The organism is Haemophilus parahaemolyticus, from assembly GCF_002015035.1.
GTDB lineage: Bacteria > Pseudomonadota > Gammaproteobacteria > Enterobacterales > Pasteurellaceae > Haemophilus_A > Haemophilus_A parahaemolyticus.
The window spans coordinates 1-57,671 of record NZ_MUXY01000014.1; the positions used below are offsets into that span (position 1 = coordinate 1).

Genomic DNA, 57,671 nt, shown 5'->3' on the forward strand with positions numbered 1-57,671 from the left:
CCATTCCGAACTCAGAAGTAAAATGCCGTAATGCCGATGGTAGTGTGGGGTTTCCCCATGTGAGAGTAGGGCATCGCCAGATTGAATTACAGCGAAAGCGAATAACCCCGTATCGTAAGGTACGGGGTTTTCGCTTTTTGTCGGACTAGGCGTAAATTGTTAAAATTTTGGAAAATTCTCCTCAAATAAGCTAGTAAAAACTAGCTCAAATAGGTACAATCTTCAAGTTAAACATTATTGATTAGAATATTCTAATTCATCTATGGAGACCGTATGTCATTCTATTTATCAGACAATCAAGATCCTTGGAGTAAACCGGGTCAAAAGAAGTCTGAACAACAAAATAATGGTTCAGAACCACAAGAACCAAAGCAACAGAATAATCAACAGCCACCTGATTTAGAAGAAGTATTCTCTAGTTTACTTCGTAAAATGGGTGGTAAGAAAGATCAAAATGGGAATCCTCAGCCTGCTTCTTTTGGTAAGTTTATTCCTGCCGTTATTGCTTTAGCGGCAGTTATTTGGGGAGCTTCTGGTTTCTATACTGTGCAAGAGGCTGAGCGAGGTGTTGTAACGCGTTTTGGTAAGCTTAATCAAGTCGTTTTACCTGGTTTAAATTGGAAGGCAACTTTTATTGATGATGTTATTCCAGTAAACATTGAACGTGTGATGGAACTCAATACAAGTGGTTCAATGCTTACGCAAGATGAAAATATGGTTCAGGTTGAAATGACCGTACAGTATCGAGTGGAAGATCCTGCGAAATATCTTTTTAGCGTGAATAATCCAAATGATAGCTTGAAACAAGCAACTGATAGTGCTTTACGCTATGTTATCGGGCATATGAAAATGGATGAAATTCTTACGACAGGTCGTGCAACTGTACGCGAACAAACGTGGAACACCTTGCGTGATATTATCAAAAACTATGATATGGGATTACTTATTACCGATGTAAATTTCCAATATGCTCGTCCACCTGAAGAGGTAAAAGCAGCATTTGACGATGCGATCAAAGCTCAAGAAGATGAGCAACGTTTAATTCGTGAAGCAGAAGCCTATGCTCGTGGTAAAGAGCCTATTGCACGTGGTCAAGCACAGCGTATTATTGAGCAAGCAACCGCTTATAAAGAAAAAGTGGTGCTAGAGGCTCAAGGTGAGGTAGAACGTTTCAGCAAATTATTGCCAGAGTATAAATCTGCACCGCAACTAACCCGTGAACGTTTATATTTGCAAACGATGGAAAAAGTAATGTCGAATACACCGAAAATTGTGATGGAAGGTGGTGCAAATATCAATGTGTTACCATTGGAAAAACTGTTAGGAAATTTGACCGCTTCACAGCCTACAACGAAAGCAATTATGGCAGAGCCTGTGATTCAACAACCTGTAAAACCTAAAATTGCGGTACAAGAGCAACCACAACCAGAAATTCGTAGAGGGAGATTCTAATGCGTAAATTATTATTGCCTGTACTGGCTGTTGTAGCATTCGTCTTATTCCAGTCTATGACGATTGTGCCAGAAGGTGGACGCGGTATTATGTTGAGATTCAATAAAGTCCATCGTGATGCGGAGCAAAAAGTGGTGATTTACACGCCAGGCTTGCATTTTAAAGTCCCATTTATGGACAGCTTAAAAGTGCTTGATGCTCGTATTCAAACCTTAGATGGTAAAGAAGATCGTTTCGTGACCGTTGAGAAAAAAGATTTACTCGTTGATTCTTATGTAAAATGGAAAATCAGTGATTTTGGTCAATTCTATACTTCGACAGGTGGAGATTATCAAAAAGCCTCCGATCTATTACGTCGCAAGGTCAATGACCGTTTACGTTCGGAAATTGGTTCTCGTACCATTAAAGATATTGTTTCTGGTTCTCGTGGTGAATTGATGGCGGGAGCTCAAAAAGCCTTAAATTACGGGGATGATGGTGCAGAAAAATTGGGCATCAAGGTGGTAGATGTGCGTGTTAAACAGATCAACTTACCAAATGAAGTTTCATCTTCTATTTATCAACGTATGCGTGCAGAACGTGATGCAGTAGCCCGCGAACACCGTTCACAGGGTGAAGAAAAAGCCGAATTTATCAAAGCGGAAGTAGATAAAAAAGTCGTGTTAATTGAAGCGAATGCGAAAAAAATGGCTGAAACCTTACAAGGTGAAGGTGATGCACAGGCAGCTCGTATTTATGCGAATGCACTTGGGCAAGAGCCTGAATTTTATGCTTTCGTACGTAGTTTAAAAGCGTATGAAGCTAGCTTTGCTGAAGGCAAAACTAATATCATGATTATGAAGCCTGAGAGTGATTTCTTACGCTTTATGAAATCGCCTACAAAATAATAGTATCAATAAGACCCGAAATATCGGGTCTTTTTACGTTTTAATTCAAACTTTTAATAAACTCAACTAAAGAGGTAAATCCTATGGGTAAAAGTGTTGCGATTCTCGGCGCTCAGTGGGGCGATGAAGGGAAAGGTAAAATTGTAGATTTATTAACGGATCGTGTAAAATATGTGGTGCGTTATCAAGGAGGTCACAATGCTGGTCATACTTTGATTATCAATGGCGAAAAAACTATCCTTCGCTTAATCCCAAGTGGTATTTTACACGATAATGTGATTTGTTTAATCGGTAATGGCGTAGTGCTGTCGCCAGAAGCGTTAATGAAAGAGATGGGCGAATTAGAATCGCGTGGTGTAAATGTGCGCGAGCGTTTAAAAATTTCAGAAGCTTGTCCATTAATTTTACCATATCACGTTGCAATGGATCACGCTCGAGAAAGTGCTTTAGGTAAGAATAAAATTGGTACAACGGGTCGCGGTATTGGACCTGCTTATGAAGATAAAGTTGCACGCCGTGGTTTACGCGTAAGTGATTTGTTCAATAAAGAGCTTTTCGCTGAAAAATTAAAATCAATTTTAGATTACTACAATTTCCAACTTGTGCATTACTATAAAGCAGAGCCCGTTGATTTCCAAAAAACTTTAGATGATGTGTTTGCGATTGCCGATGTGATTAAAGGGATGGTTGCTGATGTGACGACAATGCTTCACGATGCACGTAAAGACGGTGCAAACATCTTATTTGAAGGTGCTCAAGGTACAATGTTAGACATCGACCATGGTACATATCCATTTGTAACCAGTTCAAATACAACAGCTGGTGGTGTGGCAACAGGTTCTGGCTTTGGTCCACGTCACTTAGACTATGTTTTAGGTATCATTAAAGCTTACTGCACACGTGTGGGAAGTGGTCCATTTACGACAGAATTATTCGATGAAACGGGAGCAGAAATTGCTCGTAAAGGTAATGAATTTGGTTCTGTAACAGGTCGCCCACGCCGTTGTGGTTGGTTTGATGCGGTTGCCGTTCGTCGTGCTGTACAAATCAACTCAATTTCTGGTTTCTGTATGACGAAACTTGATGTTTTAGATGGCTTTGATGAATTAAAAGTGTGTGTAGCATACAAAATGCCAAATGGTGAAATCGTAGAATATGCACCATTAGCCGCAAAAGATTGGGAAGGTGTTGAGCCAATTTATGAAACTTTACCAGGATGGTTAGAAAATACTTTCCGCGTAACCAAATTAGAAGATTTACCACAAGCAGCAATTAACTATATCAAACGTATTGAAGAGCTAGTTGGTGTGCCAGTAGATATTCTTTCAACAGGCCCAGATCGGGTTGAAACTATGATCTTACGTGATCCATTTGTAGCGTAATTTTTTATTGCAACTTTTAAGCACGGGGAGTTCCCCGTGTTTTTTATTTTAAGAATTAGCAAAATTCTTTTAAAATATGCCCGCTTGTTACTATTGTATTTACGACTATGACGGAACAATATATAAAAAATGTAGAAGTTTATCTGGATTATGCAACAATTCCAACCTTAAATTATTTTTATCATTTTACAGAAAATAAAGATGATATTGCAACAATCAGATTATTTGGACTAGGACGTTTCAATATTTCTAAAAGTATTATTGAATCGTATCCAGAAGGAATTATTCGTTATTGTCCAATTATTTTTGAGGATCAAACAGCGTTTCAGCAATTATTTATTACGCTTTTGACTGAGGATAGTTTTTGTCAGTATCGATTTAACTTCCATATAAATTTATTCCATTCTTGGAAGATGCTCATTCCTTTATTACATATAATTTGGCAATTTAAGCATAAGGTACTAGATATAAAGCTTAATTTCTATGATGATGGTTCAGAAGGGTTGGTAACGCTTTCTAAAATAGAACAAAACTATTCTAGTGAAATCTTACAAAAGATTATTGATATAGATAGTCAATCGTTTTATGCGGATAAACTTTCATTTTTAGATGAAGATATTGCTCGGTATTTATGGAATTCACTTTTTGAATCACATTATTATTTATTGAATGATTTTCTTTTGAAAAATGAAAAGTTATCTTTGTTAAAGAATAGTATAAAGTATTGCCATATTATGGACTTAGAAAGATATCTCCAATTTACTCAAGAAGAAAAAGACTTTTTTAATGAATTATTAGGGATTAATATTCAATCTTTAGAAGATAAAATAAAAATCTTTCAACAAAAAAAGACCTTTATATTTACTGGTACAACAATTTTCTCTCTACCAAAAGAGGAAGAAGAGACATTATATCGTTTACATCTTAATGCAATATTAAATTATATTCATCCTAACGGAAAATATTTTATCGGTGATGGGTTTACTTTGGTCATTAAAGGTCATCCTCATCAAAAAGAGATGAATTCAAGATTAGAAAAGAGTTTCGAAAAAGCAGTAATGTTACCAGATAATATACCTTTCGAAATTCTTTATCTTATTGGTTGTAAACCAGATAAAATTGGTGGTTTTGTGAGTACGAGTTATTTTTCTTGCGATAAAAAGAATATTGCTGACTTACTTTTTATTTCAGCCAGACAGGAGGAGGTAAGAAAAAATGATTATTTATTTAATATTCAGTATCAGTTAAGGGATATGATGATTAAGACGGGTTTCATCCAAGAAGAAAAAACGCATTTTTATTCAGATATTCCTATTTTTATTTCTTAACGTATTTTTTAAAAAAGCCAAAGAGTTTTTCCCTTTGGCTTTTTAAGTATATAAGAGATTATTTCTTCTCTTTCGTCTCACAATGACTAATATCTTGGCAATTACCGTAAAGATATAAACTATGAGTTGCGAGTTTCATACCGTGTTTCTCACTGATTTCGCGTTGGCGACGTTCAATATCAGGATCTTTGAATTCAAACACTTTACCGCAATCCATACAGATAATATGGTCGTGATCCTGTTCGATATTCAACTCAAACACGGCTTTATTGGCATCAAAGTTATGACGAACCAAAATACCCGCTTCTTCAAATTGATTTAATACTCGATAAACGGTCGCTAAACCAATATCAGATTCTTTTTCAAGCAGTAGCTTGTAGATATCTTCTGCTGAGAAATGTTGCATCTGTTCACGAGTTTCTTGCATTAACGCAAGAATAGTTAAGCGTGGTTCAGTGACTTTTAAACCAACACTTTTCAGTAATTTAATATTTTCATCAGACATCACTGTCACCTTTTGTCCTCATTCAATGTTATTTCTATATTCAATTATTAGGCTAATTGGTCTAAACACATCTCTTCATTAAGCTGTTTACACCAAGCTTTTACACGGCCTTCGGTTAATTCAGGCTGTCTATCTTCATCAATGCATAAACCTACAAAAGTTTCATCATCAATGACTGCTTGTGAGCTTTCGAAGTTATAGCCTTCTGTTGACCAGTGCCCGACAATGACTGCACCATTTTCTTCTACGATGTCACGGATTGTGCCCATTGCATCACAGAAATATTCCGCGTAATCTTCTTGGTCACCGCAACCGAAAATACCGATAACTTTGCCTGTAAAATCAATTTCTTTCAAGGTTGGCATAAAATCATCCCAGTCTGCTTGAGATTCGCCGTAATACCAAGTTGGGATACCGAATAATAAGAAATCATAGGCTTCAATATCTTCTTTCGTACTTTTTGCAATGTCACGAATATCGATTAAATTTGCACCAATCTCTTTTTGAATCATCTTAGAGATGTTTTCTGTATTACCTGTATCGCTACCGTAGAATAAACCTACTACTGCCATATTAATTACCTACCTGTTATCGTTATCAGCAAGATTGCCGACATAATCATTTAAAATATATTCAATCAGTTGTCCGCGAGTGATATTGCGTTGGCTCGCTTCATCTTCAAGTCGTTGCACTAAATCAGCATGCAATTTTAGCTCCACGCGTCTTAACCCAGATGAGCGATCGCGTTTAAGTTGATTGCGTTTGTTTATGCGAATTTGTTGTTCTCGACTTAAAGGATTTGTGCGTGGTCGCCCAACTTTTGGCACGCTTGCGAACAAATCAAGGGTGATACAATCTGCGTCCTGTTTTGCCATAATGTTCCAACCGTGGGCTTTAGCTTCTTTGTTCTTTATATACTTTACTAAGTGAGAATGATAAGCTACTGAGTAAGGCGGTACTATACCATATTATTCGGGTATTTTAAAAGAATAAGCCACAAAATCTGATGCTTATCTCGCCAATTATTATGTGCTTTCTGATTGGCAAATTTTTAACGTTTCTTCAATCAATTGCAACGCAATCGTGCCTTTGGGCGGAAGTTCAGGTAAAGGCTTATCTGCATCAAACCATCTCGCATCGGAAATTTCTTCCTCTTGCAAACGAATTTCTCCGCTTTCATAATCTGCTAAAAAACCTAACATTAACGAATTGGGGAATGACCACGGTTGACTACCAAAATAGCGAATGTTTTTAATTTTTAGACCGCTTTCCTCAAATACCTCACGTTCAGCCGCTTGTTCAGCCGTTTCGCCTGCTTCAATAAAGCCTGCTAAGGTGGTGTAAATTGAGCCCTTATGACGCTGGTGATTTGCCAATAAAATCTGTTTGCCACGACGTACAGCCACAATAATACTTGGGCTTAAAACAGGATAGAAATGCTGGTTACAATTCGGGCAAATCATTGCAATTTCTTTCTCTGATAGCACATTTTTTGTACCGCATTTTCCACAAAATTGATGTGTTTCAAGGAAATGATTTAACGCCACCGCACGGTGTATTGCAAATGTCTCTTCCATCGGTCGAGCAATTTGTGTGCGTAAAAATACGAAATCCCAACGGCTTAAGTCTGCTTCTGTTGCTTGCACTAAATTCAACGGAAAACCTTTATATTCGCCAATTTTTACGCTTTTTCGACCGCTTGTACCGATCTCTTCCACCGTACCAAAGGGTAATTCATTGTTAATGAGAGCAATTTCAAAATGGTTCACGATTGCCCAGTATGATTGGTTCATTTTAAATTCCTTATTTAAAAGTTCCTCTCTTTGCTAAAGAGATAGGATTTATTCAACTTCAATTGTTCAAACAACCTCGCCTTTTCTTCCTCCGTTAAAATCTTATATTTTCCCGTTTCTAATCCATTTAATTTAAATTCTCCTAATCCTACACGAATTAAGCGTAATGTGGGGAATCCTACGTGAGCGGTCATTCGGCGGACTTGACGATTTTTGCCTTCGCTGATTTTTAGTTCTAACCACGCAGTCGGGATATTTTTTCGTTCACGGATTTTCGGGGCGGTTGCCCACTCAAAATTTGGGGTGTTAATTAGCTTAGCTTTTGCAGGTTTTGTTCGCCCATCTTTTAATTCTATGCCTTGTTGCAGTTGGTGGATTGCTTCTGCAGTTGGGATATTGTCTACCTGCACCCAGTAGGTTTTCTCTTTCTCAAATTTAGGATGAGCCAAACGGTGCTGAATTTCACCGTGATTCGTGAGTAAGAGTAAGCCTTCACTATCGCGATCTAAACGACCAACGGGGTAAACGTTCGGAATATCAATAAAATCCTTCAATGTTTGTCGTCCTTGTTCATCGGTAAATTGGCAAAGCACATCATAAGGTTTATTGAAAAGCATCACGACGGTTTCATCAAAACTTGGTGAGGGAACAAGCGGTCGTTTTTTGGCTTTTGTTTGTAAAGTGGGGTTGCGGTTAAATAACTTTCTTTTAAACATCATTTAACCCACTTATCTGGATCTTGCTGACGCTCAAATTCAGCATCAAACACGGTATCATCTTTTGCTTGGTAAGCGGTCTGATTTGCGCTGAAATTGACAAATTGAAAGCGTTTTTTCAACATATTCAAGCCCCATAATTTAATCAGTTTACGCGTAAACGGCAGAACGCATAAAATCGCTAACATATCGCTAATAAAGCCAGGAATAATGAGCAAAATACCTGCAATAATAAAGAGCACGGAGTTGATTACCGCATCAGCTGGGAGTTTGCCTTGAGCTAAGTCTTGGCGGATTGAAATCATGGCGTATAGCCCACGTAGTTTCACTAGCCAAACGCCAAGCACAGAAATGGCTATTAGCAAGAAAATAGTAGGGAAAACGCCGAGCGCAGCACTCACGCTGACTAAAAGCGAGAGCTCGCAATAGATATAAAGAATCAAAGCAAAAAAGATGATAAGTAACGGCATAAGCTTCCTTATTTTTGCGTGAAGGTGGAAAATAGTGTATTTTAATCGCCTTATATTATTTAGTCGATACAAAAGGTCTAATATGACAGAATTAACCGCAGATCAAACCTTAGATACGCTAGGTTTGCGTTGCCCAGAACCAGTAATGCTTACACGCAAAACTGTACGTCATATGAACGAGGGCGAAATTTTACACATTATTGCGGACGACCCCGCCACCACGCGTGATATTCCGAGTTTCTGCGAATTTATGGAGCATCAACTACTAAAAAGTGAAACTGGCGTTGCTCCTTACCATTACTGGCTGAAAAAAGGCTTAGCAAAATAAGGCTTAATTATGTATTTTTCTCGCGAAAAATTAACCAAAACGCTGGTGTTTATTTTCACGCTAGCCTTTTGTGTAGCAACTATTAGTGTGATTTTAAATGGCGTGAATCAATTTAAAGTGGGCTCGCAATTAGCGAGCATTAGCCAAGTTTCTAACCTTGCTCACGTATTAGTGCGACAGCAAGCGAACTTGTTTTCATTGATGTTGATGAAAAATATCAAAACCGATGAGTTGGTTGAGGCTTTGGATAGTTTCTCAAAAGAAGAGTTTGTTTTAGATGCGAATCTTTATTCTGCCTCGGGGGAATTGCTTGCTCAGAGTAAGCATTCGATAGCATTGAAAGAACGCATTGAGCAAAAAAATACCCAGCAAATTGTGGAACCAATTTTTGCTAAACAAGCACTAGTTGGATTTTTACGAGTAACTTTTGATGCTCAATATGAAGATGGTATGCAGGTGAAAGTAAATAAATTATTCCAACAACTTTATGGCGAGTTGATTATTTTAGTGCTGACTGGCGTGCTATTTTCTGCCACGATTTTTTATTACTTACGCCGAAAAACCCCACACGTGAGAACAGTTCGTAAGCCTGAGGCAACGAACTTAAAATCGCAAGCACAACGCTTTCATTCCAAAAGGCGGAATTTTAGGCGTTAAAAAATCATTAAGCATAAATGGGTTTAACTATGAGAAATGGCGAGACTATGATATAGTTATCGCCATTTTGATTATGGGTAAATTAGAAATTATGGCGAGTTTTGATCCTCAAAATATGCCTCAGCACGTTGCAATTATTATGGACGGTAATGGGCGTTGGGCAAAACAACAAGGCAAATTGCGGGTGTTTGGTCACCAAAATGGGGTGAAAGCGGTGCGATCTGCAGTAAGTTTTGCTGCAAAATATGGGATCAAGGTTCTGACTCTTTATGCGTTTAGTAGTGAGAATTGGAGCCGTCCTGAAACGGAAGTTTCTGCATTAATGACATTGTTTATGACTGCGCTTAATTCTGAGGTAAAAAAGCTCCATAAAAATAATATTCGGTTAAAAGTGATTGGTGATAAATCTCGTTTTAGCGAAAGTTTACAGAAGAAAATTAGAGACTCAGAAGAGCTGACCTCTCAAAATACAGGTTTGATTTTAAATGTTGCAGCGAATTATGGTGGGTATTGGGATATTACTCAAGCTGCTCAAAAAATGGCGATGAAAGTCAAATTGGGTGAGTTGGCGATTGAGCAAATTACGCCAGAGGTATTTGAAAAAGCCTTAGTCACTGAAGATCAACAGCAAGTAGATTTACTTATTCGTACCAGTGGTGAGCAGCGGATTAGTAATTTCTTACTCTGGCAAATTGCGTATGCGGAACTCTTTTTTACGCCTGTTTTGTGGCCAGATTTTGATGATAATGTATTTAGCGAAGCGATTATCGCTTATCAGCAACGTAATCGCCGTTTTGGTGGTTGCTAAAAAAGAATAAGAAAGGAATAAAAAAATGCTAAAAGAACGTGTACTTTCTGCGGTTGTAATGGTTATTGTAGCGTTAGCAGCGATTTTTTGGTTGCCTCCCTTGGCATTGACTATTGCCCTTTCAGCATTAGTGGTGCTTGGTATGTGGGAGTGGGCTCAATTTGTGGGTTTCAAAAGCCAAATGTCGCGCGTAGTTGTTGCTGGTGTGACGACCTGTATTCTTTTGCTTTTGGTTGTTGCGAATACAGATTATATTAATGCGGCTCGCTTTATGACAGATTTAAGCGTTATTGCACTTTTCATTGCTTGTGTATGGTGGTTGGCGGCTCTTATTTTAGTGGTGACTTATCCCAACTCTGCAAAATTATGGGCGAAATCAGTCGTGGCGAAATTTTTATTCGGTATTTGTACGCTTTTCCCGTTCTTAATTGGTTTATTGGCTATCCGTTTTAATAATTATACTTTGGATGCTTACCAAGGCACTTATTTATTACTTTATGCTTTCTTGCTTGTTTGGGGGGCTGATTCTGGGGCTTATTTCTTTGGTCGAGCTTTAGGCAAACATAAGCTGGCACCAAAAGTATCGCCAGGTAAATCTTGGGAAGGGGCATTAGGTGGTTTATTTACTTCGGGTGTGATTGCATTTGCGTTCTTGCAGGCAACGCCGAACGATGTTTTTGGACGTACTTTAGAAATGATGCCGTTTATTGCTGTATCTGTTGCAACAGTAGCAATTTCAGTATTGGGAGATTTAGCTGAAAGTATGTTTAAACGCCAAGCAGGTATTAAAGATAGTAGTAATCTAATCCCTGGGCACGGTGGTATTTTAGACCGTGTTGATAGCTTAACTGCGGCGATTCCGTTCTTTGCTACGATGTTTTTCTTTGTGCTTTAATTTAGGTAAAGAATGAGCTCAATTATTTCATTTTTTATTTTAATCTGCATACTTGTGTTTGTGCACGAGTATGGTCATTTCTGGGCGGCTCGCCGTTGTGGCGTCAAAGTCATTCGTTTTTCGATTGGCTTTGGCAAAGTACTATTTAGAAAAAAAGATAAGCACGGCACAGAATTTGCTTTCTCATTGATTCCACTTGGTGGCTATGTGCAGATGTGGAATGGTGAGCCTGAAATCAATAAACAGAAAATTGATGTGCCGATTTCGCAATCTTTATCAAAAAAATCACTGCTTCAACGTGCCTTTATTATCGGTGCTGGGCCTATTGCGAATTTTATTTTGGCGGTTATCGCTTATTGGGGGGTGTTTGTTAGTGGTATTCCTACGCTTAAACCTGTTGTTGGGCAGGTGCTACCTAATTCAATTGCAGCTCAAGCAAATGTACCTGTTGAATTTGAGATCAAGCAGGTAGCAGAGAAAACAGTTTTAGATTGGGAAGAAGTAAGTCTTGCGTTAATTGATAATCTAGGAGCAGAACATGTAGAAGTTTTAGGCTCAAGTATTGATGAAGATCATCCGCAACGTTTCTATCTCAATTTAACGGATTGGAAAGTTGATGGTACAAAAGAAAGTCCATTAACCAGTTTAGGGATACGTCCTAAAAATACGGTGATTAAACCTGAGATTGCTCAAGTTTTACCTCATTCATCTGCTGAAAAAGCAGGGTTAAAAGCACAAGATAAAATTTTAGCGGTAAATCATCAGCCATTTGATTGGCAAAATTTAGTTAAAACGGTGCAAACAGGGCAGCCAATTACGCTTGAAATCGAAAGCTCAAACCAACAAAAACAAGCGGTGGAAATTATGCCTGAAAAGCAAAAAGATCGTTATGTCATTGGTATTACTCCGACTTATGAAGGCATTAGTGATAAATATCGGACGGTGATAGAGTATGATATGCTCACGGCAATCGGCAAAAGTGTGGATAAGGTCGGATCTCTTATTCATAGCATTTTCCAGTTTCTTGGGAATTTAATCACTGGTGAGTTGTCTTTGAACAATATAAGCGGCCCGATTTCGATGGCGAAAGGAGCGGCTGCTACTGCTGAAATAGGTTGGGTGTATTATCTCAGTTTTATGGCATTAATTAGTGTGAATTTAGGTGTGATGAATCTCTTTCCTATCCTGCCTTTAGATGGCGGGCAACTGCTTCTATTAGCGGTGGAGGCGATAAAACGAAAACCTGTTTCAGAGAAATTTCATCTATGTTTTCAACAGCTTGGAATGCTCTTTGTGTTATCGCTGATGGCATTTGCGTTCATCAATGATGTTATTCATTTTTAAACTAGCGGTGTAAATCGCTGACTCTTTTACAAAACTTTCATAGGATAATTTCAATGAAAAAATTATTGCTTTCTTCTCTTTTAATTGCCAATGGTGTAATGGCTGCACCATTTGTAGTAAAAGATATTCGTGTTGATGGTGTACAGCCTGAAACGGGCGAAGCGATCATTTCAGCTTTACCTGTTCGTGTCGGTCAAACAGCAACAGATGCTGATGTGGCGAATGTTGTAAGAAGTCTTTTCATTCAAAATCGTTACCAAGATGTGCGTGCAGCACGTGAAGGCAATACGTTAGTTATTAAAGTGGCAGAGCGCCCTTTAATCAATACCGTAGATATTGAGGGTAATGGTGCAATCCCTAAAGATGCATTAGAGCAAAATTTAAAAGCTAATTTAATTGCGAAAGGTGAAGTTTTTGATGCACAAAAATTAGAATCTTTCAAACAAGGTTTGATTGAACATTATCACTCTATTGGTCGTTATACCGCAACCATTGATTCGATTACTACCCGAGCAGAAAATGGTGGAATTAATGTTAAATTAGACATTAAAGAAGGTGATGTGGCATATGTAAAACACATCAATTTCGAAGGTAATCAGGCATTTAGTTCAAAAGAACTCACTAAACAGCTTGATATTCAACCAGATGTTTCTTGGTTTAATATTTTTGCAAGTAGCAAGTTTGAATCTCAAGCGTATGCAAAAGATTTAGATACAATCCGTGATTTCTATATGAATCGTGGTTATGCAAAATTTGCTTTAACTGGTACGGATGTGCAGTTTTCTGATGATAAAAAAGAAGTGAATTTAACCTATCAGGTATCAGAAGGCGAACAATATAAAGTAAGCGATGTGCGTATTATTGGTAACACCGCAAATTTAGGCAATCAACTCAACGCCTTGTTAAAAGATTACCAAACGGGCGATCTTTTCCACAAAGCTGATCTATTGAAAATTGAGGAAGCAATCAAACAAAAATTAGGTGAGAATGGTTTTGGCTCAGCACAAGTCGATCTCTATCCAAAATTTGATGAAGATGCGAAAACTGTTCAAGTCAATTTTGTTGTTGAAGCTGGTCCGCGTGTGTATGTACGTAAAATTCGCTTTGAAGGCAATAATGTGACCGCTGATTCAACATTGCGTCGAGAAATGCGTCAGCAAGAAGGTGCTTGGTTATCTACTACTGCGGCATCGCTTGGTAAATCACGTTTAGAAAGAACAGGTTTCTATGAAAGCGTTGATATGCAAATGCCAGCTGTTCCGAATACGACCGACCAAGTGGATTTAGTGTATGCGATTAAAGAGCGTAATACTGGTAGCATCAACTTTGGTATTGGTTACGGTACAGAAAGTGGTATCAGTTACCAAGCAGGTATCAAACAAGATAACTTCTTAGGTATGGGTTCAACCATTAGCTTAAATGGTACACGTAATGACTACGGTACAAGTGTTGCTTTAGGCTATACCGAGCCATACTTCACAAAAGATGGGGTAAGTTTAGGTGGTAATGTTTTCTTCGAAGATTATGATAACTCAAAAAATGACAATGTCTCTTCGTATAAACGTCGCAGTTATGGGGCGAATGTAAACTTAGGCTTCCCTGTAAATGAATATAACTCATTCTATACGGGTTTAGGTTATACACACGATAGTTTAAGTAATGTACAGCGTGAGTTTACACGTGAAAAATACGTTCGCTCAATGAACTTCCCATTAGTGGGAAATGATCCAAGCCGTTACGGTAAAATGAAAGCGGACGATTTCGATTTTTCATTTGGTTGGAATTATAACAGCTTAAACCGTGGTTATTTCCCAACAGAAGGAGCAAGTGCAAGTATTGGTGGTAAAGTAACCATTCCTGGTTCAGACAATAAATACTATCGTTTGAATGCAGATTTTTCGAAATATATTCCATTAAACCGCGAGCATAAATGGGTGCTTTCAACTCGTGCAAGTTTAGGTTATACCAACGGTTTTGGTGGTAAAGAAGTGCCGTTCTATCAACTGTACACCGCAGGTGGTATTGGTACAATTCGTGGTTTTGCGTATGGTGCGGTAGGTCCTAAAGCTATTTATACTAATAATAGTGGTCTTTTCGTTTCTCCAAGCAATGACGTTATTGGTGGTAATGCTATTGCATCTGCAAGTATTGAATTGATTACTCCAACCCCATTTATTGCCGATAAATTCCAGCATAATGTTCGAACTTCATTATTCGTAGATATGGCAACAGTTTGGAACACTAAATGGAAACAAAATGAAATTGTAGCTTATAATAATGCAACTAAAACGAATATCACATTAAAAGATCTTGGCGTTCAAGATGCTAAAGACTGGAAAAAATATCGTGCTTCAGCAGGTATTGCCTTCCAATGGATGTCTCCAATTGGTCCACTCTCTTTCTCATATGCGAAACCAATCAAAAAATATGAGAGAGATGAAATTGAGCAATTCCAGTTTAACATAGGTAGCACATTCTAATTCTTACAAGCGGTGGATTTAGTAAAATAATTTGCAAATTTGACCGCTTTCATTCGTTTAAATTAAGGATAAAAAATGAAAAAATTATTTAAAATCAGTGCATTAAGTGCTTTACTTGCTACTTCAGCTGTAGCGAATGCAGCAGATACCATCGGTTTTGTTGATCCTGGTTATGTGATGCAGAACCATCCAGTTCTCCTTGATGCTTCAATTAAATTTGAAAACTTTATGAAAGAAAATCAAGCTAAATTTGCTGATGAAGATAAAAAATTAGCAGAAGAAAATAAAAAGCTAACGGCTGAGCGTGATGCATTAAATATTGATGCAAAAAATCTTCAAAAAGAACAAGCAACCGTTGAAGCGACATTAAAAAAAGAGGTTGCCCAATTAGAAAAAGATGCACCGCGTTTACGTGCTAAAGAGATCCAAGCTCGACAAGCAAAAATTGAAGGCAAAGCGAAAGCTTTTGAAAACAAAGTGGCTGCAATTCAAAAACGTGAACAAGAGTTTGCGAAAAAAGCAGAAGATTTCCAAAAACGTGCCGATGCTTTCCAACAAAAAATTGAAGATGCAAATAAAAATAGCGGTGGTTTAAATCCTCAAGAAGCACAAAAAACTGCGATTGATGAAGTGAATGCAACTATTAAAGAAGTGGCTAAAGCGAAAGGGTATACCTTAATTCTTCAACCACAAATTGCACTTTATGCGGAAGATGAAAGTAAAGATATTACTGAAGCTGTGTTAGATGCAATTAAAGCAAAACATCCAGAAATTAAATTGCCAGAAGCACCTAAAGTAGATGCAACAAAAACTGAGCAAACAAAACCAGAAGAAGTGAAAAAATAATGGCTACTTTCCGTTTAATTGAATTAGCGGAGCATATCGGTGGTACTGTAAAAGGTAACACCGATTTACCTATTCAAAGTATTGCAGCTTTAGACAAGGCAAATAGCTCACAAATTACTTTTATTTCTAATGCAAAATATCGCGAAAATTTAGCCGCTTGCCAAGCGGGGGCGATTATTGTCACTGAAGATGATGAGGCATTTTGCCGTGAAGATCAGAACCTAATCATTGTGGAAAATCCTTATTTGGCTTACGCATTATTAGCACAATATATGGATTTAACGCCAAAAGCAGCAAACCAAATTCACCCTAGTGCCGTGATTTCGCCTGAAGCAAAATTAGGTCAGAATGTTTCTGTTGGGGCAAATACTGTGATTGAAGCAGGTGTAGAACTCGCTGATGATGTCGTGATTGGAGCGGGTTGTTTTGTGGGGCAAAATAGCCAAATCGGTAAAGGCACTCAACTTTGGGCGAATGTATCAGTTTATCATCAAGTAAAAATTGGGGAACATTGTTTAATCCAATCTTCTGCCGTGATTGGCTCAGATGGTTTCGGTTATGCGAACGATAAAGGTCAATGGATTAAAATCCCTCAAACCGGCGGTGTGATTATTGGTAACCGTGTTGAAATAGGGGCTTGCACCTGTATCGATCGCGGTGCACTCGATCCAACCGTCATTGAAGATAACGTGATTATCGACAACCTTTGCCAAATTGCTCACAACGTACATATTGGCTACGGCACAGCGGTAGCGGGTGGTGTGATTATGGCGGGTAGCCTAAAAGTAGGTCGTTTCTGTCAAATTGGTGGGGCAAGCGTACTAAATGGTCATATGGAAATTTGTGATGGAGCAATCATCACAGGGATGAGTATGATTATGAAGCCAATTACTGAGAAAGGTATTTACTCTTCGGGGATTCCTGCTCAAACAAATAAACAATGGCGTAAAACGGCAGCTTTAACAATGAATATTGATAAAATCAATGAGCGCGTGAAAGCATTAGAAAAAAAATTAGCTGAGTAATTTAAAAATAAATTCAATGAATTAAAATTGATAGAGGTCTTTAGAAGAATGACAATTGAAACTCACGAAAATAGAGAGCCAAAAGTAATTGAAGTCACGGAAATTATGAGGATGTTACCACATCGCTATCCGTTCCTTTTAGTTGATCGCGTAACCGATTATGAAGAAGGAAAATGGTTGCGTGCTGTAAAAAATATTAGCGTGAATGAGCCTTGCTTTACGGGTCATTTTCCAGATAGACCTGTATTCCCTGGGGTGTTAATTCTAGAAGCAATGGCACAAGCAACAGGTATTCTTGCGGTGGCTAGCTATGGTAAATTAAAAGAAAATGAACTTTATTACTTTGCAGCTGTAGATAACGCACGTTTCAAACGTCCTGTAGTACCTGGTGATCAGCTTGTCTTAGAAGTTGAATTTTTAACAGAAAAACGTGGTATCACAAAATTCACAGGTAGAGTCTATGTTGATGGCAAATTGGCTTGCGAAGCTGATTTAATGTGTGCAAGAAAATAACCCAAATTAGGAAAGGGAGCTTATTATGCGTTTAATTGATTCAACCGCAAAAATCAGCCCATTAGCGATCGTAGAAGAAGGTGCTCAAATTGGAGCTCACGTTGAGATTGGTCCATTTTCAGTTATTGGCAAAGATGTCAAAATTGGAGCAAGAACCAAAATTCATTCGCATGTGGTTATCAACGGTATTACTGAGATTGGTGAAGACAACCATATTTTCCAATTTGCGAGTATTGGAGAAATTAACCAAGATTTAAAATATCAAGGCGAGCCGACTAAAACGATCATCGGTGATCGTAATCGTATTCGCGAAAGCGTGACTATTCACCGTGGCACCGTACAAGGTGGTAGCGTAACGCGTATTGGGAGCGATAATTTATTGATGATTAATTGCCACATTGCTCACGATTGCCGTATTGGTAACCGTTGTATTATTGCAAACAATGGTACTCTAGCGGGGCATGTGACGTTAGATGATTTTGTGATTGTGGGTGGAATGTCGGCGATTCACCAATTTGCAGTGATAGGTTCGCACGTGATGCTTGGTGGTGGTTCGATGGTTAGCCAAGATGTGCCTCCTTATGTAATGGCACAAGGTAACCATGCTCGTCCATTTGGTATTAACTTTGAAGGATTGAAGCGCCGAGGTTTTGATAAACCCGCAATGCACGCAATTCGTGCTGTTTATAAGTTAATTTACACTTCAGGCAAAACAATAGAAGAAATTTTACCAGAATTAGAAGAAATGGCGTTAAAAGAGCCTGTGATTGCGGTTTATCTTGATTTCTTCAAGCGCTCGACGCGTGGCATTATTCGTTAATTTTTAATGTGTATTTATCAGGTTTACCCTGTTCTCGAACAGGGTAGATTTGTTTTAGGAGATGTTATTTTTATGTCTAATCAAGAAGAACGACAGTCTTGGTCGAGCCGATTAGCTTATATAATGACCGTTGCAGGTGCAACTGTCGGTTTCGGTGCAACGTGGCGTTTTCCCTATCTAGTCGGTGAAAATGGCGGTGGTGCTTATGTTTTCTTATTTTGTATTGCAATGATTGTGATCGGTATTCCGATGATCTTAGTTGAAAATGTCATTGGTCGTCGGATGAAAGTGAATGTAATTGATGCATTTAGTGGTCACGCAAATGGTCAAAAAATTGCCGCAGGTTGGAAAATTTTAGGTTACACTGGTTTGCTTGGGGCTTTCGGGATTCTTGCCTATTATATGGTGCTTGGTGGCTGGGTGATAGAATATATCAGCAGTCTTTTAACAGGTAAACTAGATTTTTCTCAGCCACTTAATGTGGAATATACTTCATCTTTTTTGAAAGAGAATATCCATGACAATCCGTGGGGAATTATTGCCTACACGTTTCTTTTCGTTATCGTAAACTACTTTATTCTAGTGAAAGGGATCGTAGATGGTATTGAACGTTCCGTTAAATATTTAATGCCAATTCTCTTTTTATTCTTGCTTGTGATGGTGATTCGTAACGTAACCTTGCCTGGTGCAATGGAAGGGATTTCATTCTATTTGATGCCAGATTTTTCCAAAATCACCCCACAACTATTTGTTTTTGTGCTAGGTCAAGTATTCTTTGCATTAAGTCTAGGTTTCGGTGTGTTAATTACACTTTCAAGCTACTTAGATAAAAATGAAAACCTAGTAAAAACTGCCGCCATAACAGGTGTTATGAATACCATCATTGCAGTACTTGCGGGCTTTATGATTTTCCCATCGCTATTTAGCTTTGGCGTGCCACCTAATTCTGGTCCAACCCTTGTGTTCCAAAGCTTACCTATCGTATTCTCAAATATGTGGGGCGGAACGCTCTTTGCGATTATTTTTTTTGGTTTGTTAGTGGTTGCTGCATTAACAACATCATTAACAATTTATGAAGTGATTATTACCGCTTTACAAGAAAAAACGAAAATGGGACGCAAAAAAGCGATTGCAGTTACATTAGCCGTTATTTTCATCTTAGGAAATATTCCATCTGTATTAGGCGATAATCTTTGGAAAGACGTCACCATTATAGGTAAAAGCATTTTTGATGCTTTTGACTACATTAGCGGTAATATTCTCTTTATTTTAACCGCATTAGGTAGTGCTATTTTTGTTGGTTTTGTTTTAAAAGATGAAGCTAAAGAAGAATTAGGGGCAGGCAAAGTATTTACAAATCTTTGGTTTAATTACGTAAGATTTGTGATTCCAGTCATTATTCTGGTAATTTTCTTTAATTCACTCTAAAAATATTTGAAGGCTGTCTTAGATAATTAAGGCAGCTTTTTTGTAAAAAAATAGCAAAAATACCGCTTATTTTTAATTATGTAAAAAGGAACTCCTATGAGCCATTCAGTGATTACCGTTATTGGACAAGATCGTGTTGGGATTGTGTACGATGTTGCGAAGATCTTAGCCGAACATAACATTAATATTCTTAACATTAGCCAGCAGCTGATGGAAAATTATTTCACGATGATTATCCTTGTTGACACTGCTCAATGTTCACTTTCTTTCCCTGAATTAGCCACACTGTGTAGCGAAAAAAGCAAAGCATTACAATTAGATATTCGCTTGCAAAATGAGCAAATATTTAAAGCGATGCACCGCATTTAGGGGGCGAGATGAGCATTCAATCTAACGAAATTTTAGAAACGATTCGAATGGTATCGAATCAGCATTTTGATGTTCGCACCATTACTATTGGCATTGATTTGCACGACTGCATCAGTAGCGATATTGATGAGTTGAACCAAAATATCTTCAATAAAATTACCCGAGTAGGTAAAGATTTGGTGGAAACCGCCAAAATTCTTTCTGCTAAATATGGCGTGCCGATTGTGAACCAGCGCATTTCTGTTACCCCTATTGCGCAAATTGCTGCGGCAACCAAAGCGGACTCTTACGTTTCGATTGCTCAAACACTCGACCGTGCAGCGAAAGCGATTGGAGTGTCGTTTATCGGCGGTTTCTCCGCATTGGTTCAAAAAGGAATGTCGCCGTCTGACGAGGTACTGATTCGATCCATTCCTGAAGCAATGAAAACCACTGACATCGTGTGTAGCTCAATCAATATTGGCTCAACCCGTGCGGGCATCAATATGGACGCAGTAAAATTAGCGGGAGAAATGATTAAACAGACCGCCGAAATTACCCCAGAAGGCTTTGGTTGTGCCAAGATCGTAGTGTTCTGTAATGCCGTGGAAGATAATCCTTTTATGGCAGGGGCTTTCCACGGTTCGGGTGAAGCCGATGCAGTGATTAATGTTGGTGTTTCAGGACCAGGCGTAGTAAAAGAGGCGTTAGAAAATTCCCATGTAACAACACTTACCGAAGTGGCGGAAGTGGTGAAGAAAACGGCGTTTAAAATTACTCGTGTAGGTGAATTGATTGGGCAAGAAGCTTCTAAAATGCTTAATATTCCATTTGGTATTTTGGATCTTTCCCTTGCTCCAACCCCTGCGGTGGGTGACTCAGTTGCTCGGATTTTAGAAGCGATGGGGTTAAGTGTATGTGGCACACATGGCACAACTGCTGCCCTTGCATTACTTAACGATGCAGTGAAAAAAGGCGGAATGATGGCATCGAGTGCGGTCGGTGGTTTAAGCGGTGCATTTATTCCTGTTTCAGAAGATGAAGGTATGATTTCCGCCGCAGAACAAGGCGTTCTCACGTTAGATAAATTGGAGGCGATGACAGCGGTTTGCTCGGTGGGCTTGGATATGATTGCCGTCCCAGGTGATACCCCTGCTCACACTATTTCTGGCATTATTGCCGATGAAGCTGCGATTGGGATGATTAACAGTAAAACTACCGCAGTGCGCATTATTCCTGTTACGGGTAAAACCGTAGGCGAAAGTGTGGAATTCGGCGGCTTGCTTGGTTATGCACCGATTATGCCAGTAAAAGAAGGCTCTTGCGAAGTGTTCGTCAACCGCGGCGGGCGTATTCCAGCCCCTGTCCAGTCGATGAAGAACTAAATTTTAGGCATAGTAGATAAAATTTGTTTTCTAAACAATTTTAAATAATGTTTTTGAAATTATTTTTATTTCTTTATCTGCTTGTGATTGCTATTTTTTCCTTAATTTCTGCATTAGGATTGCCATGGTATGAGAGCAAGAAATATTTACAGAACTTTTTCCAAATTAGACCGCTTACTTCATAGCCAATAGGTGTAATTTAGCGTATAATTTAGCACCTCAAATTTCCGTAGGGTGGGACTTGTCCCACCTTTTTATTTTCCTTCATAGGCAAAAATCATTTTATTTATGCAACAATTAGATACAAACAAACTACGTAATATTGCGATTATCGCACACGTAGACCACGGTAAAACTACCCTCGTTGATAAACTTCTTAAACTTTCAGGCACATTAGATACTTCTCGCGGTGATACTGAAGAGCGCGTGATGGACTCAAACGATCTTGAGAAAGAACGTGGTATTACCATTCTTGCGAAAAACACTGCAATTAACTGGAACGATTACCGCATTAATATCGTAGACACTCCAGGGCATGCGGACTTCGGTGGTGAAGTTGAGCGCGTGCTTTCAATGGTAGATTCAGTATTATTAGTCGTAGATGCGTTCGATGGTCCGATGCCACAAACGCGTTTCGTAACTCAAAAAGCCTTTGCACACGGTTTAAAACCAATCGTAGTTATCAATAAAGTGGACCGCCCAGGTGCTCGCCCTGACTGGGTTGTAGATCAAGTATTTGATTTATTCGTAAACCTTGGTGCAACTGACGAACAATTAGACTTCCCAATCATTTACGCTTCAGCATTAAATGGTGTTGCAGGCTTAGAGCACGAAGATTTAGCACCAAATATGGATCCTTTATTTGAGGCGATTGTAGAACACGTTTCTCCGCCAGATGTTCACTTAGAAGAGCCGTTCCAAATGCAAATTTCGCAATTGGATTACAGCAAATATTTAGGTGTAATCGGTATCGGTCGTATCAAACGTGGTACGGTAAAACCGAACCAACCTGTAACAATCATTGATGCATATGGTAACACTCGCAATGGTCGTGTTGGTCAAGTATTAGGTCATTTAGGCTTACAACGTTACGAAGCGGAAGAAGCTTATGCGGGCGATATTATTGCTATCACTGGCTTAGGCGAACTCAACATTTCTGATACATTATGTGATATCAACAATGTTGAAGCATTGCCCGCATTAACTGTAGATGAACCAACGGTAACGATGTTCTTCTGTGTAAATACCTCGCCATTCTGTGGTCAAGAAGGTAAATATGTAACTTCACGCCAAATCTTAGAACGCTTGAAAAAAGAGTTAGTGCACAACGTAGCATTACGCGTGGAAGAAACCGATGACTCTGATGTATTCAGCGTGTCTGGTCGTGGCGAATTACACTTATCGGTATTGATCGAGAATATGCGTCGCGAAGGCTATGAATTAGCTGTATCTCGTCCAAAAGTAATCTTCAAAGAGATTGATGGTCGCAAGCAAGAGCCATACGAGCAAGTGACTATCGATATCGAAGAACAACACCAAGGTGCGGTAATGGAAGCATTAGGTATCCGTAAAGGTGAAGTGCGTGATATGGTGCCAGATGGTAAAGGTCGTACCCGTTTAGAGTACATCATTCCAAGCCGTGGTTTAATCGGTTTCCGTAATGACTTTATGACAATGACATCAGGTACTGGCTTACTTTACTCAAGTTTCAGCCACTATGATGATGTGAAGCCAGGAGAAATTGGTCAGCGTATCAATGGTGTATTGATTTCAAACGGCACTGGTAAAGCATTAGCATACTCACTTTATGCATTACAGGATCGTGGTAAATTAATGGTAGAGCATGGTGCAGAAATATACGAAGGTCAAGTTATCGGTATTCACAGCCGTTCAAACGACTTAACCGTAAATCCATTGGAAGGTAAAAAACTCACCAATATGCGTGCTTCAGGTAAAGATGATGCCCTAACACTGACGACGCCAGTAAAAATGACACTTGAACAAGCGCTAGAATTTATTGACGATGACGAGTTAGTGGAAGTAACGCCAACTTCCGTACGTATTCGTAAAAAACTTCTTACCGAAGTAGAACGTAAACGTGCAAGCCGTACTACAACCAGTACAAGTACGCGTTAATTCGCAAAGTTTAGGTCGAATTTGACCGCTTAATTTAGCCCCTGAATACTTTAGATTACAGGGGCTTTTATTTTGTCTATTATGCCTAAAAAGTATTTTTCTAAGCCTAAACAATAATATAAAAAAACCGCTTGTAATCTCTTACAAGCGGTTTTTGCTTTGAAACTTAGTAATCAATAAAAGACTCAGTATTTGCCCCTTCTTTTTCAACCACTGGTTTATTCATATGTTCACGGTCTAAGCCTAGCACTAACGCCACACCGATTGCGATATAGATTGAAGAGTAAGTACCGAAACCGATACCGATTAACAAGGCTAGCGAGAAGCTGTGAATACTTGGACCACCGAACCAGAAGAGGGCTGCTACCACAAAGAGTGTAGTTACAGACGTCATTAAGGTACGTGAGAGCGTTTGGCTTAATGAAATATCAATCACCTCTTGCGAGCTTACACGGCGGATTTTACTAAAGTTTTCCCGCACGCGGTCGAATACTACGATAGAGTCGTTAAGTGAATAGCCAACAACGGAGAGAATCGCAGCGACAAAAGTAAGATCGATCTCAATTTGAAGGAAAGAGAAAATTCCCAAGGTGACTAATACATCGTGGAACAAGGCTAAGATACCACCGAATGCCATACGAATTTCAAAACGCGTTCCTACGTAAAGTAAGAGCATTCCAAGTGTTGCTAATGTTGCATAGATGGCTCCTTGAGTAAGCTCTTCCCCTACGTTTGGCCCTACAAATTCTACGCTTTTAATTACCGCTTGAGGGTCAATATCCTTATGAACCATATTCATAATTTTACTGCCTAGATCTTTATCCCCAGCAGAGGCAGGCAAGCGGATCATAATATCTTTTTGGCTACCCGTGGTTTGCACTAACGCACTACTAAAGCCCTCTTTTTCTAAAGAGGTTCTTACTTTTTCCAAATCAGCAGGTTGTGAAAATGAGGTTTCAATCACAGTACCGCCCGTGAAATCTAAGCCCCAGTTAAAGCCTTTGGTTACGATGGAGAAAAGACAAAGTGCTGTTACAATGAGTGAGAAGCCAAAACCGATAAAGCGATAACGCATAAATGGAATGAGCTTATACGGAAGCTTGATTTCCGATACGTCTTTTTCTTTTTGAACTATTGCCATTTATATCACCTTAAATCCAAAGTTTTTTCACACGTTTATTACCACCATACACCCAGTTTACAAGCATACGCGTTCCAGTGATTGCGGTAAACATAGAGATCATTACGCCCAATGCCAAAGTAATCGCAAAGCCTTTTACAGGTCCTGTACCCACAGCATAAAGAACTAATGAGGTTAAAATAGTGGTTAAGTTTGAGTCGAAAATAGAGGTAAATGCACCGTTATAGCCTTCGTGAATCGCTTGTTGTACTGAGCGACCGTTACGCAACTCTTCTTTGATACGTTCGTAAATCAATACGTTCGCATCCACTGACATACCAACGGCAAGCACAATACCAGCAATACCTGGCATAGTTAAGGTTGCACCGATTAACGACATTAGCCCCATTGTTAAAATCATATTGACGGTTAATGCTATGGAAGCAAACACACCGAACATTTTGTAGTACACCAGACAGAATACAATAGTAAGCACTAAGCCATACATACCTGCTTCTACACCTTTTTCAACGTTATCCGCACCAAGTGATGCACCCACTGTTCGTTCTTCTACAATAACGATTGGCGCAATCAATGCTCCTGAACGAAGCAATACTGCTAAGTTTTGAGCTTCAGCAGGTGAGTTAATCCCTGTGATTTGGAATTGGTTACCCAAACGGCTGTTGATGGTTGCCACATTAATCACTTCTTCGTGTTTTTCAAGGATCACTTTACCATTCGCATCACGACGACCAGAATCCTTGAACTCGCTATAAAGTGTTGCCATTGGCTTACCGACTGCACTTTTCGTCATCTCTGCCATTTGGTTACCACCATCGCTATCTAGCTTAATGCTAACTTGTGGTAAACCACGGTCATCTTTGCCAGAATTTGCATCTATAATATGCTCACCGCCTAAACTCGGTTTACGTTTAAGTACCATTGGGCGACCATCTTGCATATATTTAAGTTCTGAATCTGCAGGCACAATCCCACGCGTTGCTGCTTCAGGGTTTACAGTATCATTGACTAAACGGAACTCAAGCGTTGCAGTTGCACCAAGCAACTCTTTTGCTCGAGCGGTGTCTTGCACCCCTGGTAACTCAACCACGATACGATCGGCACCTTGACGCTGAATAGTCGGTTCAGAAACACCTAACTCTTCCACACGTTTACGTAAAATAGATAAGTTTTGCTCAATGGCCATATCTCGAGCAGAAGATAAACCTGTTGCAGAAAGTGCAAAAGTTACTTCTGTCGGTGAGCTATAAGTGGCTTCTAGCGTGGTATGCGTACGTTTTACTAAGCGCACGGCTTTATCTGCATCAGTAGAGTCATTAAACTCAATCACAGTTGCAAAATTCTCGCCTTTTTTAACCGCTTTATAGCCAATTTTCTCTTTTCGGAAATCACTTCGTAAAGAGTCTTGTAAGCTTTCCTGTTGCTTTTGCATTGCGGTGTTCATGTCTACTTCCATTAAGAAGCGAACTCCACCACGTAAGTCTAGACCACGTTTCATCGGGCTACCGCCAATATCGGTTAGCCAAGTTGGTGTCGCTGGAGCAAGGTTTAAAGCCACTGAATATTTATCACCTAGCACTTCTGAGATTTTCTCTTTAGCAGGCAATTGTTGATCATCTTTTTCCAGACGCACTAAGATTGAGCTATTTTCAAGCTGAGTTGCTTTTGGTGAGATATTCAACGATGCAAGGGCATTATTGACTTGAGCCAATGTTTCCGTTGTTGCCTCTTGCCCACGTGTCCCTGAAATTTGAACAGATGGATCTTCACCATATAAATTTGGAAGAGCATATAGACCACCAATTAAGGTAATAATGATGACCATCAAGTTCTTCCATAACGGGAATCGATTTAACACACTAATTCTCCTAAAAGTAAAACGCTTGTTTTAAGCAGGCTTTAAGCTACTTAAAACAAGCGTTAAAAATGAGATTAAGGTTTTAATGCTTTCATTGTACCTTTTGGTAAGGTCGCTACTACGAAGTTACGAGAGATCATCACTTCGTTGTTGTCGTTTAATGCTATCACGATATTTTCATCTTCAGCACTCACTTTGGTAATTTTACCGATTAAACCACCGCTTGTTAAGATTTCATCCCCTTTTGAAAGGCTTGAAAGCAAGTTGCGTTGTTCTTTTTGGCGTTTAGATTGTGGGCGGAAAACCATAAAATAGAAAATCACACCGAACACAGCGAGAATGATCAACATTTCTAAACCGCTACCTTGTTGCATAAAAGCTCCTTAAAATCAATGAGTTAAGTTAAAAATATCCTTTTTCCGTATTCTGCCAAAATCAGTGAGGAAAATTACATTATAAAATAGCATAAAATTGATTTTTTCACGAGTAGAAAATTTATGCGGAGGAAAAATAATAAACCAGAAAAAATATTTCCCAAATCTCAACAAAAAATCATTGACAAATTTCTCACTTTGGCACATTCTCTACCCATCCTTCACGCTAAATTAAATAGCTAAATTATGAATCCTCAAGCAATGATGACCACCATGATTACGATCATTACCATCTTCGTGTAGTGCGGGTCAGTATTGCTAAAATCAACCAAGAAAAGCCCGCTACAAGCGGGCTTTTTTGTAGGAAAATTTACAACATCATTCTTTTATTATTCAGGAGAAACTATGCGAGTTCTTAAATTTGGTGGCACATCGCTTGCAAATCCAGAACGCTTTATGCAAGCGGCAGACATCATCGAAAAGGCACATTTAAAATCTCAAGCAGCAGGTGTGCTTTCTGCTCCCGCTAAAATTACCAATCATTTAGTCGCCATCGTAGATAAAGCGATTGCTGGCGAATCTTTCGAACAAAACCTTTCTGAAGCAACCGATATTTTCCATAATATTATCAATGGCTTACATGCAGTAAATAATAAGGTTGATCGTGAAGGTTTATTAGCATTAGTTGAGGCTGAACTTAAACAAATTCAAGGCGTTGCCCAAGAAGCGGCACAAAGTAAGTCTCTTCCAGATTCCGTTGCAGCAACCATTCACTGCCGTGGTGAAAAACTTTCAATTGCGATGATGCAAGCGTGGTTTGAGGCAAAAGGTTACGAAGTAACCAACATCAATCCAGTTGAAAAATTACTCGCTGTAGGTAGCTACTTAGAATCTTCTGTGGATATCGCGGAATCAACTAAACGTGTTGATGCCAATGCAATTCCGAAGAAAAATATCGTGTTAATGGCAGGGTTTACGGCAGGTAATGAAAAAGGCGAATTAGTGTTGTTAGGTCGCAATGGTTCAGACTACTCAGCGGCTTGTTTAGCAGCTTGTTTAAACGCAGAATGTTGTGAAATTTGGACGGATGTAGACGGCGTTTATACTTGCGATCCGCGTTTAGTACCAGATGCGATTTGTTTAGAATCAATGAGTTATCAAGAAGCGATGGAGCTTTCTTATTTCGGAGCGAAAGTGATCCATCCCCGTACAATAGGTCCCCTTGTTCCACTTAATATTCCGTGTTTAATTAAAAATACGGGTAATCCTGAAGGTAAAGGAACTTACATTGATGGTAATATCAATGATGATGGCTTAAAAGTAAAAGGTATTACCAACCTAGATAATGTAGCAATGTTTAACGTATCTGGTTCTGGTATGCAGGGAATGGTTGGGATGGCTGCCCGTGTATTTTCATCTATGTCAAAGGCGGGTATTTCCGTCATCTTAATTACCCAATCTTCTTCTGAATACAGCATCAGTTTCTGCGTGCCAGCAAAATCAGCAGAAAAAGCTTTATCTGCACTAGAGAGTGAATTTGCTCATGAATTATTAGAAGGTTGCTTAAATCCTATTGATGTTATTAAAGATCTTTCTGTTGTTTCTGTTGTTGGTGATGGTATGCGTACCGCAAAAGGCATCGCAGCCCGTTTCTTCTCTGCGCTTGCACAAGCAAACATCAGCATCGTAGCAATTGCTCAAGGCTCTTCTGAGCGTTCTATCTCTGCCGTTGTGCCATTAAATAAAGCGATTGAAGCCGTAAAAGCCACGCATAAACGCTTATTCAGCAACAAAAAAGTGGTGGATATGTTCCTTGTTGGCGTGGGGGGCGTTGGTGGCTCATTGATTGAACAAGTGAAACAACAAAAGGCATTCCTTGCAAAGAAGGATATTGAGATCCGAGTTTGTGCATTAGCCAACTCAGATAAAATGTTACTCAATGAAAACGGTTTAAATTTAGATAACTGGCAGCAAGATTTAGAGAACGCAACACAGCCATCAGACTTTGATGTATTACTTTCGTTTATCAAATTGCACCACGTAGTAAACCCTGTATTTGTGGATTGTACTTCAGCACAATCTGTGGCAAACCTTTACGCTCGTGCGTTAAAAGAGGGCTTCCACGTAGTGACGCCAAACAAAAAAGCGAACACTTCAAGCTATGCTTACTATCAAGAAATACGTGAAAATGCTCGCCAAAGCCAGCATAAATTCTTATACGAAACGAACGTAGGAGCGGGCTTACCTGTTATCGAAAACTTACAAAACTTGCTCGCTGCAGGCGATGAAGTTGAGAAATTCGAAGGGATTTTATCGGGCTCACTCTCTTTTATTTTCGGTAAACTAGAAGAGGGCTTAAGTCTTTCAGAAGCAACTTTACTCGCAAAAGAGAAAGGTTTTACTGAGCCTGATCCACGTGACGATTTATCAGGTGCAGATGTAGCACGTAAATTGCTGATTCTCGCACGTGAAATGGGCTTAGCACTTGAGTTTGAAGACATTGAAGTGGAAGGCGTGTTGCCAAAAGGTTTCTCAGAAGGAATGAATAAAGAGGAATTTTTGCAAGTGTTGCCAGAGCTTGATGCAGAGTTCAATAAACGTATTGAAGCCGCAAAAGCGGAAGGTAAAGTGCTACGCTATGTTGGTTCAATTGTAAACGGAAAATGTCGTGTCGCGATTGAAGCGGTCGATTCTGAGCACCCACTTTACAAAGTGAAAAATGGTGAAAACGCACTTGCCTTCTTCACTCGCTATTACAGCCCAATTCCACTCTTATTGCGTGGTTACGGTGCGGGCAATAGCGTAACGGCTGCGGGTATCTTCGCGGATATTTTACGTACCTTACATGGAGGAGCACAATAATGACAACATTACGTATTTATGCACCCGCTTCGAGTGCAAATATCAGCGTCGGTTTTGATTCTTTAGGGGCTGCTATCTCGCCAATCAACGGTTCTTTGCTGGGCGATGTGGTGCAAATTGAAGATTGCGATCAGCCATTTGAGCTTGAAAGTGTCGGTTATTTTGTTCGCAAATTACCAAAAGAGCCGCAAAAAAACATCGTTTATCAAGCCTATGTGCTTTTCAGTGAACGCTTTAAATTACGTGGCGGCAAGATCAAAAACTTACGCTTAACGCTCGAAAAGAATATGCCAATTGGTTCAGGCTTAGGCTCTAGTGCTTGCTCAATTGTGGCGGCATTAGTTGCACTCAATAAATTCCACGATGAGCCATTTTCAAAAATGGAATTGTTGGAAATGATGGGGGAATTAGAGGGGCGTATTTCAGGATCAATCCATTACGACAACGTAGCGCCGTGCTATTTAGGGGGCTTACAATTAATGACCCAATCGCTTGGTAATATCTGCCAGCCGTTACCTTTCTTCGATGAATGGTATTGGGTACTTGCTTACCCTGGCATTGAGGTTTCAACCGCAGAGGCTCGTGCAATTTTACCAAAAAATTACACTCGCCAAGATATGATCCAACAGGCTCGCTATTTAGGCTCATTCGTCCACGCTTGCCATACACACCAAGATGTTTTAGCGGCTGCGATGATGAAAGATTTAATCGCCGAGCCTTACCGTGAAAACTTACTGCCGAACTTCCCAACTGTTCGCCAAGGTTGTAAAGATCTTGGGGCATTAGCTGTCGGTATTTCTGGTTCAGGCCCAACCATGTTTGCGATTGCACCAGATTTGGAACACGCTCAAAAATTGGAAGCCTACTTAGAAAAAGAATACCTCCAAAACAACGAAGGATTTATTCATATCTGTAAAGTGGATAATTTAGGTGCGAGAGTGCTGAAATAAGTTTTACAACAATAACTCTAATTAAAACCACACCAAAATAAATAAAGGCGGGATAAACCGCCTTTATTTCCAAAGTTACTAAAATTTATAATTCAAACTCATAATAAAAGTTCTTCCACGTGCAAAGTTATAAAGTACGGTTTTATCTGAACCACCGTTACAAGCAGATGGATCTTTTGCACATTCGATAGAATTATTTAAACTTGAATAATAACGTTGCGAAGCTGCATCATTTCCAGCATCTAACGGATCAACATAACGTTTATCTAATAGATTTTGTACTTCCGCTTTAATAATCAAATCTTTGATTGGTTCATAGCTGACGTGTAAATCTAAAATAATCGGTTGTTTTTCAATCTCTTCCGTTTTCTTAACGGCATAGTAAGTTCTATCACCCGCGGTATTTAATTCAAAATGAGATCCGTTGATATATTCTTCTTGAATGGTCGCTCGTTTACTTTTTCCATAATAACGTGCTGCGATACCCAAGGTTAATTTTTTATCAAACCAGCGTGTGCCAAGCTCTAATCTTCCGTAGTCTTTCGGTAGCATTGAAACGCGAGATAAGCCATAACCTTGTTTTAAAATATCTTCTTTTGATGCATTATTAGGACGTGGGCTAGCATCGGCATAATTAGTTGGTTGATTCGTACGTTGATAAGCGTAAGAGAAATTCGCAAAGAAACGTCCCATATCATAATTAAGCTCTAACTCGGCACCGCTTTTTTTCACGATTGGCTCATAATTTTGATGAGCGATGGTAAAGCGAAAACCATTCGTGTTTGCCCACGTAGGTACAACGCCATCTCTCCACCAAACACCGTAAACATTATGGATATAGTTTTTAATAAAACTACGATAACCTACTAATTTCACACCTAATACATCGTCTTGAGTAAACAATCCTTTTTTATAGGTGTTAAAGCCTAGTTGATAGGTTTCCGCCCGTTCAGGTTTCAATGCAGTATTCACCCCCGCATCAGACACTTGAGAGAAAAACATCTCTTGAATATTCGGCATTCTGTGTGTGCGTGAATAAGTAAAAAACGGCATAAAATAATCACTCAGTTCTGCACTTAATGTAGCAGAATGATTGAATGCCTTTTTATGACCTGATTTATGCAAAATCGGTTCATTAATTTGATCTGCTGTATTTTCATATCCAACATACTCACCATTAAAGGCATAATGGGTAAAATTCACGCTGTAATCTAAATGATAAATGCCTTTAGAAAGTGCGGTATCAAAATACACCGTTTTAAATTTCTGCTTACCTGAAGGTTGTAAAATCACTGAACGTTGTGGCAGTAAATTACGACTACCTTTAAATCGTCCTAAATTACTGTAGTTACCTTGATCATGTGAAGCATCATCATAAAACAAACTTAATTCTTCTGGAAAGCGGTTTTTACTGTATTCATTAGTAAAATAGTTAAACCCTAATGTAGTTTTTAAATCGATTTCTTTTGGCAATAAGAAGGTATAGCTGTTATTTATATCAACAATATTTGCGACATTTTTGGTAATAAGTTTGTCTGCCACTTGCCAACCAGCAAAAAAGCCACCCTTAGGATAAATGGTTTTGCCAATGTTATGTGCCACCATTAAATTAAGATCAAGATAGTTGTGATCATTAAAGTTATAATTGACTTGGTAATTACGGTTTTCAATTTTGCGAGAACCAATTTTATTATCTAATGTACGTAGTTGCGCCCCTAGCGTATGGTGATCATCGCCATATTCAAATTTTAACAAATGGCTACGTGAACGAGATTGCAAACTGCCTGGTTCAATCGGTGCGACACTATATTGATCTTTATTATCTTCAAATGATCTGTCGGTTTCTTCAATTCCATCAGAACCTTTTTGTAATTCTGTAATTTCTGATGGATCTTTTTTCTCTTTAACAAATTGTTCTAAAATTTTCTTTCTTTCTTCATTTTCGTAAACATTTCTATAGTTGTAGAATTTTGAGTCACCATCTTGTTTTATGTATACATTACAATTCGCATCAGTGTAACGTTCCTCTCTTGCTCCCGTATATTTATTTGTTGTGACAATAGGATCTTGACTTCCTGAATATTGAGGCATATCTAGGTTACAAGACCAATGGGCTTTAGATAAATCAGGAGTCCACTGTCCAGCAGCATTTAAAACATAACCCGCATTATGAAAATAGGCTTCTTTCTCTTTCTCTATAATATCCTGCCCTAATGATGCTAATCGTTCTCCGCCACCAATACGATAATCTTGTGAAACTTCACGTTGGCTATAACCATACACCACGCCTACATAGCCACCGTTATCAAGCCATTTTCTGCTTGCAGCCATCGTCATAAAATTGGATTTAGTCGCATTGCTTCCTGTCATTCCTTTCAGAATAAAGCCAAATGGTTTGTCATCGGTAATGACATCATTAACGCCTAATGTTCTAAAATTAGCACTGCCCGATAATGCATTTATACCGCTTGTTCCCGAAAAGTTACTTTTATTGACATCTACACCTGCAATAAAATTAGGATCGATTGCCGCACCAAATTGAGAACTTCCGCCTGATTGACCAGAGTCTAAGGCTGTAGAATAGAAGGTCTGGGTTACACCATCAACCATAGTATTGACACGACCTAATCCATTTTCGCCACGAATATTTACAGAAACTACACCTGAACCTTTATCTTGCTGAGTAAATGCCCCTGGAATGCTCCGAATCACTTGGTCAATGGTTTGTGTTTCCTTAAATACATTTTCACGCGTACTTTTTGCTTTGGCTTCAGTGAAGGGCTTCTTATCGTTACTCACTTCGCTAGACTTTACTTGGATTTCATCTAGTACTAAATCTGCATAAGCAAATTGAGCCACCCCCAGTAATGATAATGTAATGATGTTGAGCGAAAACTTTTTGCTCATGCTTGTCTCCTTGTATTTTTTATGGCTATTTAATGAAAATGGCTCGCATTTTCCATCTAAAAACCACTATATTCAAATGGTTTTTACCTATCAATTTAAAATAAATTACTAAATAAGTGAAAGAGAAAGAAAAATGGCAAATAAAAAAGCGGATAAAGTTAAATCCATAACTTTATCCGCGTTACTTACTAGGTAAATGATATAAGATTAATTTTGATTATTTTGTACAACCACAAGTGTTTACTTTATCTTCAAAACGGCGAGCTGCTTCATCCCAGTTTACGACGTTCCAGAAGGTTTTGATGTAGTCTGGACGGCGGTTTTGGTAGTTTAAATAGTAAGCGTGTTCCCAAACGTCTAAGCCTAAGATTGGGTAGCCTGAAACACCAGCCACTTCTTTACCCATTAAAGGTGAATCTTGGTTTGCTGTAGAAACAACAGATAATTTACCCTCTTCTAATACTAACCATGCCCAGCCTGAACCGAAGCGGGTTGCTGCAGCTTGTTCAAATTGTGCTTGGAATGCTTCAACAGAACCGAAATCACGCACGATTGCCTCTTTTAATGCACCCTGTAGGGTTGTGCCAGTTTTTAAACCTTTCCAGAATAACGTATGGTTTACGTGACCGCCCACATTGTTACGTACCGCAACACGTTTTTCTGCAGGAACTTGCTCAAGGTTTGAAATTAATTTACCTGGGCATTGTTCTAATAATTCTGGATATGCTTCTAATGCTGCATTTGCATTGTTCACATAAGTTTGGTGATGTTTAGAATGGTGGATTTCCATTGTTCTTGCATCGAAATGTGGCTCTAATGCATCATATGCGTAGCTTAATTCTGGTAATGTGTATGCCATTGTTATTATCCTCAAATATATAAAATAATAGGTAAAACTTGAGTTAAAACTCGCTGTAAATTCTACCAAAAAATAGTCAGTTAATACACTTTAATTTGATCTATCGCAAATATTTGTCATATTTTTGCTAAAATATCACCTCTTACTTATATGCTTATTTTATGACGAAAATAACGGAGAAAAGAATGATCCAACAAACTTTATGCTTAATTAAACCAGATGCGACGAAACGCCATTTAATTGGCAAAATTTTATCGCATTTAGAAGAAGCAGGTTTAACCATTAAGGCCTTGAAAAAAATCCAACTTACCCGTGAACAAGCGGAAGGTTTTTATGCAGAACATCAAGGGCGCGAATATTTTACCCCGCTCATTGATTTTATGATTTCAGCCCCTGTGGTTGCTGTGGTTCTGGAAGGCGAAAACGCGGTAGCAAATTATCGTGCTTTAATGGGAGCAACGAAGCCTGAAGATCAAAAAGAAGGGACACTTCGCAAAATGTACGCATTAAGCGGACGTGAAAATTCCGTGCACGGTTCTGATTCTGTTGAATCAGCAGAGCGTGAGATTGCCTATTTCTTTACATCAAATGAAATAGTGTAAGCGGTTCATTTTTAGAAATCTCTTGCGAGATCTAAAACCTTCTTTATATAAAAAAATATACAAAATGCTAGATGCTGAAATTCTACTGACCATCAAATTACAAGATACGCTATTTGCTGATCCTCGCCGTATTGAATTATTACGCCAAATTAAACAGATCGGTTCAATCAACCAAGCAGCTAAATTAGCTGGTGTAAGCTATAAAACTGCGTGGGACAACATTGATGCTATGACAAAAATCAGCCCTAAACCTTTGCTTGAACGTAGCACGGGCGGGAAACAGGGTGGCGGCACGCAACTGACCAGCTATGCAGAACGTCTGTTGCAACTTTATGATCTGTTACAACACACACAAAAGCGCGCCTTTGATATCTTACACGAAGAGAATATTCCACTTGATAATGCACTGGTTGCAACTGCAAAATCTTCTTTAAAAACTAGCGCAAGAAATCAGCTTTTCGGAAAAGTATCAGGGTTAAAACAAAAGGGAGCATTAGTTTGGGTTGATGTAAATATTGAGGGGATGAACGAGCCGATTTGTGCTGTTATCACCGAAAAAAGTAGCAAGCGGCTTGAGCTCACACTTGGTCGAGAGGTGATGTTATTGATTAAAGCCCCTTGGATTAAACTCAATGCCCAACCCACAGGTCTAAACGATTTCATGGGAAAAATTGTTACTGTTGAGCAAAATGAAGTGATAATAGAAATGCAGCAAACGACGTTCTGTGCAACGACTGAAAGTGATTTTTCAGCTCAAGTAGGTGAGCAAATTCCACTGCATATCGAGCCAGAGCAGATCATTTTGGCGGCTATTTAATACAAAAAAGTCTGCCCGAAGGCAGACAAGGAGTGATTTCTGTATCTGAATTGTTATTATAGCATTATATAAAAATATAATAGCGATATTTATTTTATCGCTGATAGTTAAATTACGCAATAAATTTAGCGTGTTTTTACCTTTTAATTAACAATTAAGCTAACTTGAATATCTAAATGTAAAACAAATGTTATAAAAGAGAGGGAAAATCAAGATTTTCCCTCTCTTTTTTGATTTTTGCTGGAACGGTTTAGCTAAAGTGGGGTACAATCGGTACCATCTTTTCAATTTTAAACTTACCTTTATATAAGGAGCAAAAATGCTTAATTTATCGGCAAAAAATATCCGTCTAAATGGCAGTGCTGCAAACAAAGAAGAAGCAATTAAATTAGTTTCTGCAGGCTTGGTTGCAAATGGCAATGTTGAGAATGGTTATGAAGCAGGTATGTTTGCACGTGAGCAACAAACCTCAACCTTTTTAGGCAATGGGATTGCCATTCCTCACGGCACGTTAGACACGCGTGGTTTAGTGAAAGAAACGGGCGTGCAAATCATCCAATTTCCTCAAGGCATTGAATGGGGTGAAGGCAATACAGCTTATGTAGTAATTGGTATTGCGGCAAAATCGGATGAGCATTTAACCTTACTTCGTCAATTAACCACAGTATTAAGTGATGAAGAAGCGGCTGAAAAATTAGCAAAAACACAAGATGTGCAAGAATTTGCAGACATTTTAAGTGGCAAGAAAACCCTTCCTGCGATTGCAGAAGAAAACCTTTCTTTAAATATCGACACTTCAAGCCTGATTACTTTATCGGCAGTAAATGCGGGTAAGTTACAAGAAAAAGGCTATGTTAATCAACAATTTATCAGCGATGTAGTGGCTCAAGCTCCGCTTGCGTTAGGCAATAATGTGTTTATTGTAGATAGTGCAAAAGGCAATTTAGCCAACGGTATTGCGGTGGCACGTAGTACGCAAGGTCAAACTTTAGTCAGTGTTGCGACTGTTGATAGCGGTTTAGAAATACAGCTTGCTCGTCTATTAAATGCGGAAACTCGCACTCAATTAGCAGCAGCCACAGCAGCACAAATCGTGGCGTTATTCAACGGTGAAGCGGTATCTGTTTCTGCAAATCCTGCAGAAAATTCGACCGCTTCTTCAGCTGGTCAAGTGATTGGTACATTTACCGTACGTAACGAAAACGGGATTCACGCTCGCCCATCTGCGGTTTTAGTACAAACGTTAAAACCATTTGCAGCGAAAATTACAGTGGAAAACTTAGATCGTGGCACAGCTCCAGCGAATGCGAAAAGTACAATGAAAGTGGTCGCACTTGGTGCTTCGAAAGGTGCTCGTTTACGTTTTGTGGCGGAAGGCGAAGATGCTCAACAAGCAATGGAAACGCTTGCGAAAGCGTTTGAAACAGGCTTAGGCGAAAGTGTGTCATTCGTACCAGAAGTGGCTGATACTATCGAAGGTAACGTAGCTCAAACTGCACCAACTACCACTCAACCCGTAGCAAAACAAACACCTGTTTTAGCTGAAGGGGCGTTAGAAGCAACGTTTGTGATTCAAAACGAACACGGCTTACACGCTCGTCCAAGTGCGGTGTTAGTCAATGAAGTGAAAAAATATGCTTCAAAAATTGAAGTGCAAAATGTTGATAAAAACTCACCGCTTGTAAGTGCAAAAAGCTTAATGAAGATCGTGGCACTTGGTGTCACCAAAGGCACAACTTTACGTTTTGTGGCAACGGGTGAAGATGCACAAGTAGCATTAGATGGCATTGGTGCTGCAATTGCGGCTGGTTTAGGCGAGAAATAAGGCGGTAAAAATGCGTATTGCAACGGTAACATTAAATCCTGCCTTTGACTTAGTCGGTCGCTTGGCACGTATTGAAATTGGTGAAGTAAACACGGTGGAAACCCTTGGTTTATACCCAGCGGGTAAAGGCATCAATGTAGCGAAAGTATTAGCCGATTTAGGTGCCAAACTTTCTGTAACAGGCTTTTTAGGCGAAGAAAATCAAGGCGATTTCGTGCAAGCTTTTGCTCAAAATGGCGTAGATGACAAATTCTACCGCATTGCTGGTAAAACACGTATTAACGTGAAAATTACTGAAACAGAAGCGGATGTAACGGATCTTAACTTCTTAGGTTTTGAAATTAGCGAACAAGATTGGGAAGCCTTTACTCGCCAAAGCCAAACTTGGGAAAGTCAATATGATTTAGTAGCAGTGTGTGGTTCACTTCCGCGTGGCGTAACGCCTGAGCAGTTTGCAGCTTGGTTAGAAAGCCTCCATCAACAAGGCTTAAAAGTGGTGTTAGATAGCTCAAATGCAGCATTAACTGCAGGTTTAACCGCTCATCCTTGGTTAGTGAAGCCAAACCGCCGTGAATTAGAAGTTTGGGCGGGGCGTTCATTACATACAATTGAAGAAGTGATCGAAGCCGCTGAACAATTGCGTTCGCATGGTATTGAACACGTGATCATCTCAATGGGCGAAAAAGGTTCTGTATGGCTTAACGGCGAAGGTGTATTACAAGCTCAGCCACTACGTTGTGAAAATGTGGTGAGTACCGTTGGTGCAGGCGACTCAATGGTGGCAGGCTTAATTTACGGTTTCAGCCAAGGTTGGAGTAAAGAGAAAACCTTAAGTTTTGCAAGTGCAACATCTGCCCTTGCGGTTTCACAAAGCAACGTAGGCATTAGCGATAAACAGGCGTTAGAGCAAATTTTAGCCCAAGTGAAATTAACTAATTTATTAACTTTTTAATAGGAATAGCGTATGAATTTCTCATTTATTTTTCCTGCACAACTGGGCAAAGCATGTGCTTTTCTGGTGAATGAAGCACTGAGTGCAGCAGCAAAACAGCAAGGGCATTCTGTGGTTGCTGCAGATCAAGCTGATTTCATCGTGTTATTTGACGATCAAATTCCAGCGACAGCAGCAGGCAAAAAAGGGGCACAGCTTGAGTTAGAAAAAGCCTTTGCAAACCCAGAAGCAGCCATCAAACAAGCGGTAGAAAATGCAAAAATATTTGCAAATGTGACCGCTTCATCATCGCTTTCATCAAGTGGTGTGAAAAACATCGTGGCGGTAACGGCTTGTCCAACGGGCGTGGCTCACACTTTTATGTCAGCTGAGGCAATTGAAAATTATGCTAAAGCTCAAGGTTGGAACGTACGTGTAGAAACTCGTGGACAAGTCGGTGCAGGTAACCCTATTACCCCTGAAGAAGTGGTAGCAGCCGATCTAGTCTTTGTGGCAGCAGATATTGATGTACCATTAGATAAATTCAAAGGTAAATTGATGTATCGTACTTCAACAGGCTTAGCGTTGAAGAAAACGGCACAAGAGTTTGAAAAAGCGTTCAAAGAAGCGAAAGTGTTTGAAGGTGCAGCAACGAGTGCGGCAACAGAAACCAAAACCGAAGAGAAAAAAGGTGTGTACAAACACTTAATGACGGGCGTGTCGCATATGCTTCCTCTTGTGATTGCTGGTGGTTTATTGATTGCCGTTTCCTTTATGTTTGGTATTGAGGCATTCAAAACTGATGATTTCGCAGGCTTGCCAAAAGCGTTAATGGATATTGGCGGCGGGGCGGCATTCCACTTAATGATTGCCGTATTCGCAGGTTATGTGGCGTTCTCAATTGCTGACCGTCCAGGTTTAGCAGTAGGTCTTATTGGTGGGATGTTAGCTACCACTGCGGGAGCGGGTATATTAGGCGGTATCGTTGCAGGTTTCCTTGCGGGTTACGTGGTGCAATTCCTAAACAGCATCATCAAATTACCACCAAGTTTTACCTCGCTTAAACCAATCTTAATTCTGCCATTATTCGGTGCCACCATCGTGGGTTTATTGATGATCTATGTCATCAACCCACCAGTAAAAGCGTTGATGGACGCATTAGTGGATTGGTTAAATACAATGGGTCAAACCAATGCGGTGATTTTAGGTCTTATTCTTGGTGCGATGATGTGTGTTGATATGGGCGGACCAGTAAACAAAGCGGCTTATACCTTCGGTGTGGGCTTAATCGCTTCTCAACAATATGTACCAATGGCAGCGGTAATGGCGGCAGGTATGGTGCCACCAATTGGTATGGCAATTGCGAGCTTCCTTGCTCGCTCTAAATTTACCGCAAACCAACGCGATGCAGGTAAAGCTTCATTTGTATTAGGTTTATGCTTTATCTCTGAAGGGGCATTACCATTCGTTGCGGCAGATCCTGTGCGTGTGATCATCTCATCTATATTAGGTGGTGCAACAGCTGGTGCAATCTCAATGGGCTTAGGTATTACCCTTCAAGCACCGCACGGTGGTTTATTTGTGATTCCATTTGTTTCACAACCGTTGATGTACTTAGGTGCAATCGCATTAGGTTCAGTGGTAACAGGTGTAATTTACTCTGTTATTAAACAAAAAGCGGCAGAATAATTCTGAACTTTTGCAAATAGCCTCTTAGCACGTGTTAAGAGGCTATTTTACTTTCCATCTTTACTTATCTTTTTTCGGCTTTGACTTTTAAAAACTTCGCTTTTGTGCTATTTTCTACACCAATTTTTTACCCTTTTTCGGAATAGAACAAAATGAACTTAACAACAAAACAAAGACAATTTTTGAAAGGCTTGGCACACCATTTAAGCCCTGTGGTTATGCTGGGTGGCAACGGTTTAACTGAAGGCGTGTTGGCTGAAATTGATAACGCATTAAATCATCATGAATTGATCAAAGTGAAAATTGCAGGTGCAGATCGTGAAGTAAAACAGCTCATTATTGATGCGATCGTGCGTGAAACCAAAGCAGTAAATGTGCAAACGATCGGTCATATTTTAGTGCTTTATCGCCAAAGTGATGACAAAAAAATCACTTTACCAAAAGCAACAAAATCAATTTAATTAAAATGGGCAGCCTTTTGAGGTCATCAGGGCATATGCCCATTTTCTCTTTTTAAACACTATTATGGTTAATAAACTCTCTTTTTATACCGCTTTAATGCTTTGTATTCCGCTCTTTGTCTGGGCAACAGGTTGGCATTGGGTTAATGATGCTCATTTAATTTCAGGCTTCGATACCTTTATGTATTTCTTAACCGAAAGCGGTTCAGCTCCTTATGCTTTGATTACCTGCGTTGTGTTTATGTTATGGCTAATGAAATTAGCGGCAAAACGTTACTCTTGGATTTTAGTGGGGGCAATTTGTGCTACTTCTGTGATCGGCACGCAAGCGATAAAAACAGTTGCAAAAAATGTATTTGCAGAGCCGCGCCCTTATGTGGTGCAAATGATGGGGGGAGAAGCACAAGCTGAGCAATTTTATGAACTTTCACGTGATGAACGAGCGGTATTAGTCGCACAGCACTACCAAAACCACAATTTCCCGCTGGTGGCAAAACATCGTGAAGGGGAAACAGGCTATTCATTCCCATCAGGACATACGATTTTTGCGGTTTCGTGGCTGCTCCTTTTTGCGGGCTTATTAATCGGAATACGTTCACAAGCGGTCGTTTTTGCCCAAGGTTTTGCATTAGTTTGGGCAGCGTTAATGTTAATCAGCCGTTTGCGTTTTGGCATGCATTATCCAATCGATCTCTTTATTAGCACCCTGATTGCGTGGATATTCCATTGCATCCTCTTTATTTGGATTATCCCTTTTGCTGAAAGATTTTCATTATTTAAAAAACGAGGTTAATTATGGCAGTTTATTACGGCTTAGACATCGGTGGCACAAAAATTGAGCTTGCGGCTTTCAATGAAAAATTGGAAAAACTGTATAGCGAACGCGTGCCAACCCCGCAAACAAACTATGAAGATTGGCTTTACACCATCGAAACATTAGTGCGTAATGCAGATGAAAAATTTGGTGAAAAAGGCTTTGTTGGCTTAGGGCTACCAGGCTTTGTAAACCGTGAAACTGGCGTGGGTGAAATTACTAATATTCGCGTAGCCGATGGTAAAACTATCTTAAAAGATTTAAGCGAACGCTTAGGGCGTGAGGTGCGCGGCGAAAACGATGCAAACTGCTTTGCTCTTTCTGAAGCCTGGGATGAAAACAACAAGCAATACTCCACCGTGCTTGGTTTAATTATAGGCACAGGCTTTGGCGGTGGCTTAGTATTTGATGGCAAAATTCACTCAGGTCATATTGGTATGGCGGGAGAAGTGGGTCATATGCAATTAGACTACCACGCTTTAAAACTACTTGGTTGGGATCACGCACCAATCTATGATTGCGGCTGTGGCAATCGTGCCTGTTTAGATACCTATCTGTCAGGTCGTGGCTTTGAAATGTTGTTCCAATCTTTAGAAAAAGAGACAGTAAAAGCGAAAGAAATTATTGAGCGCTTCTACGCAAAAGAGCCGAAAGTGGTGGCATTTGTTGAGAAATTTATCGAATTGATGGCGATCTCAATTGGTAACTTAATTACCATTTTAGACCCTGATATGATCGTCTTTGGCGGTGGTTTATCAAACTTTGATTACATTTACGAGGCACTACCAAAAGCGTTACCACCGCATTTAATGCGTACGGCAAAAGTACCAGTGATCAAAAAAGCGATCCACGGTGACTCAGGCGGCACACGTGGAGCAGCTGCGTTGTTCTTAAAATAAATATATGATCTAGGGTAATAACAAGTTGAGGTTGGTTGATTAATTTCTTCGTTAATTGCTACTGCTAAATCTCCCCTCCCCCTCTTTGCTAAAGAGGGGATTGTTATAGCAAAATTAGATTTTCACGTCCAACATCAACATTGTAAAAATTGAGAATATAAATAAGCCAACAACTATCAATTTATTAAAGAATCTCCCCTCTTTAGCAAAGAGGGGGAGGGGAGATTTGGCAGAAGATAAAACAAAGAGAGTAAAATATAAAAGGAAAAATATGCTAAACATTACCCCCATCCCCGCTCTATCGGACAACTACATTTGGGTTATTGCTCAAGAGAGCCAAGCTATTATTGTTGATCCTTCCGAAGCTAAGCCTGCATTAGATTATCTTGCAAAACATTCGCTAAATTTAACCGCAATTTTGCTTACTCATAATCACCATGATCATGTGGGAGGTGTGGATGCAATTAAGCAACAATACCCAAGCATTGCCGTCTACGGTTCGGCAGAGTGCCAAACATGGGCGAATGAAATTGTTCAACCTGAACAGCATTTAGAACTGTTTGGCTATGATGTTCGCGTGATTGAAAGTGCAGGGCATACCGAGCAGCACGTAAGCTACCTGTTTGGCAATGAATACTTATTTTGTGGCGATGCATTATTCTCTGCGGGTTGTGGTCGCATATTTACAGGTAATTACCAAGCCGAATTTGAAGCTCTTCAACGCTTTAAAGCCTTACCAAGTTTTGTCGAAATTTTTCCTGCTCACGAATATACAGCAAGTAATTTAAAATTTGCTGAAACGGTGATGAAGCCGAGCTGTGCTTTCTTTGAATATCAAGAATTAGCGTTAATGAAACGTGAACAACATCGTCCAACTTTGCCAACAACGCTTGAAAAAGAGTTAGTAATTAATCCGTTTTTACAGGTAGAAACATTGGAAGAGTTTATCAAATTGCGTCAGAAGAAAGATAATTTTTAGTGATTTTTCCTAAAAAATGATAGGATTAATCTTTAAATAATATGAAATAATATAAAAAATGAAAGACACTCTACGTATTGCAACTCGCCAGAGCCCATTAGCACTTTGGCAGGCGAATTTTGTTAAAGCAGAATTAGAAAAACATTTCCCTGAATTAAGCGTCGAACTAGTCACAATGGTGACCAAAGGCGATATTATTTTAGATACGCCACTGGCAAAAATTGGCGGTAAAGGCTTGTTCGTGAAAGAGCTGGAGTTGGCACTGTTAGAAAATCGAGCAGACATCGCTGTGCATTCGATGAAAGATGTGCCGATGAGTTTCCCTGAAGGTTTGGGATTGGCGGTGATTTGTGAGCGTGAAGATCCGCGTGATGCTTTTGTTTCTAACCATTATGCGAATTTGGACGAATTGCCAGCAGGAGCCGTGGTGGGGACTTCAAGCCTACGACGCCAATGTCAGTTAATGGCGAAATATCCACATTTAACTGTGAAATCATTGCGCGGTAACGTGGGAACGCGTTTAAGCAAGTTAGACAATGGCGAATATGATGCGATTATTTTAGCTTCGGCAGGTTTAATCCGCTTAGGAATGCCTGAACGCATCAAAAGTTTTATCTCCGTTGAGCAATCGTTGCCTGCGGCGGGGCAAGGTGCGGTGGGAATTGAGACCCGCATCAATGATGAACGCATATTGAACTACCTTGCAAAGTTAAACCATGAAACGACCGCTTGTTGTGTGAAGGCAGAACGTGCAATGAACACTCGCTTGCAAGGTGGTTGCCAAGTGCCAATCGGTGGTTTTGCGACCATTAAAAATGGCGAAATTACTTTGAATGCTTTAGTTGGAGCATTAGATGGTTCGAGCATTATTCGAGCCACAGGCAAAGCACCAGTGAGTGAAGCAGAGCTGCTTGGTGTGAAAATCGCTGAGCAACTACTTGCACAAGGTGCGGATAAAATTCTGGCTGAAATTTATGCTGAATAATTTATGAATGTATTAGTGACTCGCCCCGACGCACGTGGGCAAGAGTTGGTAGAGTTACTCAACCAACAGCAGATTTTCGCTTTGCATCAACCGCTTTTTACGCTAGAAGCGGGGCGAGAATTGCCAATTTTACCTTCGCTTTTTTCACAGCTGAATACAGGCGATTATGTCTTTGCTGTGTCGAAAAATGCGATTGATTTTGCTTATAATACGCTGGCTGAAACAGGTTTTAAATTCCGCCGTGATCTGCAATATTTCTCTGTTGGGATACGAACTGCCAGTTATTTTGCTGAAAAATCAGAACAAGCGGCCAAATTTCCTATCCACTTTGAAAATAGCGAAGGCGTGTTAGAGCTTCCAGAAATGCAAGCACTTGAAGGTAAAAACCTGGTGATTTTACGTGCGGATAGCGGACGAGAATTATTGGCTCAAGAAGCGGTAAAACGTGGAGCAGTGGTACAGAATGTGGAGTGTTATCGTCGCGTGCTGATTTCTGAGCAGCTTTCCGAGAAAATTAGTCTTGCTAAACGTTCGGGCATTGATACCATTGTGATTACAAGCGGTGAAATTTTAGCAATCTTAGTAGAGCAGACGGCTAGTGAAGATCAATCTTGGCTATTTGAGTGCCAAGTTGTAGTAGTGGGCGAGCGAATTGCGACTTTAGCTAAGCAATATGGCTGGGAACGTGATAAGATCATTGTGTCGCAAAAAGCAGATAATCAAACTTTATTAGATGTATTAGTAAACAATAAGCGATAACAGTTTTGTTTTCGTGGAAAGAGGTGATTATGTCAGAAAAAAATACGCCAAATTCAGAAGAAACGCTAGCACAAGCGGTCGAATCTTCAGAAAAATTTGCAGAGAATTTAGCTTCTGCAGGCGTGATGCCTGAAAGAGTTGTAGTGAAAAAGAGTGGCACGGCAATCGGCTTATTAGCTTTATTCGTTGCATTAGCTGTTGGTAGTGCAGGGTATTATTTCGGTGCTGAAAAATTAGCTGAAGTGAATACACAATTGCAGGCTTTAACTAAAGTAGCAAGTGCAGAGAATACTATACAAGCGGTGGATTTTTCAAAAGAAAAAGCACAATTAGATGAGCTTGTAGGTAGTTACGATAAAGCCTTAGAGCGTATCGCTCAATTAGAAAAAGAGCAAGGGGCTTACTCTAGCCAAATCCTTGCATTACAAACTCAAGTTAAGCGAGCTAATTCAACGCAAGCTGACTCAAGTGCGTGGTTGCTCTCGGATGCAAATTTCTTATTAAACAACGCATTGCGTAAGCTCAAGATTGATACCGACGTAGACACTGCTCAAAGCTTGTTAGAAGAAGCAGATGTGGCGTTGGCAAAAGTGACAAATAGCCATTATTTATCTCAAGTGGCTCAAGTTCGTACAGCAATTCAAGCGGATCTCAATAATTTAAAAAGTGTTAACCAAGTCGATCAAAATGGATTAATGCAACGTTTAACAGCATTGGCAAACAATTTGGATGATTTACCGATGTTGGAAAATGAAAGTGTGAATACCACTCAAAATGCGGGCGAAGTGAGTAATTCAATTGACGATTGGCAGCAAAATATTGAGAAAACCGCAAATTCTTTCTTAGATCATTTCATCCGCGTGAGCGACAAAAATAACAATGACGAGAAAGGTTTTATCGCTCCAAATCAAGAAGTTTATTTGCGTGAAAATATCCGCTTACGTTTACAATTAGCCATTTTAGCAATTCCACGTCAGCAGAATGCACTTTACGATAAATCGTTAGAAGCGGTTAGTACTTGGATTCGTAGCTATTTCAATACGCAAAATGAGAATGTGAAAAACTTTCTCAAAGAGTTGGATGAGTTGAGTGAACAATCTATCTATCTTGATGTGCCTGAACAATTGCAGAGTTTAAATGTGTTAAATAACATCTTGAGAAAAGAGCCAGTGCAATTAGACAAGATTGAGATTAAGGAAGAAAAAGAGCTTGTAGAGCCTTCAAAAATAGAAGAAGCTAAAGCTGAACCTGCTCAAGAAACAACAAAAACGGGTGAAAAAGTAAGTGAAAAGCCTGCTGAAAAATCGGATGAGCAATCTACTAAAGATGCTCAAGCACAATAAGGAGGAGCTATGTTTCGTGTTCTCTTTTTAATGTTATTAGTGCTTGCGGCTTTAGTAGCGGGTCCTTATTTGGCTGGGCAGCAAGGTTATGTGCGGATTGAAACTGATACCAAAATTATTGAGATGAGTCTTGTCACCTTAGTACTTTTCTTTGCGGCTGCAATGGCATTGGTTTATGGCATTGAATGGCTTGTTCGTCGATTCTGCCGCTTAAGCAAAGGTTCGTATGATTGGTTTTTGTATCGTAAACAAAAACGAGCTCAACAAGAAACTTTGGAAGGTTTAATGCAAATGAGTGAGGGCAATTATTCTAAAGCCGAGAAATTGTTCAGTAAAAATGCAAAATATGTTGATGAGCCGCTCATTAACTTAATCAAAGCCGCAGAAGCCGCACAACAACGTGGCGACGATTTAGAAGCTAATAAATATTTAATAGAAGCAAGCAAAATTGGAGGCGAAAATAATATCGTTGTAGAATTGGCTCGTGCGAAAATTCTCGTGCAACAAGGTAAATTACCAGCAGCACGTACCGCCATTGATAGCTTATTAGAGCTTACCTCAAACAATAGGGAAGTGTTACGCTTAGCAATTCGTATTTACCAAGATTCAAAAGCCTATATAGCGTTAGATAAAATCTTGGAAAGCATTGGGCAACGCAGTTTCCTTTCCTGTGAAGAGTATGAAGCCCTTGAACATTTCGTAGACGATGGATTACTCGACGAAGTAATGAACGAAACGGGGCAAGAAGGATTACTCAGCTGGTGGGAAGAACAACCAAGCCGCCGTCGTAAATCTGTTTATGCACGCGTAGGATTGATTAAACGCTTAATCGATAGTGAAGATCACGAATCTGCCCAAGAGCTTGCCTTCGAAACGCTCAAAAAATATGAAGATGAGCAACTTGATGGTTTATTCGAACAATTAACCCGCTTGCAAATTGATGAAGGGGCAAAACTCATTAAATTATTGATGAAACGAATGGCAAAAGCCGATGTGCATTACACCGATGGTTACGCTAGAGCATTAGGCTACATTTATGCCCGTGAAGGTGATTTCAGTCGTGCGAAAGATTATTTTGCAAACTTGTTAGAGCACCAAGAATGTATCGCAAACGACCGAATTATGGCGTTATACGTCGCTGAACAAGTAGGCGACACAGAACTTGCCGAGAAAATCCGCCAAATTAACTTGAAGAAAGTGAATATTGCGGAGAAGGTGGAGAGTTAGAAGAGTGAAGTAAAAGTCTAAAATAAAAGAATTTCTAATATTATTGAAAAATAAACTGTAGAAGATCAAACTCAATCTGACAGTCTCCTGTTTAAAAACTCGTGCCTGTCAGATTAATTTAAGTTTAGATTCTTTTCTGCCTAAGTACGTTTCTCCATCTATCAAGTAATGTTTCCATTTGAGTTCTTCCGCAATACATTTTATTTTGTTTCTTATAGACACGCTTTTTCAGATTAGGCATACGTTGATTTTGATTAGTAATTTCAACCCCACCTTGTTCTGCTACTTATTGATAGTGATAAAAGATATCACAACTTATGCCCATAATTTTACAGGTTTGCAAGATGTTACCTAATTCTTTGGATAAATGAAGTAAATCTGTCTTGTATCTACTATGTCAACGGGAAACTCTCACTTTTTATTTTAATTTATTAGATTAAGCCTGAGTTTATTCATATCGAAAGAACTTGGTGGTTGGGAAATGTTCGAAATGGTAAAAAAATATGCACATTTAAATATAGATCATCTATTGGAACACGCAAATAAAGTCGAGATTTACGGTACATTTACGGAAGATTCGAAAAATGAACCAAGATTAAAACTTGTTGCTTAGTTCATAAATAATTGATTTAAAAGTAAATTTATGGCACGCCCTAAAGGATTCGAACCTTTGACCCACGCCTTAGAAGGGCGTTGCTCTATCCAGCTGAGCTAAGGGCGCATTATTAAGATAATTATTTAAGAAAGGATTTCTGAAATTAAAAAAGAGTGGTCGGCGAGATAGGATTTGAACCTACGACCCACTGGTCCCAAACCAGTTGCGCTACCAAGCTGCGCTACTCGCCGATAAGTGGTTTTCATTATAGAGAGATCGATTGGCTTGTCAAATAAAAATCGCTATATTTCTATCAGATGATTGAGTTTTATGCGTTTCTTAAAATTTACTTATCAAAAAGCCTTTTTTTTGAGAAAATAGCAAACGTTTTCATATCATCATCCCCTCATTTAAGGAGAGTTTATGACTGCCAGAATTATTTCAGGTACTGAATTATCTAAAAACATCAAAGCCAATATTGCAACCAAAATTGCGGGACACATTACCCAAGGAAAGCGTGCTCCAGGGTTAGCTGTAATTTTAGTGGGTGAAGATCCTGCATCACAAGTTTATGTTGGCAGTAAACGCCGTAGTTGTGAAGAAATCGGTATTTTTTCTAAATCTTATGACCTACCTGAAACAACATCTGAATCTGAACTACTCTCTTTAATTGATGAACTTAATCACGATAACGCTATTGATGGCATCTTAGTTCAATTACCTTTACCAAAACAGATTGATTCCACCAAAGTTATCGAAGCGATTGCACCACATAAAGATGTGGATGGTTTCCACCCCTACAATGTTGGTCGTTTATGCCAACGAATTCCAACTTTACGCTCTTGCACTCCGTATGGCGTGATGAAACTGCTTGAAAGCACGGGGGTAAATTTATATGGCAAACACGCGGTAATTGTAGGAGCCTCAAATATCGTAGGCAGGCCCATGGCATTAGAGTTATTGTTAGGTGGTTGTACCGTTACAGTAACTCATCGCTTCACACAAGATTTAGAAAGCCACGTTCGCCAAGCAGATATTTTAGTTGTTGCAGTTGGTAAACCTGAGTTTATTAGTGGTAAATGGATAAAAGAAGGTGCGATTGTGATTGATGTAGGGATTAACCGTGGTGCAGATGGCAAACTAAAAGGTGATGTTGCTTTTGCAGCTGCTGCTGAACGAGCTGATTTTATTACTCCTGTACCGGGTGGCGTAGGCCCAATGACGGTAGCTATGTTGATGCAAAATACTTTACAAGCGTATGAACAACACATAGTGAATGCATAATTTTGAGAGCCTAATATTGAATAGTATTAGGCTTTTTTATTTCTATCTCAAGTGGTTAATTTTTACAGCACTTTTACAAAGTGTTAAACTTACTACAATCAAATTTTAAGGAATAACAAAATGAGTGGTGCTGAATTATTGGTCAATGTGACTCCAAGTGAAACTCGGGTAGCATTGGTCGAAAACGGGATTTTAAAAGAGCTTCATATTGAGCGTGAGGCAAAACGCGGGATTGTCGGCAATATTTACAAAGGGCGAGTCACCCGTGTATTACCAGGGATGCAATCGGCTTTTGTGGATATTGGTTTGGAAAAAGCTGCATTTTTACACGCCTCTGATATTGTTTCACATACCGAATGTGTGGACGAAAATGAAAAAAAACAATTTGTGGTAAAAAACATCAGCGAATTAGTACGTGAAGGACAAGATATTGTAGTGCAAGTTGTAAAAGATCCGCTTGGCACAAAAGGGGCTCGCTTAACTACTGATATTACCTTGCCTTCTCGCTATTTGGTCTTTATGCCTGAAAACAGCCATGTAGGCGTTTCGCAACGTATTGAAAGCGAAGCTGAACGAAACCGTTTAAAAGCTCTCGTAGAGCCTTATTGCGATGAATTAGGCGGTTTTATTGTTCGCACCGCAGCGGAAGAAGTAAAGGAAGAAAGCCTTGAGCAAGATGCCGCTTTTTTAAAACGTTTATGGCGAAAAGTGTTAGAACGCAAAGAAAAATACCCTACTAAATCAATGCTTTATGGTGAGTTGGCATTAGCACAGCGCGTATTACGAGATTTTGTTGGCACACATATTTGCTCGATTAAAATCGACTCTAAAACCACCTACGAGCAAGTAAAAGAATTCTTATCAGAATTTATGCCCGAGCTCACAGACAGCGTCAGTCTTTATTCTGGCACACAAACGTTATTCGATGCGTATGGCGTTGAAGAAGCTATTCAACGTGCTTTAGATAAACGAGTGAATCTGAAATCAGGTGGCTATTTAATCATTGAGCAGACTGAAGCGATGACTACGATAGACATCAACACGGGTGCTTTCGTTGGTTCACGTAATTTGGCTCACACCATTTTCAATACGAACATTGAAGCAACGCAAGCTATTGCTCATCAACTGCAATTGCGGAATTTAGGTGGCATCATCATTATCGACTTTATTGATATGCAAGATGAAGAGCATCGTAAGCGGGTACTAGAATCGCTTGAGATGGCATTAAAAGGCGACCGTGTGAAAACTAATGTAAATGGTTTTACTCAGCTTGGCTTAGTGGAAATGACCCGTAAACGCACGCGTGAAAGCCTTGAACACATTCTCTGCTGCGATTGCCCTGCTTGTAAAGGTCGTGGCACGATTAAAACGGTGGAAACGGTTTGCTACGAAATCTTGCGTGAAATCGTGCGAGTTCATCACTTATTCAACACCGAAAAAGTGCGAGTTTACGCTTCAAAAGAAGTAGCAGAATATTTAATCAACGAAGAAAGCCATGCCTCCCTTGCTGAACTTGAAGCCTTCATTGGCAAGAAAGTCGAGGTAAAATTAGAGCCTTATTATCATCAAGATCAGTTTGATGTAGTGGTGATGTAAAGTTACAAGCGGTCAAATTTCGCAAAACTTTTGCCAATTTTGACCGCTTGTTTCCTACCAAATACCAGCAAAATCCGCTATAATTCGAGCGTTTTTTTCCAATTTCAACCCAAATTAAAGGTAATAAAATGTCTGAAGTAGAAAATACAGAATTAGATCTGAATGGTGAGATGATTGCTCGCCGTGAAAAACTAGCCCAATTACGCGAACGTGGTAATCCGTTCCCAAACACTTTCCGTCGTGAAGATAAAGCAGCGGATTTACATGCAAAATACAACGATATTGATGGCGAAGCGCTAAAAGAAAAAGCGATTCCAGCGGTGGTTGCGGGGCGTGTAATGTTACGTCGTGTGATGGGTAAGGCAACTTTTATTACTATTCAAGATGTGAGCGGTCAGATTCAGCTCTATGTGGCACGCGATAATTTACCTGAAGGTGAATACCAAAACACCGTAAGCTTATTGGATTTAGGTGATATCATCGGCGTAAAAGGTACACTGTTCAAAACTAAAACAGGTGAATTAACCGTGCGTGCCAGCGAATTACAGCTTTTAACCAAATCCCTTCGCCCACTACCAAACAAACACAAAGGCTTAACTGACCAAGAAATTCGTTATCGCCAACGTTATTTAGACTTAATTGCGAACGAAGAATCTCGCCGTGCGTTTGTTATTCGTTCAAAAGTGGTGTCGGGCATTCGTCAATTCTTCTTAGATAAAGACTTTATCGAAGTGGAAACCCCAATGTTGCAAGTGATTCCAGGCGGCGCGGCAGCGAAACCATTTATCACGCACCACAACGCATTAGACGTGGATATGTATTTGCGTATTGCCCCTGAGCTTTACTTAAAACGTCTTGTTGTGGGCGGCTTTGAGCGTGTGTTTGAATTAAACCGTAACTTCCGTAACGAGGGCGTTTCAGTTCGCCATAACCCAGAATTCACAATGATTGAATACTACCAAGCGTATGCGGACTACCACGATTTAATGGACAACACCGAAGAATTATTACGCAAATTAGCGATTGATATTCTTGGCACAACCACCGTGCCTTACGGTGAATATACCTTTGATTTCGGCAAACCGTTCGAGCGTATCACTATGCACGATGCGATTGTGAAATACGGCAACGGAATTAAACGCGAAGATTTAGACAATTTCGAAAAATCAGTAGAAATCGCGAAAGGTTTAGGTATTGAAATTCAAAAATCTTGGGGCTTAGGTTCTGTAGTGAATGCCATTTTTGAAGAAGTGGCAGAACATCAATTAATTCAACCAACCTTCTTAATGGCGCACCCTGCGGAAATTTCACCGCTTGCACGTCGCAACGATGAAAACCCTGAAGTGACTGACCGCTTTGAATTATTCATTGGCGGACGTGAAATTGGTAACGGCTTCTCAGAATTAAACGATGCAGAAGACCAAGCAGAACGCTTCCATGCACAAGTAGCAGCGAAAGAAGCCGGCGATGACGAGGCGATGTTCTTTGATGATGACTTCGTGGTAGCCCTTGAACACGGTTTACCACCAACAGCAGGCGAAGGCTTAGGCATTGACCGTTTAGCGATGATTTTCGCAAATGCACCATCTATCCGTGATGTGATCTTATTCCCCGCGATGCGTCAGAAATAAATTAAGTTAAAAAGTGAAAAAAGGTATAATCTGTTGGGATTATGCCTTTTGTTTACTAAAGATACTTAATTAGTTAGTGGTATATACTTTTGTATTTATTCTTATAATGCTTGCTCAACAAAAGCCGCTAATTGAGATTTTGGTAAAGCGCCTACCTGTGTTGCAACCACTTGGCCATCTTTGAAAAGAATTAATGTTGGAATTGAACGAATACCAAATTGTGCTGGTACTTGTTGGTTCTCATCTACGTTCACTTTTGCAATTTTCGCACGACCTGCAAACTCTTCTGTTAACTCATCTAAAATTGGTGCTACCATACGACAAGGACCACACCAAGGTGCCCAGAAATCTAATAATACTGGGACATCAGATTTTAGTACTTCTTGTTCAAATGTTGCATCGGTAACTTGTAAAGTCATAATTAATTCCCTTGTTTACATTATTTTAATAAAAGAAAAACACCACCGAGGAATCAGTGGTGTTCGGCTGGCTTCAAGATAAGGTTTCAACCAGCTAATTTCAAGTCTATTTTTCCAATTGCTTTGATAATTTTATTCTTTATCTTCGGGTAAAATCAGGTTAAGTACAAGAGCTAACACTGAACCTACGGTAATCCCAGACCCAAAGACTTCTTTAAAGAAACTTGGCAATTTATTAAGCAGTTCAGGGCGAGTTGTAACTGCTAAACCACAACCGATGGAAATCGCAATAATTAAACCGTTACGTTTTGAACGCTCTACCTTATCAAGCATTTGAATACCTGCTGCGATAATCATCGCAAACATTACCAAACCAGCACCGCCTAATACAGGGCTTGGAATAGAAACGATTAACGCTCCAAACCATGGGAAAATGCCTGCAAAAACGAGCAATACACCCATTACGGTCACTACGTGGCGACTTGCTACGCCCGTTAGAGAAATTACGCCAATATTTTGGGCGAATGATGAAAATGGTGTTGTAGACATAATTGCTGCAAAGGCAGAGCCTAATCCATCACACAACACACCACCGCGTAAATGTTTACCTGTAATCTCTGTTTGAGTGGCATTACCCAATGCTAAAAAGTTACCACTTGATTCCACAATGGTAACTAAATAAGCAATCGACATTCCAATAATCCCTGAGATAGGGAATGCTAAACCGAAATGTAAAGGTTGAGGAATTGCAACAATTTCTGCATTTTTGACCGCTTCAAAGCTAATCCAACCGAAGGATAATGCCACGACATAGCCTACCATCATACCAATGACGATAGCCGCAGCGGAGAAAATTCCCTTGCCCCATTGAACTAAAATTACCACGAGCACAAGCACAAATGTTGCCATTGCAAGATTAGCTGGATCGGCATAGTTGGCATCGCCTTTTTGACCACCTGCAAACCAATCTACCGCCACAGGGATAAGGCTTAGACCAATCATCATAACGACAACACCGGTTACCACAGGTGGGAATAACTTACGTACATAAGGCATAAAGAAGCTTCCGATGACCATTATCAGTGATCCTACTAATGAAGCTCCTAAAATACCCGCCACGCCGTGTTCACTAAAACCAATTGCCAGAGCTGCCGCCACGAACGTAAAACTGGTGCCCATTACACTTGGTAAACGTAAACCAATAGGACCAATTCCTCGGCATTGAATAATAGTGACAATGCCTGAAACTAAAAGGGCTGCATTTACAAGCACAATGGTGTCTGGCGTTGGAAGTTTTAACACATTGCCTATAACGAGAGGAACAGCAATGATACCACCAAGTGCAGCAAGAAGATGTTGAAGAGCTAAAAGAAGGGTTAATCCGAAAGGAGGTTTTGAATTAACAGGATAACGTAAAGTTTGCATATAAGCCTCAATATAAAAAAACTGAGACGAATTATACGAGCTAGCAGTCAATTACGCAAACGATTGCTAGGTAGATTGTTAGCATTGGGATAATGATTTATGAATCAGAAACACTAAGTAGAATAATAATTGGTATTATGTATATTCAAATAGCTATATTCGCTTATGATGCTCTACTTTAATATTTGAATGTTGATCTATATGACTATCATAATCGGCTTTAAAGCCCTTTAAAATCACGCGGATATTGTTCTCTTTGGCATAAATTGTGGCGAAATCTTCAATTAGTTCTAGTACATCACAAGCAATGTAAGCGGTATGTTCTGCATTAATAATCACCATTGAGTTAGGCTGAATATTTTTAAGCGTTTTTTTGATTGCGGCTTTATTGAGGAATGAAACCTCTTCGGCTAAATCAAGGCGGATTTGCGAAGCATCGGCAAGTTCTTCTCGGCTTAGATAGTAAGCACGTTTCATATTGCCGTGCAGAATAAATAGAATACTGATAACCAAGCCAAGCCCTACGCCTTTGAGTAGATCGAAAAGCACTACCGCAATCATAGTAACGATAAATGGGATAAATTGATAAATGCCTTTATGCCAAAAGTGTTTGAAAACTGTTAGGCGAGTAAGTTTATAGCCAACTAAAATCAATACAGCCGCAAGAGTGGCAAGCGGGATTTGATTCAGAAAAGTAGGAATAGCAAGCACACAAATGAGTAACAAAACACCATGAATAATGGTGGAAAATTTATGTGTAGCTCCTGAGTTGGCATTTGCCGATGAGCGGACAATGACCGCTGTAATAGGCAATCCGCCAAGTAGAGAGGAAATAATATTGCCCACGCCTTGAGCCCGTAATTCTTGATTGGAATCGGTAAGCCGACGTTTTACATCCAATCGATCAGCTGCTTCAATAGAGAGTAAGGTTTCAATAGATGCAACAATCGCAATCGTTCCCCCTGTTACCCAGATAAATGGATGAGTAAACCCACTGAAATCAGGAAAAATTACGAAATCTTTTAAATCTTGCCAAGAAGAGAGAGCAGGCAAATGCACTAGCTGATTTTTAGGTACGGCTAAATGGCTATCTAAAGCAATAAAAAGATTATTTAGCAAGACGCTAACAATCACTGCAATCAACGCGGAAGGAAGTAGTTTTATCTTTTTGAGTTTAGCGGAACGATCCCAACTAAGCATAATGAGTATTGAAAGTAGTGTGATAATTAAAGTGCCAAGATGGATGTTAATGAAAGAATCCGTGCCGTTAAAAAGCAGTTTATCCGTGCCAATCGCATAAGGTATCTGTTTAATGATAATTAAAAACCCAATACCCGCAAGCATTCCTTCAATCACCGCTACAGGAATATAGTTGGTAATGCTACCTGCTCTAATCACGCCTAAAATGAGCTGAATAACGCCTGCAATAATGCCTGCACATAAAAAAAGCTCAAAGCTACCGAGTTGCGTAATTGCACCTAATACAATCGCCACCAAGCCCGCTGCTGGCCCTGCCACACTGATATGCGAAGTGCTCAACCAGCCGATAATAATACCGCCAACAATGCCTGAAATAATGCCCGAAAGCGGTGGAGCACCTGAAGCAAGGGCAATACCTAAACAGAGTGGCAAGGCGACCAGAAAAACCACCAATCCAGAAGCAAAATTTTGTTTAACCAGTGAGGATTTTGAAGTTTTTTGGTGCGCTGTTTGGGGCATAGCGTCCTCGTATAAAATGAAGTAAAAAGGATAAAACAAGCGGTCATTTTACGCCTGATTTTTGCAAAAAATTTTGCTATATATCAGATTTTGACAAAATTTTTGAGAAATTCCCTTTTTCTGCTCAAATTTTTGCAAATTCCTCAGTTAAAATTTGCAAAATTGGGATGATATCTTTAAACTTTCGGATATTTTTGTGTGTTTAATTAAAAGAACTTTGTTATGACCGAATCTCGCATCACACTTTCAACAGATACACTCTCGCTAGGACAGCAACTCAAGCAATCGCGTGAAGCTCTGCAATTATCTATTGAAGATGTTGCACAAAAAACAAATCTTAAAAAATCGCATATTGAATCGCTCGAAAACGATATTTTTATTTTGCAAAATGTAGCACCAACCTTTGTGCGTGGCTATGTGCGTAACTATTTACGTTTTTTACGGTTGCCAGAAGATCTGGCTTCAAGCGTAAACTATGGCGAGGTAAAAATTCCTAAAGAAGTGCTGCATAAAACTTCTGCTGGAAAAGTGATGCAAAAATCACAAAATTTATGGGTAAAATATCTCACTATTTTTGTGCTATTAGCTGCGATTGGTATGACGTTGCTTTGGTGGTGGCAAGATTACCAACAAGAGCAAGAAAACCGCGAGCAGTTTGTAAATAATGCTGTGCTAGTTGAAACAACGCCTGCAACGAATAATGCGATTGAAATTACTTCACAGGAGACACCAACTGAACCAACAGCTCAAACTGCGGCACAAGCGGTCGAAAATGCGGAAAACATTGCACCGGTGGTCGAGCAAACCCCAGCTCAAGCACAGTCTGAAACCTTTGCTACGGTGGCAAATGTTGAAACGAATACAACACAAACTACACCAATCACTGCAACAGATGTGTTGGCTCAATCTACTGATGAAAATGCCCCAAATAGGGTAGCTCCAGTAGCGGAAACTGCCATCGGGAACGATGATTTACGCATTGAAATTACAGGCAAAGAGAGTTGGATTACGGTAAAAGGTAATCAGAGCAAGAAAAGCTTAGCTGAAAAATTATATCACAATGGTGAAGTACTGACTTTCAATGGTAACGAGCAATACCGCTTAACCATTGGTGCACCTGCGAATGTGAAAATTTATTATAAAGGGCAAGAAGTGCCGCTTAAAATTGATGGAC

At 39.6% G+C, this 57,671-nt stretch carries 51 protein-coding genes, 2 tRNA genes, 1 rRNA gene and 1 pseudogene (1 of these 55 running past the window's edge); 39 read left to right on the forward strand and 16 right to left on the reverse strand.

Annotated elements, in window-relative coordinates:
• From rrf to B0185_RS08030, 5 genes are all read left to right on the forward strand, one after another.
• Nucleotides 1-82, forward strand: a 5S ribosomal RNA gene (rrf, locus tag B0185_RS10465); the annotation flags it as partial.
• 191 nt (nucleotides 83-273) lie between these two features.
• Nucleotides 274-1,452: an FtsH protease activity modulator HflK gene (gene hflK, locus B0185_RS08015; RefSeq protein ID WP_005706166.1), complete on the forward strand. Its 1,179-nt coding sequence runs from the start codon at nucleotides 274-276 to the stop codon at nucleotides 1,450-1,452.
• Complete coding sequence (hflC, locus tag B0185_RS08020) at nucleotides 1,452-2,339, forward strand: protease modulator HflC (RefSeq protein WP_005706219.1); 888 nt, start codon at nucleotides 1,452-1,454, stop codon at nucleotides 2,337-2,339. Before hflK ends, hflC begins: the two co-directional genes overlap by 1 nt.
• A gap of 83 nt (nucleotides 2,340-2,422) precedes the next feature.
• Nucleotides 2,423-3,721, forward strand: coding sequence for an adenylosuccinate synthase (purA, locus tag B0185_RS08025; RefSeq protein WP_005706194.1), 1,299 nt, complete (start codon nucleotides 2,423-2,425; stop codon nucleotides 3,719-3,721).
• A gap of 107 nt (nucleotides 3,722-3,828) precedes the next feature.
• Nucleotides 3,829-5,049 (forward strand): hypothetical protein, encoded by a 1,221-nt coding sequence (locus tag B0185_RS08030; protein WP_005706173.1) that lies wholly within the window; start codon nucleotides 3,829-3,831, stop codon nucleotides 5,047-5,049.
• Between the two features lie 58 nt (nucleotides 5,050-5,107).
• Here B0185_RS08030 and fur read toward each other — a convergent pair whose 3' ends face one another.
• From fur to B0185_RS08060, 6 genes are all read right to left on the reverse strand, one after another.
• On the reverse strand, nucleotides 5,108-5,554 hold the full coding sequence (fur, locus tag B0185_RS08035; RefSeq protein ID WP_005706201.1) for a ferric iron uptake transcriptional regulator: 447 nt from the start codon (nucleotides 5,552-5,554) through the stop codon (nucleotides 5,108-5,110).
• Between the two features lie 47 nt (nucleotides 5,555-5,601).
• The gene (gene fldA / locus B0185_RS08040) at nucleotides 5,602-6,126 is read right to left on the reverse strand and encodes a flavodoxin FldA (protein ID WP_005706195.1); all 525 of its coding nucleotides are present in this window, start codon (nucleotides 6,124-6,126) and stop codon (nucleotides 5,602-5,604) included.
• A 9-nt stretch (nucleotides 6,127-6,135) separates the two neighbouring features.
• Nucleotides 6,136-6,429 carry a LexA regulated protein gene (gene ybfE, locus B0185_RS08045; RefSeq protein ID WP_005706177.1) on the reverse strand — a complete coding sequence of 98 codons (294 nt, stop codon included), beginning with the start codon at nucleotides 6,427-6,429 and terminating at the stop codon, nucleotides 6,136-6,138.
• Nucleotides 6,430-6,579: 150 nt separating this feature from the next.
• A complete protein-coding gene (gene nudC, locus B0185_RS08050; RefSeq protein WP_005706187.1) occupies nucleotides 6,580-7,347 on the reverse strand; it encodes an NAD(+) diphosphatase in 768 nt (255 codons plus the stop codon).
• A gap of 14 nt (nucleotides 7,348-7,361) precedes the next feature.
• Nucleotides 7,362-8,066 (reverse strand): pseudouridine synthase, encoded by a 705-nt coding sequence (locus tag B0185_RS08055; RefSeq protein WP_005706218.1) that lies wholly within the window; start codon nucleotides 8,064-8,066, stop codon nucleotides 7,362-7,364.
• Entirely contained in the window at nucleotides 8,063-8,533 is a 471-nt protein-coding gene (locus B0185_RS08060) for an FxsA family protein (RefSeq protein WP_005706189.1), read from the reverse strand. Before B0185_RS08060 ends, B0185_RS08055 begins: the two co-directional genes overlap by 4 nt.
• Before the next feature lie 82 nt (nucleotides 8,534-8,615).
• On the opposite strand from B0185_RS08060, the gene tusA reads away from it, so the two are divergent.
• The 14 genes from tusA to typA all read left to right on the forward strand — a co-directional run bounded on the left by tusA (nucleotide 8,616) and on the right by typA (nucleotide 23,546).
• A complete protein-coding gene (tusA, locus tag B0185_RS08065) occupies nucleotides 8,616-8,861 on the forward strand; it encodes a sulfurtransferase TusA (RefSeq protein WP_005706212.1) in 246 nt (81 codons plus the stop codon).
• Between the two features lie 9 nt (nucleotides 8,862-8,870).
• Complete coding sequence (locus B0185_RS08070) at nucleotides 8,871-9,518, forward strand: YtjB family periplasmic protein (protein ID WP_005706210.1); 648 nt, start codon at nucleotides 8,871-8,873, stop codon at nucleotides 9,516-9,518.
• A gap of 91 nt (nucleotides 9,519-9,609) precedes the next feature.
• The gene (gene uppS / locus B0185_RS08075) at nucleotides 9,610-10,326 is read left to right on the forward strand and encodes a polyprenyl diphosphate synthase (RefSeq protein ID WP_078208108.1); all 717 of its coding nucleotides are present in this window, start codon (nucleotides 9,610-9,612) and stop codon (nucleotides 10,324-10,326) included.
• Between the two features lie 25 nt (nucleotides 10,327-10,351).
• A complete protein-coding gene (locus tag B0185_RS08080; protein WP_005706217.1) occupies nucleotides 10,352-11,221 on the forward strand; it encodes a phosphatidate cytidylyltransferase in 870 nt (289 codons plus the stop codon).
• A 12-nt stretch (nucleotides 11,222-11,233) separates the two neighbouring features.
• Nucleotides 11,234-12,565: an RIP metalloprotease RseP gene (gene rseP, locus B0185_RS08085; RefSeq protein ID WP_005706178.1), complete on the forward strand. Its 1,332-nt coding sequence runs from the start codon at nucleotides 11,234-11,236 to the stop codon at nucleotides 12,563-12,565.
• A gap of 53 nt (nucleotides 12,566-12,618) precedes the next feature.
• Nucleotides 12,619-15,045 carry an outer membrane protein assembly factor BamA gene (gene bamA, locus B0185_RS08090; protein ID WP_005706159.1) on the forward strand — a complete coding sequence of 809 codons (2,427 nt, stop codon included), beginning with the start codon at nucleotides 12,619-12,621 and terminating at the stop codon, nucleotides 15,043-15,045.
• A 75-nt stretch (nucleotides 15,046-15,120) separates the two neighbouring features.
• Nucleotides 15,121-15,891: an OmpH/Skp family outer membrane protein gene (locus B0185_RS08095; protein WP_005706165.1), complete on the forward strand. Its 771-nt coding sequence runs from the start codon at nucleotides 15,121-15,123 to the stop codon at nucleotides 15,889-15,891.
• A complete protein-coding gene (gene lpxD / locus B0185_RS08100) occupies nucleotides 15,891-16,916 on the forward strand; it encodes a UDP-3-O-(3-hydroxymyristoyl)glucosamine N-acyltransferase (protein WP_005706171.1) in 1,026 nt (341 codons plus the stop codon). The genes B0185_RS08095 and lpxD overlap by 1 nt, the downstream gene beginning before the upstream one ends.
• A 48-nt stretch (nucleotides 16,917-16,964) precedes the next feature.
• A complete protein-coding gene (gene fabZ, locus B0185_RS08105) occupies nucleotides 16,965-17,429 on the forward strand; it encodes a 3-hydroxyacyl-ACP dehydratase FabZ (RefSeq protein ID WP_005706196.1) in 465 nt (154 codons plus the stop codon).
• A gap of 25 nt (nucleotides 17,430-17,454) precedes the next feature.
• Complete coding sequence (lpxA, locus tag B0185_RS08110) at nucleotides 17,455-18,249, forward strand: acyl-ACP--UDP-N-acetylglucosamine O-acyltransferase (protein WP_005706170.1); 795 nt, start codon at nucleotides 17,455-17,457, stop codon at nucleotides 18,247-18,249.
• 72 nt (nucleotides 18,250-18,321) lie between these two features.
• Nucleotides 18,322-19,677 (forward strand): sodium-dependent transporter, encoded by a 1,356-nt coding sequence (locus B0185_RS08115; RefSeq protein ID WP_005706162.1) that lies wholly within the window; start codon nucleotides 18,322-18,324, stop codon nucleotides 19,675-19,677.
• Between the two features lie 96 nt (nucleotides 19,678-19,773).
• A complete protein-coding gene (locus B0185_RS08120; RefSeq protein WP_005706220.1) occupies nucleotides 19,774-20,046 on the forward strand; it encodes an ACT domain-containing protein in 273 nt (90 codons plus the stop codon).
• Nucleotides 20,047-20,054: 8 nt separating this feature from the next.
• The gene (locus B0185_RS08125; protein ID WP_005706161.1) at nucleotides 20,055-21,410 is read left to right on the forward strand and encodes a PFL family protein; all 1,356 of its coding nucleotides are present in this window, start codon (nucleotides 20,055-20,057) and stop codon (nucleotides 21,408-21,410) included.
• A 288-nt stretch (nucleotides 21,411-21,698) separates the two neighbouring features.
• Complete coding sequence (typA, locus tag B0185_RS08130) at nucleotides 21,699-23,546, forward strand: translational GTPase TypA (RefSeq protein ID WP_005706204.1); 1,848 nt, start codon at nucleotides 21,699-21,701, stop codon at nucleotides 23,544-23,546.
• Between the two features lie 166 nt (nucleotides 23,547-23,712).
• On the opposite strand, the gene secF is transcribed toward typA, so the two are convergent.
• The 3 genes from secF to yajC all read right to left on the reverse strand — a co-directional run bounded on the left by secF (nucleotide 23,713) and on the right by yajC (nucleotide 26,919).
• Entirely contained in the window at nucleotides 23,713-24,687 is a 975-nt protein-coding gene (gene secF / locus B0185_RS08135) for a protein translocase subunit SecF (RefSeq protein ID WP_005706209.1), read from the reverse strand.
• A 10-nt stretch (nucleotides 24,688-24,697) separates the two neighbouring features.
• Nucleotides 24,698-26,545 (reverse strand): protein translocase subunit SecD, encoded by a 1,848-nt coding sequence (gene secD, locus B0185_RS08140; protein WP_078208106.1) that lies wholly within the window; start codon nucleotides 26,543-26,545, stop codon nucleotides 24,698-24,700.
• Nucleotides 26,546-26,619: 74 nt separating this feature from the next.
• On the reverse strand, nucleotides 26,620-26,919 hold the full coding sequence (gene yajC / locus B0185_RS08145) for a preprotein translocase subunit YajC (RefSeq protein ID WP_005706203.1): 300 nt from the start codon (nucleotides 26,917-26,919) through the stop codon (nucleotides 26,620-26,622).
• 405 nt (nucleotides 26,920-27,324) lie between these two features.
• Between yajC and thrA the strand changes: the two genes are divergently transcribed.
• Nucleotides 27,325-29,781, forward strand: coding sequence for a bifunctional aspartate kinase/homoserine dehydrogenase I (gene thrA / locus B0185_RS08155; RefSeq protein WP_005706207.1), 2,457 nt, complete (start codon nucleotides 27,325-27,327; stop codon nucleotides 29,779-29,781).
• Entirely contained in the window at nucleotides 29,781-30,731 is a 951-nt protein-coding gene (gene thrB / locus B0185_RS08160) for a homoserine kinase (RefSeq protein WP_005706192.1), read from the forward strand. Before thrA ends, thrB begins: the two co-directional genes overlap by 1 nt.
• A gap of 78 nt (nucleotides 30,732-30,809) precedes the next feature.
• On the opposite strand, the gene B0185_RS08165 is transcribed toward thrB, so the two are convergent.
• Together B0185_RS08165 and sodA are read right to left on the reverse strand one after the other, a co-directional pair.
• The gene (locus B0185_RS08165) at nucleotides 30,810-33,638 is read right to left on the reverse strand and encodes a TonB-dependent receptor domain-containing protein (RefSeq protein WP_005706185.1); all 2,829 of its coding nucleotides are present in this window, start codon (nucleotides 33,636-33,638) and stop codon (nucleotides 30,810-30,812) included.
• A gap of 217 nt (nucleotides 33,639-33,855) precedes the next feature.
• The gene (gene sodA, locus B0185_RS08170; RefSeq protein WP_005706198.1) at nucleotides 33,856-34,497 is read right to left on the reverse strand and encodes a superoxide dismutase [Mn]; all 642 of its coding nucleotides are present in this window, start codon (nucleotides 34,495-34,497) and stop codon (nucleotides 33,856-33,858) included.
• A gap of 185 nt (nucleotides 34,498-34,682) precedes the next feature.
• Here sodA and ndk point away from each other — a divergent pair, with 185 nt between their 5' ends.
• From ndk to B0185_RS10365, 14 genes and pseudogenes are all read left to right on the forward strand, one after another.
• Nucleotides 34,683-35,099, forward strand: coding sequence for a nucleoside-diphosphate kinase (ndk, locus tag B0185_RS08175; protein WP_005706160.1), 417 nt, complete (start codon nucleotides 34,683-34,685; stop codon nucleotides 35,097-35,099).
• A 64-nt stretch (nucleotides 35,100-35,163) separates the two neighbouring features.
• Complete coding sequence (locus tag B0185_RS08180) at nucleotides 35,164-35,916, forward strand: TOBE domain-containing protein (RefSeq protein WP_005706181.1); 753 nt, start codon at nucleotides 35,164-35,166, stop codon at nucleotides 35,914-35,916.
• 319 nt (nucleotides 35,917-36,235) lie between these two features.
• The gene (fruB, locus tag B0185_RS08185; RefSeq protein WP_005706179.1) at nucleotides 36,236-37,741 is read left to right on the forward strand and encodes a fused PTS fructose transporter subunit IIA/HPr protein; all 1,506 of its coding nucleotides are present in this window, start codon (nucleotides 36,236-36,238) and stop codon (nucleotides 37,739-37,741) included.
• 10 nt (nucleotides 37,742-37,751) lie between these two features.
• A complete protein-coding gene (fruK, locus tag B0185_RS08190; RefSeq protein ID WP_005706172.1) occupies nucleotides 37,752-38,693 on the forward strand; it encodes a 1-phosphofructokinase in 942 nt (313 codons plus the stop codon).
• Between the two features lie 12 nt (nucleotides 38,694-38,705).
• Nucleotides 38,706-40,361 (forward strand): fructose-specific PTS transporter subunit EIIC, encoded by a 1,656-nt coding sequence (locus tag B0185_RS08195; RefSeq protein ID WP_005706216.1) that lies wholly within the window; start codon nucleotides 38,706-38,708, stop codon nucleotides 40,359-40,361.
• 152 nt (nucleotides 40,362-40,513) lie between these two features.
• Complete coding sequence (gene yhbY, locus B0185_RS08200; RefSeq protein WP_005706190.1) at nucleotides 40,514-40,822, forward strand: ribosome assembly RNA-binding protein YhbY; 309 nt, start codon at nucleotides 40,514-40,516, stop codon at nucleotides 40,820-40,822.
• 64 nt (nucleotides 40,823-40,886) lie between these two features.
• Nucleotides 40,887-41,615: a phosphatase PAP2 family protein gene (locus tag B0185_RS08205; protein WP_005706197.1), complete on the forward strand. Its 729-nt coding sequence runs from the start codon at nucleotides 40,887-40,889 to the stop codon at nucleotides 41,613-41,615.
• A 2-nt stretch (nucleotides 41,616-41,617) separates the two neighbouring features.
• Complete coding sequence (gene nagK / locus B0185_RS08210; protein ID WP_005706169.1) at nucleotides 41,618-42,535, forward strand: N-acetylglucosamine kinase; 918 nt, start codon at nucleotides 41,618-41,620, stop codon at nucleotides 42,533-42,535.
• Nucleotides 42,536-42,806: 271 nt separating this feature from the next.
• Entirely contained in the window at nucleotides 42,807-43,514 is a 708-nt protein-coding gene (gloB, locus tag B0185_RS08215) for a hydroxyacylglutathione hydrolase (protein WP_005706200.1), read from the forward strand.
• Between the two features lie 58 nt (nucleotides 43,515-43,572).
• A complete protein-coding gene (hemC, locus tag B0185_RS08220; RefSeq protein WP_005706193.1) occupies nucleotides 43,573-44,499 on the forward strand; it encodes a hydroxymethylbilane synthase in 927 nt (308 codons plus the stop codon).
• A 3-nt stretch (nucleotides 44,500-44,502) separates the two neighbouring features.
• Complete coding sequence (locus tag B0185_RS08225) at nucleotides 44,503-45,258, forward strand: uroporphyrinogen-III synthase (protein ID WP_005706168.1); 756 nt, start codon at nucleotides 44,503-44,505, stop codon at nucleotides 45,256-45,258.
• 29 nt (nucleotides 45,259-45,287) lie between these two features.
• Nucleotides 45,288-46,601, forward strand: a complete 1,314-nt coding sequence (locus tag B0185_RS08230; RefSeq protein WP_005706206.1) for a uroporphyrinogen-III C-methyltransferase — start codon at nucleotides 45,288-45,290, stop codon at nucleotides 46,599-46,601.
• 9 nt (nucleotides 46,602-46,610) lie between these two features.
• A complete protein-coding gene (locus tag B0185_RS08235) occupies nucleotides 46,611-47,828 on the forward strand; it encodes a heme biosynthesis protein HemY (RefSeq protein ID WP_005706183.1) in 1,218 nt (405 codons plus the stop codon).
• Nucleotides 47,829-48,276: 448 nt separating this feature from the next.
• Nucleotides 48,277-48,441: pseudogene (locus tag B0185_RS10365) on the forward strand (site-specific integrase); the annotation flags it as partial.
• A 31-nt stretch (nucleotides 48,442-48,472) separates the two neighbouring features.
• Here the strand turns inward: B0185_RS10365 and B0185_RS08245 are convergent.
• Together B0185_RS08245 and B0185_RS08250 are read right to left on the reverse strand one after the other, a co-directional pair.
• A tRNA-Arg gene (locus B0185_RS08245) sits at nucleotides 48,473-48,549 on the reverse strand.
• A gap of 48 nt (nucleotides 48,550-48,597) precedes the next feature.
• Nucleotides 48,598-48,674: transfer RNA gene (locus B0185_RS08250), tRNA-Pro, on the reverse strand.
• 172 nt (nucleotides 48,675-48,846) lie between these two features.
• Between B0185_RS08250 and folD the strand changes: the two genes are divergently transcribed.
• The 3 genes from folD to lysS all read left to right on the forward strand — a co-directional run bounded on the left by folD (nucleotide 48,847) and on the right by lysS (nucleotide 52,934).
• Nucleotides 48,847-49,707 (forward strand): bifunctional methylenetetrahydrofolate dehydrogenase/methenyltetrahydrofolate cyclohydrolase FolD, encoded by an 861-nt coding sequence (folD, locus tag B0185_RS08255; protein ID WP_005706163.1) that lies wholly within the window; start codon nucleotides 48,847-48,849, stop codon nucleotides 49,705-49,707.
• A gap of 120 nt (nucleotides 49,708-49,827) precedes the next feature.
• The gene (gene rng, locus B0185_RS08260) at nucleotides 49,828-51,303 is read left to right on the forward strand and encodes a ribonuclease G (RefSeq protein WP_005706186.1); all 1,476 of its coding nucleotides are present in this window, start codon (nucleotides 49,828-49,830) and stop codon (nucleotides 51,301-51,303) included.
• Nucleotides 51,304-51,431: 128 nt separating this feature from the next.
• Nucleotides 51,432-52,934 carry a lysine--tRNA ligase gene (gene lysS / locus B0185_RS08265; protein WP_005706188.1) on the forward strand — a complete coding sequence of 501 codons (1,503 nt, stop codon included), beginning with the start codon at nucleotides 51,432-51,434 and terminating at the stop codon, nucleotides 52,932-52,934.
• Between the two features lie 101 nt (nucleotides 52,935-53,035).
• Here lysS and trxA read toward each other — a convergent pair whose 3' ends face one another.
• The 3 genes from trxA to B0185_RS08280 form a co-directional block, all read right to left on the reverse strand.
• Nucleotides 53,036-53,353 (reverse strand): thioredoxin, encoded by a 318-nt coding sequence (trxA, locus tag B0185_RS08270; RefSeq protein WP_005706202.1) that lies wholly within the window; start codon nucleotides 53,351-53,353, stop codon nucleotides 53,036-53,038.
• Between the two features lie 132 nt (nucleotides 53,354-53,485).
• Nucleotides 53,486-54,778 carry a nucleobase:cation symporter-2 family protein gene (locus B0185_RS08275; protein ID WP_005706175.1) on the reverse strand — a complete coding sequence of 431 codons (1,293 nt, stop codon included), beginning with the start codon at nucleotides 54,776-54,778 and terminating at the stop codon, nucleotides 53,486-53,488.
• Between the two features lie 153 nt (nucleotides 54,779-54,931).
• On the reverse strand, nucleotides 54,932-56,497 hold the full coding sequence (locus B0185_RS08280) for a SulP family inorganic anion transporter (protein WP_005706180.1): 1,566 nt from the start codon (nucleotides 56,495-56,497) through the stop codon (nucleotides 54,932-54,934).
• 222 nt (nucleotides 56,498-56,719) lie between these two features.
• Here B0185_RS08280 and B0185_RS08285 point away from each other — a divergent pair, with 222 nt between their 5' ends.
• Nucleotides 56,720-57,671: the 5' portion of a RodZ domain-containing protein gene (locus tag B0185_RS08285; RefSeq protein WP_005706156.1), read on the forward strand. It continues 35 nt past the right edge of the window; only the first 952 of its 987 coding nucleotides appear in the window; it begins with the start codon at nucleotides 56,720-56,722; its stop codon lies off the right edge, out of view.

Coding starts and splice junctions, on each gene's coding strand:
- lpxD (WP_005706171.1), top strand. CDS start 15,891: ATGGCTACTTTCCGTTTAATTGAATTAGCGGAGCATATCGGTGGTACT.
- yajC (WP_005706203.1), bottom strand. CDS start 26,919: ATGCAACAAGGTAGCGGTTTAGAAATGTTGATCATTCTCGCTGTGTTC.
- B0185_RS08095 (WP_005706165.1), top strand. CDS start 15,121: ATGAAAAAATTATTTAAAATCAGTGCATTAAGTGCTTTACTTGCTACT.
- fruB (WP_005706179.1), top strand. CDS start 36,236: ATGCTTAATTTATCGGCAAAAAATATCCGTCTAAATGGCAGTGCTGCA.
- folD (WP_005706163.1), top strand. CDS start 48,847: ATGACTGCCAGAATTATTTCAGGTACTGAATTATCTAAAAACATCAAA.
- trxA (WP_005706202.1), bottom strand. CDS start 53,353: ATGACTTTACAAGTTACCGATGCAACATTTGAACAAGAAGTACTAAAA.
- B0185_RS08080 (WP_005706217.1), top strand. CDS start 10,352: ATGCTAAAAGAACGTGTACTTTCTGCGGTTGTAATGGTTATTGTAGCG.
- B0185_RS08280 (WP_005706180.1), bottom strand. CDS start 56,497: ATGCCCCAAACAGCGCACCAAAAAACTTCAAAATCCTCACTGGTTAAA.
- lysS (WP_005706188.1), top strand. CDS start 51,432: ATGTCTGAAGTAGAAAATACAGAATTAGATCTGAATGGTGAGATGATT.
- B0185_RS08230 (WP_005706206.1), top strand. CDS start 45,288: ATGTCAGAAAAAAATACGCCAAATTCAGAAGAAACGCTAGCACAAGCG.
- B0185_RS08115 (WP_005706162.1), top strand. CDS start 18,322: ATGTCTAATCAAGAAGAACGACAGTCTTGGTCGAGCCGATTAGCTTAT.
- purA (WP_005706194.1), top strand. CDS start 2,423: ATGGGTAAAAGTGTTGCGATTCTCGGCGCTCAGTGGGGCGATGAAGGG.
- B0185_RS08060 (WP_005706189.1), bottom strand. CDS start 8,533: ATGCCGTTACTTATCATCTTTTTTGCTTTGATTCTTTATATCTATTGC.
- fabZ (WP_005706196.1), top strand. CDS start 16,965: ATGACAATTGAAACTCACGAAAATAGAGAGCCAAAAGTAATTGAAGTC.
- thrB (WP_005706192.1), top strand. CDS start 29,781: ATGACAACATTACGTATTTATGCACCCGCTTCGAGTGCAAATATCAGC.
- B0185_RS08125 (WP_005706161.1), top strand. CDS start 20,055: ATGAGCATTCAATCTAACGAAATTTTAGAAACGATTCGAATGGTATCG.
- typA (WP_005706204.1), top strand. CDS start 21,699: ATGCAACAATTAGATACAAACAAACTACGTAATATTGCGATTATCGCA.
- secF (WP_005706209.1), bottom strand. CDS start 24,687: ATGGCAATAGTTCAAAAAGAAAAAGACGTATCGGAAATCAAGCTTCCG.
- B0185_RS08180 (WP_005706181.1), top strand. CDS start 35,164: ATGCTAGATGCTGAAATTCTACTGACCATCAAATTACAAGATACGCTA.
- bamA (WP_005706159.1), top strand. CDS start 12,619: ATGAAAAAATTATTGCTTTCTTCTCTTTTAATTGCCAATGGTGTAATG.
- uppS (WP_078208108.1), top strand. CDS start 9,610: ATGGCGAGTTTTGATCCTCAAAATATGCCTCAGCACGTTGCAATTATT.
- B0185_RS08165 (WP_005706185.1), bottom strand. CDS start 33,638: ATGAGCAAAAAGTTTTCGCTCAACATCATTACATTATCATTACTGGGG.
- ybfE (WP_005706177.1), bottom strand. CDS start 6,429: ATGGCAAAACAGGACGCAGATTGTATCACCCTTGATTTGTTCGCAAGC.
- sodA (WP_005706198.1), bottom strand. CDS start 34,497: ATGGCATACACATTACCAGAATTAAGCTACGCATATGATGCATTAGAG.
- B0185_RS08030 (WP_005706173.1), top strand. CDS start 3,829: ATGACGGAACAATATATAAAAAATGTAGAAGTTTATCTGGATTATGCA.
- B0185_RS08205 (WP_005706197.1), top strand. CDS start 40,887: ATGGTTAATAAACTCTCTTTTTATACCGCTTTAATGCTTTGTATTCCG.
- B0185_RS08225 (WP_005706168.1), top strand. CDS start 44,503: ATGAATGTATTAGTGACTCGCCCCGACGCACGTGGGCAAGAGTTGGTA.
- fruK (WP_005706172.1), top strand. CDS start 37,752: ATGCGTATTGCAACGGTAACATTAAATCCTGCCTTTGACTTAGTCGGT.
- hflK (WP_005706166.1), top strand. CDS start 274: ATGTCATTCTATTTATCAGACAATCAAGATCCTTGGAGTAAACCGGGT.
- fldA (WP_005706195.1), bottom strand. CDS start 6,126: ATGGCAGTAGTAGGTTTATTCTACGGTAGCGATACAGGTAATACAGAA.
- nudC (WP_005706187.1), bottom strand. CDS start 7,347: ATGAACCAATCATACTGGGCAATCGTGAACCATTTTGAAATTGCTCTC.
- fur (WP_005706201.1), bottom strand. CDS start 5,554: ATGTCTGATGAAAATATTAAATTACTGAAAAGTGTTGGTTTAAAAGTC.
- B0185_RS08055 (WP_005706218.1), bottom strand. CDS start 8,066: ATGATGTTTAAAAGAAAGTTATTTAACCGCAACCCCACTTTACAAACA.
- B0185_RS08120 (WP_005706220.1), top strand. CDS start 19,774: ATGAGCCATTCAGTGATTACCGTTATTGGACAAGATCGTGTTGGGATT.
- tusA (WP_005706212.1), top strand. CDS start 8,616: ATGACAGAATTAACCGCAGATCAAACCTTAGATACGCTAGGTTTGCGT.
- ndk (WP_005706160.1), top strand. CDS start 34,683: ATGATCCAACAAACTTTATGCTTAATTAAACCAGATGCGACGAAACGC.
- thrA (WP_005706207.1), top strand. CDS start 27,325: ATGCGAGTTCTTAAATTTGGTGGCACATCGCTTGCAAATCCAGAACGC.
- B0185_RS08070 (WP_005706210.1), top strand. CDS start 8,871: ATGTATTTTTCTCGCGAAAAATTAACCAAAACGCTGGTGTTTATTTTC.
- nagK (WP_005706169.1), top strand. CDS start 41,618: ATGGCAGTTTATTACGGCTTAGACATCGGTGGCACAAAAATTGAGCTT.
- rseP (WP_005706178.1), top strand. CDS start 11,234: ATGAGCTCAATTATTTCATTTTTTATTTTAATCTGCATACTTGTGTTT.
- B0185_RS08195 (WP_005706216.1), top strand. CDS start 38,706: ATGAATTTCTCATTTATTTTTCCTGCACAACTGGGCAAAGCATGTGCT.
- lpxA (WP_005706170.1), top strand. CDS start 17,455: ATGCGTTTAATTGATTCAACCGCAAAAATCAGCCCATTAGCGATCGTA.
- hemC (WP_005706193.1), top strand. CDS start 43,573: ATGAAAGACACTCTACGTATTGCAACTCGCCAGAGCCCATTAGCACTT.
- B0185_RS08235 (WP_005706183.1), top strand. CDS start 46,611: ATGTTTCGTGTTCTCTTTTTAATGTTATTAGTGCTTGCGGCTTTAGTA.
- yhbY (WP_005706190.1), top strand. CDS start 40,514: ATGAACTTAACAACAAAACAAAGACAATTTTTGAAAGGCTTGGCACAC.
- gloB (WP_005706200.1), top strand. CDS start 42,807: ATGCTAAACATTACCCCCATCCCCGCTCTATCGGACAACTACATTTGG.
- B0185_RS08275 (WP_005706175.1), bottom strand. CDS start 54,778: ATGCAAACTTTACGTTATCCTGTTAATTCAAAACCTCCTTTCGGATTA.
- rng (WP_005706186.1), top strand. CDS start 49,828: ATGAGTGGTGCTGAATTATTGGTCAATGTGACTCCAAGTGAAACTCGG.
- hflC (WP_005706219.1), top strand. CDS start 1,452: ATGCGTAAATTATTATTGCCTGTACTGGCTGTTGTAGCATTCGTCTTA.